Annotated in this window: 54 protein-coding genes and 2 tRNA genes (2 of these 56 running past the window's edge); 21 read left to right on the top strand and 35 right to left on the bottom strand. The window is 68.7% G+C overall.

Annotation, left to right across the window (positions count from 1 at the left end; translation table 11 throughout):
- Positions 1-321: the final stretch of an HAD family hydrolase gene (locus tag B141_RS39670; RefSeq protein WP_020574810.1), read on the top strand. Its footprint begins 420 nt before the window's first position; 321 of the gene's 741 nt are visible here — the last part of the coding sequence; its start codon lies beyond the left edge, outside the window; the stop codon is at positions 319-321.
- Here the strand turns inward: B141_RS39670 and recG are convergent.
- From recG to B141_RS39665, 3 genes are read right to left on the bottom strand one after another with little or no spacing between them, the layout of a single operon-like run.
- Positions 303-2576, bottom strand: a complete 2274-nt coding sequence (recG, locus tag B141_RS0108900) for an ATP-dependent DNA helicase RecG (RefSeq protein ID WP_020574809.1) — start codon at positions 2574-2576, stop codon at positions 303-305. The genes B141_RS39670 and recG overlap by 19 nt on opposite strands.
- The gene (locus tag B141_RS49065) at positions 2576-2749 is read right to left on the bottom strand and encodes a hypothetical protein (protein ID WP_157180888.1); all 174 of its coding nucleotides are present in this window, start codon (positions 2747-2749) and stop codon (positions 2576-2578) included. The genes recG and B141_RS49065 overlap by 1 nt, the downstream gene beginning before the upstream one ends.
- Positions 2749-3813 carry a DAK2 domain-containing protein gene (locus B141_RS39665; protein ID WP_020574807.1) on the bottom strand — a complete coding sequence of 355 codons (1065 nt, stop codon included), beginning with the start codon at positions 3811-3813 and terminating at the stop codon, positions 2749-2751. Before B141_RS39665 ends, B141_RS49065 begins: the two co-directional genes overlap by 1 nt.
- Before the next feature lie 237 nt (positions 3814-4050).
- Between B141_RS39665 and rpmB the strand changes: the two genes are divergently transcribed.
- Positions 4051-4236 (top strand): 50S ribosomal protein L28, encoded by a 186-nt coding sequence (rpmB, locus tag B141_RS0108885; RefSeq protein ID WP_020574806.1) that lies wholly within the window; start codon positions 4051-4053, stop codon positions 4234-4236.
- Positions 4237-5062: 826 nt separating this feature from the next.
- On the opposite strand, the gene B141_RS0108880 is transcribed toward rpmB, so the two are convergent.
- Both B141_RS0108880 and B141_RS0108875 read right to left on the bottom strand, forming a co-directional pair.
- Positions 5063-6457 carry a hypothetical protein gene (locus B141_RS0108880; protein ID WP_157180887.1) on the bottom strand — a complete coding sequence of 465 codons (1395 nt, stop codon included), beginning with the start codon at positions 6455-6457 and terminating at the stop codon, positions 5063-5065.
- 415 nt (positions 6458-6872) lie between these two features.
- Positions 6873-7901 (bottom strand): thiamine-phosphate kinase, encoded by a 1029-nt coding sequence (locus tag B141_RS0108875; RefSeq protein ID WP_020574804.1) that lies wholly within the window; start codon positions 7899-7901, stop codon positions 6873-6875.
- Between the two features lie 241 nt (positions 7902-8142).
- On the opposite strand from B141_RS0108875, the gene B141_RS0108870 reads away from it, so the two are divergent.
- Both B141_RS0108870 and B141_RS0108865 read left to right on the top strand, forming a co-directional pair.
- Positions 8143-8379 (top strand): Lrp/AsnC family transcriptional regulator, encoded by a 237-nt coding sequence (locus B141_RS0108870; protein ID WP_020574803.1) that lies wholly within the window; start codon positions 8143-8145, stop codon positions 8377-8379.
- Between the two features lie 23 nt (positions 8380-8402).
- On the top strand, positions 8403-8891 hold the full coding sequence (locus tag B141_RS0108865) for a DUF3515 domain-containing protein (protein ID WP_237742656.1): 489 nt from the start codon (positions 8403-8405) through the stop codon (positions 8889-8891).
- A 66-nt stretch (positions 8892-8957) separates the two neighbouring features.
- On the opposite strand, the gene B141_RS0108860 is transcribed toward B141_RS0108865, so the two are convergent.
- Positions 8958-10088, bottom strand: coding sequence for a D-alanine--D-alanine ligase family protein (locus tag B141_RS0108860; protein WP_026257032.1), 1131 nt, complete (start codon positions 10086-10088; stop codon positions 8958-8960).
- Between the two features lie 92 nt (positions 10089-10180).
- Here B141_RS0108860 and B141_RS0108855 point away from each other — a divergent pair, with 92 nt between their 5' ends.
- Positions 10181-11332 (top strand): trans-sulfuration enzyme family protein, encoded by a 1152-nt coding sequence (locus tag B141_RS0108855; protein ID WP_020574800.1) that lies wholly within the window; start codon positions 10181-10183, stop codon positions 11330-11332.
- 64 nt (positions 11333-11396) lie between these two features.
- Here the strand turns inward: B141_RS0108855 and B141_RS0108850 are convergent, their stop codons facing one another.
- Both B141_RS0108850 and B141_RS0108845 read right to left on the bottom strand, forming a co-directional pair.
- Positions 11397-12404 carry an NAD(P)H-dependent glycerol-3-phosphate dehydrogenase gene (locus tag B141_RS0108850; protein WP_020574799.1) on the bottom strand — a complete coding sequence of 336 codons (1008 nt, stop codon included), beginning with the start codon at positions 12402-12404 and terminating at the stop codon, positions 11397-11399.
- Positions 12401-13153, bottom strand: coding sequence for a lysophospholipid acyltransferase family protein (locus B141_RS0108845; RefSeq protein ID WP_020574798.1), 753 nt, complete (start codon positions 13151-13153; stop codon positions 12401-12403). Before B141_RS0108845 ends, B141_RS0108850 begins: the two co-directional genes overlap by 4 nt.
- Positions 13154-13326: 173 nt before the next feature.
- Between B141_RS0108845 and cofC the strand changes: the two genes are divergently transcribed.
- Complete coding sequence (cofC, locus tag B141_RS0108840; RefSeq protein WP_020574797.1) at positions 13327-13989, top strand: 2-phospho-L-lactate guanylyltransferase; 663 nt, start codon at positions 13327-13329, stop codon at positions 13987-13989.
- 412 nt (positions 13990-14401) lie between these two features.
- Positions 14402-14611 carry a cold-shock protein gene (locus B141_RS0108835; RefSeq protein WP_020574796.1) on the top strand — a complete coding sequence of 70 codons (210 nt, stop codon included), beginning with the start codon at positions 14402-14404 and terminating at the stop codon, positions 14609-14611.
- A 93-nt stretch (positions 14612-14704) separates the two neighbouring features.
- Here B141_RS0108835 and B141_RS0108830 read toward each other — a convergent pair whose 3' ends face one another.
- From B141_RS0108830 to leuC, 4 genes are all read right to left on the bottom strand, one after another.
- Complete coding sequence (locus B141_RS0108830) at positions 14705-15232, bottom strand: HU family DNA-binding protein (RefSeq protein ID WP_020574795.1); 528 nt, start codon at positions 15230-15232, stop codon at positions 14705-14707.
- A 135-nt stretch (positions 15233-15367) separates the two neighbouring features.
- Complete coding sequence (locus B141_RS0108825; RefSeq protein ID WP_020574794.1) at positions 15368-15583, bottom strand: SCO5555 family protein; 216 nt, start codon at positions 15581-15583, stop codon at positions 15368-15370.
- A gap of 326 nt (positions 15584-15909) precedes the next feature.
- Positions 15910-16518, bottom strand: coding sequence for a 3-isopropylmalate dehydratase small subunit (leuD, locus tag B141_RS0108820; protein ID WP_020574793.1), 609 nt, complete (start codon positions 16516-16518; stop codon positions 15910-15912).
- Positions 16519-16533: 15 nt separating this feature from the next.
- Positions 16534-17943 carry a 3-isopropylmalate dehydratase large subunit gene (leuC, locus tag B141_RS0108815; protein ID WP_020574792.1) on the bottom strand — a complete coding sequence of 470 codons (1410 nt, stop codon included), beginning with the start codon at positions 17941-17943 and terminating at the stop codon, positions 16534-16536.
- A 103-nt stretch (positions 17944-18046) separates the two neighbouring features.
- On the opposite strand from leuC, the gene B141_RS0108810 reads away from it, so the two are divergent.
- Positions 18047-18766: an IclR family transcriptional regulator gene (locus B141_RS0108810; protein ID WP_020574791.1), complete on the top strand. Its 720-nt coding sequence runs from the start codon at positions 18047-18049 to the stop codon at positions 18764-18766.
- 358 nt (positions 18767-19124) lie between these two features.
- On the opposite strand, the gene B141_RS0108805 is transcribed toward B141_RS0108810, so the two are convergent.
- The gene (locus B141_RS0108805) at positions 19125-19835 is read right to left on the bottom strand and encodes a hypothetical protein (protein WP_020574790.1); all 711 of its coding nucleotides are present in this window, start codon (positions 19833-19835) and stop codon (positions 19125-19127) included.
- Positions 19836-20101: 266 nt separating this feature from the next.
- Here B141_RS0108805 and B141_RS39660 point away from each other — a divergent pair, with 266 nt between their 5' ends.
- On the top strand, positions 20102-20350 hold the full coding sequence (locus B141_RS39660) for a hypothetical protein (RefSeq protein ID WP_157180886.1): 249 nt from the start codon (positions 20102-20104) through the stop codon (positions 20348-20350).
- 240 nt (positions 20351-20590) lie between these two features.
- Here B141_RS39660 and B141_RS0108790 read toward each other — a convergent pair.
- A tRNA-Glu gene (locus B141_RS0108790) sits at positions 20591-20663 on the bottom strand.
- Positions 20664-20708: 45 nt separating this feature from the next.
- Positions 20709-20780: transfer RNA gene (locus B141_RS0108785), tRNA-Gln, on the bottom strand.
- A 246-nt stretch (positions 20781-21026) separates the two neighbouring features.
- Here B141_RS0108785 and B141_RS39655 point away from each other — a divergent pair.
- The gene (locus tag B141_RS39655; RefSeq protein WP_020574787.1) at positions 21027-21809 is read left to right on the top strand and encodes a VC0807 family protein; all 783 of its coding nucleotides are present in this window, start codon (positions 21027-21029) and stop codon (positions 21807-21809) included.
- Positions 21810-21816: 7 nt separating this feature from the next.
- Here the strand turns inward: B141_RS39655 and gltX are convergent, their stop codons facing one another.
- Positions 21817-23313: a glutamate--tRNA ligase gene (gene gltX, locus B141_RS0108775; protein WP_020574786.1), complete on the bottom strand. Its 1497-nt coding sequence runs from the start codon at positions 23311-23313 to the stop codon at positions 21817-21819.
- Positions 23306-24085 (bottom strand): fumarylacetoacetate hydrolase family protein, encoded by a 780-nt coding sequence (locus B141_RS0108770; RefSeq protein WP_026257030.1) that lies wholly within the window; start codon positions 24083-24085, stop codon positions 23306-23308. Before B141_RS0108770 ends, gltX begins: the two co-directional genes overlap by 8 nt.
- A gap of 289 nt (positions 24086-24374) precedes the next feature.
- Here B141_RS0108770 and B141_RS0108765 point away from each other — a divergent pair, with 289 nt between their 5' ends.
- The 3 genes from B141_RS0108765 (at position 24375) to B141_RS52530 (ending at position 26878) form a co-directional block, all read left to right on the top strand.
- Positions 24375-25316 (top strand): 3-methyladenine DNA glycosylase, encoded by a 942-nt coding sequence (locus B141_RS0108765; protein ID WP_202805704.1) that lies wholly within the window; start codon positions 24375-24377, stop codon positions 25314-25316.
- Positions 25317-25593: 277 nt separating this feature from the next.
- On the top strand, positions 25594-26772 hold the full coding sequence (locus B141_RS0108760) for a DUF222 domain-containing protein (RefSeq protein ID WP_237742655.1): 1179 nt from the start codon (positions 25594-25596) through the stop codon (positions 26770-26772).
- A complete protein-coding gene (locus B141_RS52530) occupies positions 26735-26878 on the top strand; it encodes a hypothetical protein (protein WP_337587601.1) in 144 nt (47 codons plus the stop codon). Before B141_RS0108760 ends, B141_RS52530 begins: the two co-directional genes overlap by 38 nt.
- Before the next feature lie 93 nt (positions 26879-26971).
- Here B141_RS52530 and cimA read toward each other — a convergent pair whose 3' ends face one another.
- Complete coding sequence (gene cimA, locus B141_RS0108755) at positions 26972-28558, bottom strand: citramalate synthase (protein WP_020574783.1); 1587 nt, start codon at positions 28556-28558, stop codon at positions 26972-26974.
- A 402-nt stretch (positions 28559-28960) separates the two neighbouring features.
- On the opposite strand from cimA, the gene B141_RS39650 reads away from it, so the two are divergent.
- On the top strand, positions 28961-30727 hold the full coding sequence (locus B141_RS39650) for an ABC-F family ATP-binding cassette domain-containing protein (protein ID WP_020574782.1): 1767 nt from the start codon (positions 28961-28963) through the stop codon (positions 30725-30727).
- A 195-nt stretch (positions 30728-30922) separates the two neighbouring features.
- Here B141_RS39650 and B141_RS0108745 read toward each other — a convergent pair whose 3' ends face one another.
- From B141_RS0108745 to B141_RS49060, 5 genes are all read right to left on the bottom strand, one after another.
- Positions 30923-31189 carry a DUF397 domain-containing protein gene (locus B141_RS0108745; RefSeq protein ID WP_020574781.1) on the bottom strand — a complete coding sequence of 89 codons (267 nt, stop codon included), beginning with the start codon at positions 31187-31189 and terminating at the stop codon, positions 30923-30925.
- Positions 31190-31508: 319 nt separating this feature from the next.
- Positions 31509-32600 (bottom strand): branched-chain amino acid aminotransferase, encoded by a 1092-nt coding sequence (locus tag B141_RS0108740; RefSeq protein WP_020574780.1) that lies wholly within the window; start codon positions 32598-32600, stop codon positions 31509-31511.
- 88 nt (positions 32601-32688) lie between these two features.
- A complete protein-coding gene (locus B141_RS0108735; RefSeq protein ID WP_020574779.1) occupies positions 32689-33783 on the bottom strand; it encodes a branched-chain amino acid aminotransferase in 1095 nt (364 codons plus the stop codon).
- A 272-nt stretch (positions 33784-34055) separates the two neighbouring features.
- Complete coding sequence (locus B141_RS0108730) at positions 34056-35111, bottom strand: 3-isopropylmalate dehydrogenase (RefSeq protein WP_020574778.1); 1056 nt, start codon at positions 35109-35111, stop codon at positions 34056-34058.
- Positions 35112-35244: 133 nt separating this feature from the next.
- Positions 35245-35391: a hypothetical protein gene (locus B141_RS49060; protein ID WP_020574777.1), complete on the bottom strand. Its 147-nt coding sequence runs from the start codon at positions 35389-35391 to the stop codon at positions 35245-35247.
- On the opposite strand from B141_RS49060, the gene B141_RS52200 reads away from it, so the two are divergent.
- The 3 genes from B141_RS52200 (at position 35390) to B141_RS39645 (ending at position 37102) form a co-directional block, all read left to right on the top strand.
- Complete coding sequence (locus B141_RS52200) at positions 35390-35515, top strand: hypothetical protein (RefSeq protein WP_272944069.1); 126 nt, start codon at positions 35390-35392, stop codon at positions 35513-35515. The genes B141_RS49060 and B141_RS52200 overlap by 2 nt on opposite strands.
- Positions 35516-35811: 296 nt before the next feature.
- Positions 35812-36378, top strand: coding sequence for an O-methyltransferase (locus B141_RS0108715; protein ID WP_020574775.1), 567 nt, complete (start codon positions 35812-35814; stop codon positions 36376-36378).
- Positions 36379-36535: 157 nt separating this feature from the next.
- Positions 36536-37102, top strand: a complete 567-nt coding sequence (locus tag B141_RS39645; RefSeq protein ID WP_020574774.1) for a class I SAM-dependent methyltransferase — start codon at positions 36536-36538, stop codon at positions 37100-37102.
- Positions 37103-37139: 37 nt separating this feature from the next.
- Here the strand turns inward: B141_RS39645 and serA are convergent, their stop codons facing one another.
- From serA to B141_RS0108675, 7 genes are all read right to left on the bottom strand, one after another.
- Positions 37140-38753, bottom strand: a complete 1614-nt coding sequence (gene serA, locus B141_RS0108705) for a phosphoglycerate dehydrogenase (protein WP_020574773.1) — start codon at positions 38751-38753, stop codon at positions 37140-37142.
- A gap of 426 nt (positions 38754-39179) precedes the next feature.
- Positions 39180-40208, bottom strand: a complete 1029-nt coding sequence (ilvC, locus tag B141_RS0108700) for a ketol-acid reductoisomerase (RefSeq protein WP_020574772.1) — start codon at positions 40206-40208, stop codon at positions 39180-39182.
- Positions 40209-40437: 229 nt separating this feature from the next.
- Positions 40438-40983, bottom strand: coding sequence for an acetolactate synthase small subunit (gene ilvN, locus B141_RS0108695; RefSeq protein WP_474775042.1), 546 nt, complete (start codon positions 40981-40983; stop codon positions 40438-40440).
- A gap of 115 nt (positions 40984-41098) precedes the next feature.
- Positions 41099-42844, bottom strand: a complete 1746-nt coding sequence (locus B141_RS0108690) for an acetolactate synthase large subunit (protein WP_020574770.1) — start codon at positions 42842-42844, stop codon at positions 41099-41101.
- 437 nt (positions 42845-43281) lie between these two features.
- Entirely contained in the window at positions 43282-44958 is a 1677-nt protein-coding gene (gene ilvD / locus B141_RS0108685; RefSeq protein WP_026257028.1) for a dihydroxy-acid dehydratase, read from the bottom strand.
- 121 nt (positions 44959-45079) lie between these two features.
- The gene (locus B141_RS39640) at positions 45080-46294 is read right to left on the bottom strand and encodes a glycosyltransferase 87 family protein (RefSeq protein ID WP_020574768.1); all 1215 of its coding nucleotides are present in this window, start codon (positions 46292-46294) and stop codon (positions 45080-45082) included.
- Between the two features lie 121 nt (positions 46295-46415).
- A complete protein-coding gene (locus tag B141_RS0108675) occupies positions 46416-47360 on the bottom strand; it encodes a 2-hydroxyacid dehydrogenase (RefSeq protein ID WP_020574767.1) in 945 nt (314 codons plus the stop codon).
- Positions 47361-47395: 35 nt separating this feature from the next.
- Here B141_RS0108675 and B141_RS39635 point away from each other — a divergent pair, with 35 nt between their 5' ends.
- The 3 genes from B141_RS39635 (at position 47396) to B141_RS0108660 (ending at position 50530) form a co-directional block, all read left to right on the top strand.
- Positions 47396-47971, top strand: coding sequence for an NUDIX domain-containing protein (locus B141_RS39635; RefSeq protein ID WP_237742654.1), 576 nt, complete (start codon positions 47396-47398; stop codon positions 47969-47971).
- 174 nt (positions 47972-48145) lie between these two features.
- Positions 48146-49306, top strand: a complete 1161-nt coding sequence (locus B141_RS0108665; protein ID WP_020574765.1) for a PQQ-dependent sugar dehydrogenase — start codon at positions 48146-48148, stop codon at positions 49304-49306.
- Positions 49307-49360: 54 nt separating this feature from the next.
- The gene (locus tag B141_RS0108660) at positions 49361-50530 is read left to right on the top strand and encodes a PQQ-dependent sugar dehydrogenase (RefSeq protein WP_237742653.1); all 1170 of its coding nucleotides are present in this window, start codon (positions 49361-49363) and stop codon (positions 50528-50530) included.
- Between the two features lie 383 nt (positions 50531-50913).
- Here B141_RS0108660 and B141_RS0108655 read toward each other — a convergent pair whose 3' ends face one another.
- From B141_RS0108655 to gatC, 4 genes are all read right to left on the bottom strand, one after another.
- Positions 50914-51411, bottom strand: coding sequence for a GNAT family N-acetyltransferase (locus tag B141_RS0108655; protein ID WP_020574763.1), 498 nt, complete (start codon positions 51409-51411; stop codon positions 50914-50916).
- A 402-nt stretch (positions 51412-51813) separates the two neighbouring features.
- Entirely contained in the window at positions 51814-53328 is a 1515-nt protein-coding gene (gene gatB / locus B141_RS0108650) for an Asp-tRNA(Asn)/Glu-tRNA(Gln) amidotransferase subunit GatB (protein ID WP_020574762.1), read from the bottom strand.
- On the bottom strand, positions 53325-54818 hold the full coding sequence (gene gatA, locus B141_RS0108645; protein WP_020574761.1) for an Asp-tRNA(Asn)/Glu-tRNA(Gln) amidotransferase subunit GatA: 1494 nt from the start codon (positions 54816-54818) through the stop codon (positions 53325-53327). Before gatA ends, gatB begins: the two co-directional genes overlap by 4 nt.
- Positions 54818-55135, bottom strand: a complete 318-nt coding sequence (gene gatC / locus B141_RS0108640; RefSeq protein WP_020574760.1) for an Asp-tRNA(Asn)/Glu-tRNA(Gln) amidotransferase subunit GatC — start codon at positions 55133-55135, stop codon at positions 54818-54820. Before gatC ends, gatA begins: the two co-directional genes overlap by 1 nt.
- 262 nt (positions 55136-55397) lie before the next feature.
- Between gatC and B141_RS39630 the strand changes: the two genes are divergently transcribed.
- Positions 55398-56114 carry an ACT domain-containing protein gene (locus B141_RS39630; RefSeq protein WP_237742652.1) on the top strand — a complete coding sequence of 239 codons (717 nt, stop codon included), beginning with the start codon at positions 55398-55400 and terminating at the stop codon, positions 56112-56114.
- Between the two features lie 291 nt (positions 56115-56405).
- Here B141_RS39630 and B141_RS0108630 read toward each other — a convergent pair whose 3' ends face one another.
- Positions 56406-56460, bottom strand: the 3' end of a protein-coding gene (locus B141_RS0108630) for a hypothetical protein (RefSeq protein ID WP_020574758.1). 563 nt of this gene lie beyond the right edge of the window; 55 of the gene's 618 nt are visible here — the last part of the coding sequence; its start codon lies beyond the right edge, outside the window; it ends in the stop codon at positions 56406-56408.

The raw sequence follows: 56460 nt of genomic DNA, 5'->3' as shown, positions 1-56460 counted from the left end.
ACTCTCCCGGTCGCGGGGTACGTCGACGCACCGGTGTTCTCTGTCGAAGTCGGGGTCAAGAAACCCGATCCGGCGATCTACCTGCTGGTTTGCGAGCGGTTGGGGGTCGCGCCGGAGGACTGCGTGTACGTCGGGGACGGCGACAGCAACGAGCTCCCCGGCGCCGAAGCGGTCGGGATGCGAGCGCTGCGGCTGATCGCACCCGACCACGTGGACGCGCACGTGATCGACCCCATCAGCTGGTCGGGGCGCTCGATCACGGCTCTGGGAGACGTGCTCGCTTTGAACGAACCTGACGGGCCTCAGGTCTTTTCGAGGTAGTCGGCCCGGTCGTCTTCGTACAACGCACGAACGGCTTCCTGAAGCGCGGGGTGGCTCCGCAGCTCGGGGTCCTGCTCGACGACGGCGCTCGCCTCGGTGCGGGCGTCCTGGATCACCGCCTCGTCGCGGATCACCGAGAGCATCCGCAGGCTCGACCGGCGTCCCGACTGGTCGGCGCCAAGGACGTCACCCTCGCGGCGTTGCTCCAGGTCGAGCCGGCTGAGTTCGAAACCGTCGGACGTCGAGGCGACCGCATCCAGCCTGGTCCGGGCGGGGGAGCCAGTCTCGGCGCCAGTGACCAGCAGGCACAGACCCGGATGGGCGCCACGCCCGATCCGTCCGCGCAGCTGGTGGAGCTGGGACACGCCGAACCAGTCGGCGTCCATGACCACCATCGTCGAGGCGTTCGGGACGTCGACACCTACCTCGATCACGGTCGTCGCCACGAGGACGTCGATCTCCCCCGCCGCGAACTTCCGCATCACCGAGTCCTTCGCGTCTGACGGCAGCCGGCCGTGCAGCACCTCGACCCGCAGGCCCGCCAACGGCCCCTCGGCCAGCGCCGCGGCAAGGTCGATCAGGGCGACGGCTTCGGCCCGGCTCGAAGGGGCGCGGGTGCGGCTCAGTCCGCCCTGGATCAGCTTGAGCACCGGTGGGCGGGTGCCGTCGGGCTCGACGATCTCCTCCTCCGGACCGTCGTCGCCGATACGCGGGCAGACGACGTACGCCTGACGCCCGGTGGCGACCTCCTCCCGCACCCTGAGCCAGACCCGGTCGAGCCACGCCGGCCTGTCGGTCACCGGAACGACGCTCGTCTGGATCGACGCGCGACCCCTCGGCAGCTCGGTGAGGGTGGACACCTCGAGGTCCCCGAACACCGTCATCGCCACGGTGCGCGGAATCGGGGTCGCCGTCATCACCAGGACGTGGGGTGGGGCGCCGTCGGTTTTCGCAGTGAGCGCCGCCCGCTGCTCCACACCGAACCGGTGCTGCTCGTCGATCACCACGAGGCCCAGGTCGGCGAACTGCACCTTGTCTTCGAGCAGGGCGTGGGTGCCGACCACGAGTCCGGCCGCGCCTGAGGCGACCTCGAGCAGCGCCTTCCGGCGTACGGCCGTGCTCTGTGACCCCGTGAGAAGGACCACCCGGGTGCCGTCCTCGGCGCCACCGATGAATCCCCGCTCGGCGAGCGGGCCGAGCATCTGGGTGATCGACCGGTGATGCTGCTGGGCGAGGACCTCGGTGGGGGCCAGGAGTGCCGCCTGTCCGCCGACGTCCACGACGGTGAGCATCGCCCGGATGGCACAGACGGTCTTGCCGCTGCCGACCTCCCCCTGCAGCAGCCGCTGCATCGGGTGGTCACGAGCGAGGTCCGCCGTGATCGAGGTTCCGACCTCCTGCTGCCCGTCGGTCAGCTCGAACGGCAGCCGCGCGTCGAACGCCGCCAGCAGACCGTCAGCGCGCGCGACGCGAGGGACGGCGGGTAGCTCCCGCGCCGCCGACCGGCGCCGGGCGAGCTCGGTCTGCAGGACGAACGCCTCCTCGAACCGGAACCGCTTGCGGGCGAGCTTCACGTCGTCCCAGTCTGCCGGCCGGTGCAGCGCGAAGTAGGCGTCCCGGAGGGCGGGCAGGCCGTGGCGTTCGCGGACGTCGGGCGGGATCGGGTCTGGTAGCACCCTGAGGCCGTCGAGGACGTGGCGGATGATCCTGGCGATCGTCCAGGTGGGGACCGCCGTCGTGGAGGGATAGATCGGCATCAGCCGCCCCGCGAACCCCTCGGCGAGGTTCTCGTCGTACTCAGGGTCATCGGTGAGGGTGACGAAGTCGGGGTGGGTGAGCTGCAGTTGGCCACGGTAGGTCTCGACCTTCCCAGCAACGAGGGCCCGCATCCCCACATTGATCTGGTGCTTCCGCCAGGGTTGGTTGAAGAACTTCAGGGAGAGCTGGCCCCGACCGTCGGTGACGACGACGTCGACGATGTGGAGCTTGCGCTTGCGGTCCTTCTTCAGAGCAGCGTCCGTGTGACGGACGGAGGCCACTTCGACCATCGCCGTGGCTTCTTCGCCGATCTGCAGGGAGCCGAGGTCTGTCAGCTCGCCGCGCTGGACGTACCTACGCGGGTAGTGCCGCAGCATGTCACCGAAGGTCACCAGGTCGAGCTTCTCGCGCAGCGGCCGAGCGAGGATCTCGGTGAGGATGCTCAGCAGATGTGTGCCCAAGGTCGCGTTGGGCCTGAGCGGACGGATCTTCGCCATCACTCCACCCCGATGAGCAGGGAACGTCTGCGCTGACCGCCCGCAAGGACCACCGTGCGGACCTGCGGTTGGTTGGCGCGGACCACGCCGGCAAGGTCGTCCACGAGCCTATCGGCGCCCGCACCCACAATGGTCGTGACGAGCGTGCCGGCGCGGGCGAGAGAGGCCGCCATCACCGGGCCACCCTCCTCGTGCGACCGGCGTACGACGCGGACCGGGGCAGCCCGGGCGCACAGTCGCCGCCAGCCTGCCCGCCGTCGAGCCGGGTGATCCTGATCTGGCGTGGGCGCCCCGCGCTCGCGCCGGCGTCGACGGCCGCAGTCGCGTCGTCGACGTGGACGTGGATGTGCCACAGCCCTTCGCCGCCGCTCACGACCAGGCATTCGCCGAGCGAGGACAGGGACGCCCTCAGACCGGCGATCGCGGCGTCAGCGGCGTCCACCAGGTAGGTCACTTCGTACGCCAGGCCGGTCGGCGCGGCGTACGACGCCGGGGACGGAGCCGCGCGCGGTCGCGCGACGGTCGGAGTCACGGCCTTGGCCACGGCCCGCGGCGCTGTCGGGCCGGCCAGCGCTGTCGGGCGGGCTGGCTGACCGGTGGAGCGGGTCGGTTGACCGACGAGGACGGCCGCAAAGGCTTCGAGCACCACGACGAAACCGCACCCGCCCGCGTCGACCACACCGGCCCGCCGCAGCGGATCGAGTTGCTGGGTGGTGTCGGCCAGTGCCGCCTCTGCCGCCCCGGTGGCCGCGCTGAGCACCGCGGCGGGCGTCGGCCCGGACTCAGCCGCCCGCCGGGTCGCCGCTTCAGCAGCGGCCCGAGCGACGGTGAGGATGGTGCCCTCGACCGGGCGTTCGACCGCGTCATAGCCGGCGGCGGAGGCAGCGGCGAGCGCCCGGGCCAGCGCCGGGCCGTCGAGGACCCGGCGGCCATCCAGCGCACGGGCGGCCCCGTGCAGGAACTGCGCGAGGATGATGCCGGAGTTGCCACAGGCTCCGATCATCGCGGCGCGGGCGACCCGATGCAGGTGAGTACCCACGTCGGCCGGACCTCCGAGCCGATCTTCGACCTGGCCGTCGAGCGCTCGGCACGCGGCGTCCATCGTGCGGACCAGGTTGGTGCCCGTGTCGGCGTCAGGCACGGGATAGACGTTGAGTGCGTCGATCTCCTCCCGAGCCACCACAAGTGCGGCGAACGCGGCACGGCAGCAGCGCGCGAGCACCGGAACACCCGCCATCGCCGCCCACCTCCTCGCCGCGTCCAGCCTGGTCCGAGCGTGACGGAAGGCTACCCACCACCACCCCCCGTGGTGGGGGTGGTGGTGGGCCAAGGCGGGCGAACCCCGCGTGAGGCCGGAACCACACAGGTCCGGTTGGCACTTCGGACCGGGCGTCAGATATCCTCAACCGGTTGCCCGTGAGCGCCAGCTGGCGCCGGGCAGTTGTCCGTGTTCCAAAACATTCAGGAGACTCCGGTGGCTGCCGTCTGCGACGTTTGTGGCAAGGGGCCCGGCTTCGGCAACAACGTGTCGCACTCACACCGCCGCACGCGGCGGCGTTTCGACCCCAACATCCAACGGGTCCGTGCGACCGTCAACGGCACACCGAAGCGCCTCAACGTGTGCACGTCCTGCCTGAAGGCGGGCAAGGTCGCTCGCTGACCGCTCCCCCTTTCCGGCTTGCGAAGCCGGCCACCCGGTGAGGTGGCCGGCTTCTTCGCATGCCGCCCGCGAGTGCGTCCGCGACTTGTCCGAAGCTTCTCCCCGTGGGAACTGGGGCCCCGCGCGGCAAGTCGTCACCATGCAAGGCGAATTGCGCGCGCTTCGTGGGGACATGCCACGTAAGGTCGAGCCCGTCTCACATGGAGGGCTATTCAAAACCCCTGCGCGCCACAGTTTGCTGCGCCAGACGGGCGGGGCCGGAGCGGAGGCCGGCGTGGGACTTGGCGAGGAGGTGGCGGGCCTGAACCGCCCACGCTTGACAACTCGGGAGCCTCATTCAAAATCCCTTTACGCCGACAGTCGCGACCAAGATCATTTCGGGGAAGTGGCCCACGTTCCGCGCGGAGCGTGGGCCACTTCCCCGAAATGATCTTGATCTGCCGCGGGTCGCCTCACAGGCCGGACCGTTGGCGGCCTGGTTCATGATCAACTTGAAGAAATCGCCCAGGCTTCGCGCGAAACGTGGGCGATTTCTGCAGGTTGATCATGGTCCGGTTCCCGCTCAATCAGATCCAGCAACCTCTCCGGCGCCATTTTGAATAAGCCACATGGCGTACCCCCAACTGTTTCGGATGCTGGGAAACCAGGCGCCAACCCCGGGTTGTCATAGGTTTCTCGGCCAAGAGACCGAGAAACCTATGACAACCCGGTAAGCCCAGGCGTCCTGCCGCCCGCCAGCAGGTACGCGCGGCAGGAAAGAAGAGGACCCAGGCCCCCCGAGAGCCTGGGTCCTCCGTCTTGGTGCGGTACCGCTGAGAGAACGGCCTTACTGCGCCGTCCCCGGCAGAGGCAGCGGCAACGGCAGGTCGCCGTCACCAGGCAGCGGGAGGTTCCCGCCATCGGTCGGCACCGGCTGCGGAACGCCGCCACCCGACTTCGGGTCGCCGCCGCCCAGAACCGTCTGGATGTGCCAGAGCACCGCGTCCAGGCTGTAGCCCGGGTCGATGTCGAGCGCCTGGCCCACCGGGTCGGACAGCACCTCGGAGGCCGCACTGAGCTGGCCCTCGAGGATGCCCTGAACCGCGCCAACGAGGCCGCCTTCGCCGTTGAACAGCTCGTCGATGACCTGCTGCGGCTGGTACGTCACGAAGAAGACGGCGAAGTCAGCCGAGTGGCCGATGTTGCCGCCGTCCATCCAGTAGTACAGCTTGCGCGGGTCAGACGTGAGCAGCGTCTCGCGGCCCACCGCCCAGCCGGCCGCTTGGTTGGCGGCGAGGTCGACGACGACGAACGCGCCGGCGCCCTTGTCGAGGAGGTCACTGACCCCAGGGGCGTTGGCGATCCTGTCAGCGACCGCCAGCACCGGCTTGGCCGCGTCACCGACCGGTTCGGTGATCTGGCAGAAGCTCCCCGGCTTGCCGGTAAGCAGGCTGTCCACGACCTTCTTCGCACCGGTCAGCGGGTCCTTGGCGGACACGCAGTTGACGACCGGCTCGGCACCCTTCTGGGTGCTGGTCACCATCTCGACGTTGTCGAAGTCGTGGTGGCCGAGCGTCGCAGCGCTGGGGCCGTAGTAGTCGATCGCGACGATCGAGATGCGGTACTTCTTACCGACCTCGAGCGTGGCCGGTCCCTTCCCCTGGAACGGCATCTCGATGTGCCGCCAGCGGTTGGTGGGAACGCTGATCATGCCGGGAACCGCCGTACGGACGACCCGGCCTTCCTCGTTGCGAATCTCGACCGTGATGCCGTTCCAGCCCAGCGCGTAGCTCGCGTGGGAGGAACGCCAGTCCAGCTTCAGCTTGAAGCTCTCGGCATCCACACTCTTGAAGGTGAAGAGCGGGGAGTCGAACCGGGTGTAGGAACCCTGGCCCCACGGAAGCGCATAGACGGCCGCCGAATTGCCGCTGAGCCGCAGGAAGCCGTCACCGGCACCCTCCGGCCCGCCGTTCGCCATCCACTTACCGTCGAGCTTCGGGCAGGTACCACCCCGCAGCCAGCAGCCGGCCGAGTACTCCTGGAACGACTTCCATCCAGCTGGGCCGGAGTTGAAGTTCGACTGCTGCGGCGAACCCGGGTAGACGATCTCCGCCGCCTTTGGTCCGGGCTCGGGAGCCGGTGCCGGTGGCGCGGACGGAGGTGTCGCCGATGCCGGAGCGGCAGTCGGCAGACCGATTGCCGCGATGCATGCCAGAGCCGCGGTGGCGACACCAACACGCACGAGCGAACGGAATCCGCGGCGGGACCGCCCGGTGTTCCGCTCAGAGGGCGACGCGACGCGCGAGCGACGCGGCTCCTCTCTTTCCATCATGTTGTTCCTCCGGTTGTGGGGGCGAGCAACCAGGACCCGAAAGCCCCATCAGCCGGAGGGAAGATCCCGTATTCCGGCTAATGGGGCATTTCGGGGCATTCGATGCACTGCACATACTTCGCAGATCATCACTGTTTGTCAAGCTCCGCTACTGACAGTAAGTGTCGGCGTGTCGTACGCGGCCGATCCGCAGCCACCGGGCATGCGTACGCACCGGCCACCGAGCGGCGGCATCAGCGCGGAAGGCAGGCAAAAGGCGCCGGCATGAGAGCCGGCGCTTTCAAGAGCTTGAAGAGAACCTGACGAGAAAGGGAGACGGAGACCGTCAGCGGAAGTGGTCGTGCCCCGCTGGTCCGGCGTACGACACGCCGTCCACGGTCACCCAGGTGGGCGTACCGACGCCAGCACCTCCGACACCTTCGCCGTGAGCTCCGGGGAGGCCGGCAGACTCACACACCTTCCCGACCACCTGCCAACGGGACGGCAGCTCAGTGCCCGCCGGGAACGTCGCCGCCAGCGCGTGGTCCTCGCCTCCGGTGAGGATGAACGACAGCGGGTCGGCCCCGATCGCCGCGGCCACGGCCTGCAGCGGCTCCGCGACCGCGCTCGCAAGCCGCGACGTCTCGACGTCGATACGGACGCCGCTCGCCTGCGCGATGTGCGCCAGGTCGGCGAGGAGACCGTCGCTCACGTCGATCAACGAGGTCGCACCCAGCGTGGCCGCCTCGGGGCCGGCGTCGTACGGCGGTGCCGGCCGGCGGTGGGCTTCCACGACGGCCCGCGGCGATCGGAAGCCCCGGGCGAGGACGGCGAGTCCGGCCGCGGACCATCCCAGGCGGCCACACACGGCCACCAGGTCGCCGGGTCGCGCGCCGGAACGCGTCACGGGGTGCTGGCCCCGCAGCGAGCCGAGCGCGGTGATCCCGATGACCATGGGGTTTGCCATGACAACGTCGCCACCGGCGACCGACGCCCCCACGAGCGCGCACTCGTCGCGAAGTCCATCGGCGAAGGAGACCGCCCATCGCACCGGTAGATCCGGCGGCGCCCCGAAGCTGACCAGCAGCGCGGTAGGGACGGCGCCCATCGCGGCGACGTCGGCGAGGTTCTGGGCGGCTGCCTTGCGGCCCACGTCGTAGCCTTCGGACCAGTCACGGCGGAAGTGCCGGCCCTCGACCAGCATGTCGGCGGTCGCCACCACACGATTGTCAGGCGCCGCCACGACGGCCGCGTCGTCACCCGGGCCGAGCAGGACGTCGCGCCCGATGGGCAACCGTGCGCGCAGGACGCCGATGAGACCGAACTCGCCGAGTTCGGCCAGAGTCTGCTCGCCTGTGCCCTGGGTCTGACTCACTTACGTCGCTCCCTCACCCCACGGCCGGTCCACACCCCCATGGCCGACCTCGAGCCCAGCCTAGGCCCCGGCCGCGAGGGAGCCAGTGCGCCCACGCCGGAGGAGCCGCAACTGCGTCGACCCAGACCGAGCCACCCTTAACCCGTGCGCCCGCGATACCGTTGCCACTCACGAGATGTCCTGGAGCTCCGCGACGACGCTACCGCGTGGTGCGGGCCCACGAGCCCGGGGAGGACGACCAGTGGTGGTCCAGGCGTACATCCTCATCCAGACCGAGGTGGGCAAGGCGGCCGACGTCGCGGCCGAGATCGCGCGCATCAAGGGCGTCACGCTCGCCGAAGACGTTACTGGTCCCTACGACGTCATCGTCCGGGCCGAGGCCAGCAATGTCGACGACCTCGGCCGGTTGGTTGTTGCCCGGGTGCAGGGAGTCCCCGGGATCACCCGCACCCTCACCTGTCCGGTCGTCCACATCTAGCGTTTCGGGCGGTCCGCGCTCCCGTGTTTTCCCGTGGTCCCGGCTCCAGGCGCCGCGCCGTCGGCTTGGGCGCGTTCGCGTTGGGTCTCGCGTTCATCATCACCAGCTGTGGCGCGTCACCTGTCGCCGTCGAGCCGCCGCATCCAAGTGGTGCCGTCGCCAGCGCCTGCCGGAAGCTCCTCGGAGCGTTGCCGAGCACGGTGCTCGGCCAGGAGTCGCGACCGGTCGAGCCTTCTGATGCGCTCGCCGCCGCCTGGGGCTCCCCACCGATCCTGCTGCGCTGTGGCGTCGCCAAGCCGGCGGCCCTGACACCATCGTCGGCGTGCGTCCAGATCAACGGCGTCGGATGGTTCGCCGAGGAGGCGAGCCGCGGCTACATCTTCACCACGGTCGGCCGGGAGGCCTACGTCGAGGTGTCGGTGCCGTCGGCGTACACACCAGCGGCGGACACCCTCGTCGACGTGTCGACGAGGGTGCGCCGCGACATCCCCGAGCGCACCCCGTGCCAGTGACCGACCGGGCCGCCGAGCGCTGACCGTCGCCGGCGCGCGACCTCTAAGTCAGCGGAGACCGGTAAGTCAGCGGAGTCCGGTCGGGCGGCGCAGGGCGAGCTGGATCAGCCGGTCGACGAGCGCCGGATAGTCAAGGCCGGTGGCCGCCCACATCCGGGGGAACATGGAGTACGGCGTGAAGCCCGGCATGGTGTTGATCTCGTTGAGCAGGAGCGTGCCGTCCTCAGCCAGGAAGAAGTCGACCCGGGCCAGGCCCTCAGCCGAGATCGCCTCGAACGCCGTCACCGCCATCTCCCGCACCCGGCGGGTGACGTCCTCGCTCAGGTTGGCCGGCAGCTGGAGGTCGACGTGTTCCTCGTCGTCGAGGTACTTCGCCTCGAAGTCGTAGAAGTCGTACGACGTGTCGTACCGGATCTCCGCGACCGCGCTCGCCTCGGGCCGGCCGCCGTCCAGGCCTTCGAGCACACCGCACTCGATCTCGCGCGCCTTCCCGGCGGAAGCCTCGACGAGGACCTTCGGGTCGAACTGCTGAGCCTTCTCGACGGCGGCGACAAGCTCACCCGGCTTGCTGACCTTGGTGATGCCGATGCTCGAACCACCGCGCGCGGGTTTGACGAAGACGGGGTAGCCGAGCGACGCGACCGACTCCTCGCAGGCGGCGCGGTCGCGTTCCCACGCGCCGGGCTTGATGACGGTGTAGGGCGTCACCGGAAAACCGTGCGCCTGGAAGACGAGCTTCGCGTAGTGCTTGTCCATCGCCACCGCGCTCGCCAGGACGCCGGCACCGACATACCGCACCCCGGCCATCTCGAGGAGACCCTGCAGGGTGCCGTCCTCGCCGAACGGTCCGTGGAGGAGCGGGAAGACCACGTCGACCTCACCGAGCGTGCCCGGGACAGCCGTCGGGTCGAGTGAGACCAGGGCCGCGCCGGGGTCGCTGGCGAGCACGACCGCGGTGCCCTTCTCGTCGACCTCGGGGAGCTGGTCGGACTGGATCGCCAGGCGCTCGGGTTCGTCCTTCTCCAGCACCCACCGGCCGTCGACGGTGATCCCGATCGGGATGATGTCGTACCGCTCCCGGTCGAGCGCGCGCAGCACGCTACCCGCGGTGGAGCAGGAGACCCCATGCTCCGAACTCCGCCCTCCGAAGATGAGGGCGACACGTGGTTTCCTTCCGGGGGACTTACCGCCGGGCATCCGCTCGAGCTCGCTCACCGCCCAGACCCTACCCGCCGCAGGGACCCGGACATGACAGGTCGGGCCCGTTCCGCCTCAGGAAGAATCGCCTCATGCCCGACTCCGCCGACAAGCTCGCCCTCTCGACACTGACCGTGACGGCCGGCAGGCCCACCGTCGTACCCGACGCCCCGCTCAACCCACCGATCGTCCTGGCCTCTACGTACGCCGCCGGCGGAACGGCGGAGTACGGCCGGTACGACAACCCGACCTGGGCGGCGTTCGAGGAGGTGCTCGGGGCGCTGGAGAACGGCCGGGCACTCGCGTTCGCCTCCGGCCTCGCCGCCGTGGCCACCGTGCTCGACCTGGTGCCGGCGGGCGGGGTCGTGGTGGCGCCGCGGCACGCCTATCTGGGCACGCTCGGGCAGCTGTCCGACCTGCTCGGGGACGGCCGGCTGCGCGACGTCCGCCTGGTCGACGTCGCGGACACCGGCGAGGTGGCCCGAGCGGCCGCCGGCGCCGACCTGGTCCTGGTCGAGTCGCCGACCAACCCCGCGCTGGAGGTCGCCGACCTACCGGCGGTCTGTGCGGCCGCGCGCGAGGCGGGGGCGCTGGTGGTCGTCGACAACACCTTCGCGACGCCGATCCTGCAACGTCCCCTTGACGCGGGTGCCGATGTGGTCGTGCATTCGGTGACGAAGTACCTCGCCGGCCACAGCGACGTCGTTCTGGGCGCCCTGGTCACCGCCCCGACCACGCGCGGCGACGACCTGCACGAGCGGCTGCTGGCGCGGCGTAAGCAGGTCGGTGCGATCCCCGGACCGTTCGAGACCTGGCTCGCGCTGCGGGGCCTGCGGACCCTCCACCTGCGGGTCGAGCGCGCCTGCGCCAATGCCGATGAGCTTGCCCGCCGGCTCGCCGGCCACCCCGCCGTCGAGCGGGTGCGCTACCCGGGTCTGCCGACCGACCCCGGGCACACGCGGGCCACCGCGCAGCTGCCGGCGTACGGCGCCGTGGTGGCGATCGAGGTGCGGGGTGGTGCGGCGGCGGCCGAGTCGGTCACCCGGGCGACCCGGCTGTGGGTCCACACCACGAGCCTCGGCGGAGTGGAGTCGACACTCGAACGCCGCCGGCGCTGGTCTGGTGAGAGCCCCACAATTCCGGAGAACCTCATCCGGTTGAGCGTCGGGATCGAGGACGTCGAGGACCTCTGGGCCGATCTGTCCGCCGCTTTGGACGACGTACTCGAGCCTCCGAGCCCCTGAATGATCACGTATACGTGATCATTCAGGGCGGCCCGGGTCACCCGTGCGCCAAGCTCGCCGGGCGTTACCAGCCGTGGCGTTCGGGCTTGGCGCTCCGGCTGATCAGGCTCGCCACCATCTCCTGTGGCGTCATCTCCCCGCGGACGACGTACGCCACGTGCTCGACGATCGGCATGTCGACGTCGTGACGCCGGGCGAGCTCCAGGAGCGGCTCGCAGGAGCGTACGCCCTCGGCGACCTGCCGGCTCGACGCGCTGATCTCGGCGACGGTGCGGCCCTGACCCAGCTCCTCGCCGAACGCGCGGTTGCGCGACAACGGCGAGGAACACGTCGCCACCAGGTCGCCAAGGCCGGCAAGGCCCGCGAAGGTGTACGGATCGGCACCGAGGCGTACACCGAGCCGGGTGGTCTCGGCCAGGCCTCTCGTGATCACCGAGGCGCGGGCGTTGTCGCCAAGACCGAGGCCGATCGCCATACCGACGGCGAGAGCGATGACGTTCTTGGTGGCGCCGGCGAGCTCGCAGCCCACGACGTCGGTGTTGGTATAAGGACGGAACGCCGGTGAATGGCAGACCTTCTGCAGGCGTTCGGCAACACCGGGGTCGCGGCAGGCGACGACACTCGCGGCCGGCTGGCGGGCCGCGACCTCGCGGGCCAGGTTGGGCCCGGTCACGACGGCCACCCGGTCGTCCTCCACGCTCGTGACCTCGGCCACCACCTCACTCATCCGGAGCAGGGTGTGCAGCTCGATGCCCTTGGCAAGACTCACCAGGACGGCGGTTGGCGGGAGGGACGATCTCCATCGAGCGAGGTTGGCCCGCAACTCCTGGGAGGGCACGGCGAGGACCACGAACTCCGCGGACTCCAGCGCCTCGGCGGCATCGGCGGTCGCCGCCAGCCCGGCCGGGAGTTCGACTCCTGGCAGATAGTCGGGGTTCGTCCGGTCCCGCGCGAGGGACGCGGCAAGCTCGGGGCGCCGTGCCCAGAGGGTCACCGAGGCACCAGCGTCGGCGAGCACCATCGCGAACGCGGTGCCCCACGAGCCGGCGCCCAGCACGGCGACCTTCGTCATTGCTGCCGTGCCCGTTTCTTGTAGGGGTTGCCGATGGACGGCAGGTCGGACTTACCCGGATCAAAACGGTTGGCGGGGGGTTCTTCGTCGCGGAGTTGGGCGAGCAGACCCGTGAGTGTTTCCATCACGGCATTGGTCGCCTGCTTGAACACCGACGGGGTGGCATCGATCCCACGAAAGGCCGACAGGTCGACGGCAGGACCCGCCGAGACCCGCATAGTCTTGCGGGGAAGGAGCTTCGGGATCTTGGCGTACGGCAGCAGAACATCCTGAGCACCCCACTGCGCGACCGGCACGATGTCGCACCCGGTCCGCAACGCGATCCGCACGACTCCCGTCTTGCCGGTCATCGGCCAGAGCGCGGGGTCGCGGGTGATCGTTCCCTCCGGATAAACCACGACGGATTCGCCGCGTTCGATGGCCTTGCAGGCGTCGTCGAGCGCGTCGCCCGCGGTCCGCTTCTCACGATGGACCGGGATCTGGCCGGCGGAGCGGAGAAACCAGCCAAGGACCGGTGCGTCGAAGAGGCTCGCCTTGGCAAGGAATCGCGGCGCCCTCCCATTGGCATGTAAGAAGTGTGCGATCACAGCCGGGTCGAAATACGACAGGTGGTTGGTGACGACGAGCACGCCACCTTCGGCGGGGAGGTGTTCGCTCCCTCGCCAGTCCCGCTTCGTCAGAAGCGACATCACATGGCCAAGGGCGCCGGCGGCGACGTCGTAAACCAGGCCGGTCTCAGGCAGGGGCACACTGTCCTCCTCGTGGCCCGCAGCTGTCGGATGCGACGGGCATTACGCGATGGGCGAGCTGGTGGGCGCAGTGTCCAGGCGCCACGCGTTTGCTCGCCACAGTTTGAACGACGGCCGATACGGAGTCGAGCGGAGGGTCCGGCTGTTGCACCCGGCTGAGAGGATCGACCTCGATGTCTTCGCGTGAACGCCCCAACGGGCGCCAGGGTTCCCCGGGCTGGACGGTCGTCGTCCCCGTCAAGCCGGCTGCCATCGGTAAGTCCCGGCTTGCACCGTTCGCCGGAGATCACCGCACCGAACTCGCCCGTGCGATGGCTCTCGACACGGTCAGCGCCATCCTCGAATGCCCCACTGTGGTGGAGGTGCTAGCGGTCACCCACGACCCCGAATCCGGGTCCGCGCTCGCCGCGCTCGGCGCCGTCGTCGTGGCCGACGAGCCCGATACCGGCCTCAATCCGGCACTCCTCCACGGCGCTCAGGCGGCCCGTCAACGCCGACCTGACAGTGCCATCGGCGCGATGCTCGCGGATCTGCCCGCCCTGCGACCTGACGAGCTCATGATCGTGTTGGATGCCGCACTGGCTCATCCGACGTCGTTCGTCCCCGACGCGGCGGATGTGGGTACGACTCTCTACTGCGCGCGGGATGGATCAACCTTCGCGCCGAGGTTTGGTGGCCCGTCCAGGGCGGCGCACCATCAGGCCGGTGCGGCCGAGCTGTCGCCTCCCGGGATCGCGACCGTACGCCGGGACGTCGATACCGAGACAGATCTCCGCGAGGCAGTGGAGCTCGGGGTGGGTCCCCGAACCCGCGCGGCCCTCGCCTTCCTTCTCTGATCTTTCTCTGACCTCTCTCTGGCCCTTCTCTGGCCTTTCTCTGGCAGATCGCCGCTCTGACGACGAGGTCTATTGGGTCGGGGGTCCCCCTCGCCGTACAAGGGCGCCCCAGAGTCATGCCCTCCAAGAGCCCTGAACCCCGGGGTGACAGCGAGGACGGCCACCCGGCGCCAGCCGCATATCGGCACAGCCCCTGTCCGCGCGACCTCTAGAGGTCGCGCGGACAGGGGCGCGGGTAAGGAGCGGCGTCCGGCGCCGCGTGGGCAAGGCGGAGGAGGGAGGCGCACTGGGTTTGTGCGTCGACTGACGACAACGCAGCCTGCGTGGATGCCGGGGGTCGCGCAGCCCGCGCCACGCGGTGCCAGCCGCAGATGCAGACGGCCCTGTCCGCGCGACCTCTAAGCTGCGCTGTATGCAGGCGACCGTGCGTACCTTCGATCCCGCCAGCCGTTCGGGGACCATCCTGCTTGATGATGGGGTCGAACTCCCCTTTGATGCGAACGCCCTGTCTGGCACCGGGCTGCGCCACCTTCGCATCGGCCAACGGGTGCGGCTCGAGGTGGAAGGTGAAGGAGCGCGGATGAGAGTCCGTTCCCTCACCATCTACACCCTGTCTGGGTGAACCGAATCCCGATCTTCCCACGCAGCAAAGGGGCCGGCACCTCCCCATCGGAGGTCCGGCCCCTTACTGCTTGCCCTAACGCGCCAGCCAGGCTCAGCGCTTGGCCGTACGCTTCACCGGCGTACGCTTGGCGGTCGCCTTCTTGGCCGTGGTGGCCTTCTTGGCGGTCGTCTTCTTGGCAGCAACCTTGGTGGCGGCCCGCTTCGCCGGCGTCTTGGTCGCTGCCTTCTTTGCCGGGGCCTTGGCCGCCGGAGCCTTCGCTGCCGGGGCCTTGGCCGCCGGAGCCTTGGCCGCCGGGGCCTTCGCAGCCACCTTCTTGGCCGCCGCGATCCGCGGCAGCTTCTTAGCGCCGGAGACAACGGCCTTCAGCTCCGCACCAGCGCGGAACTTCGGGACCGAGGTCTTCTTGGCCCGCTTCCGCTCACCAGTGCGGGGGTTGCGGACCATGCGGGCGGGGCGATCGATCTTCTCGAACGCGCCGAACCCAGTGATGGCGACCTTTTCACCCGACGCAACAGCGCGCGTAATCACGTCGATAACCGACTCGAGCGCGTGCTGCGCGTCCTTCTTGTTGCCCTCGAAACGCGCGGACAGCGTTTCGACCAACTGAGACTTGTTCACTGCTTCCCTCCGTGAACCGGGGTCCTACGAGCCTGCGCTCGATTCATGCGCACGTTATGGAATGTAGCGCCGTTACTCAAACACCATCGACACCAACTCCCTTGTGTCGCGGGGCTTCCCCACCCCTTCGGGCCCCTACTCGAAGGTCTGGAGCTCGGCTCGAAGCCGAGCCAGACGCTTCGCCGCGACAGCCGGATCGTGCTTGCTGACGTTGGTGATCGCGAGGAGTTTCCGGGTGAGCCGGGCCCTCTCGTCGGCCTCCAGCGGAAGCTCGCGCAGCTGCTTCACCGCGTCCTTGAGCTCCCGGGAGAGATCGACGAAATCCCTTGCTGCGTTGGGATCCTCGCACACAGTTCTACTATGGCAGGAAGTCCGGCGTCCCCTCCAGTCGGGGGCCGCACGAGGCGATCGGCGTACTCCTCCAACCCGTCGCCGGCAACCGCGGAGCCGCCCTCGCGAGAGCTCGCCATCCCCGTGAGAGAAGGGAACCAGGCCGCCCTTCGGCAGTGCCCGGAGGACGCCCATCGGCCAGAACGTAAAGAATGGGTGAAGTCCGTCACAGCCGGGCGTGTCGCGCCTTCGGCGTGGCGTCCAGACATGCAAAAACCCGGCGTCGAGAGCTCTGTCGCGAGCTCTCGACGCCGGGGTGGAAGCGTTCCCAGAACCCCGGGCGGCTGTCAGCCGGCCGGCACGGTGGTGGGTCGCAACGGGGATCGGTGGGCTTCGTACGCCTCGACCTCATCGACGTGCGAAAGCGTGATGCCGATGTCGTCGAGCCCTTCGAGCAACCGCCAACGGGTGTAGTCGTCGATGTCGAACGAGTCCCGGATCGCGTCCTCGCCAGTGCCCGCGAGAATCAACCGCTGCTCGAGGTCGACCGTCACCGGCGTCGCGGGGTCCTGCTCCAGCAACGACCACAGGCGTTCGACGACCTTGTGGTCGACGAGAGCGGCCAGCAATCCGGCCTTGCCCGCGTTGCCCCGGAAGATGTCGCCGAAACGGGACGAGATGACCGCCTGGAAGCCGTAGTCCTGCAGGGCCCACACGGCGTGCTCGCGCGAGGAGCCGGTGCCAAAGTCGGGCCCGGCAACAAGAACGGTCGCTCCGTCGTGCTCGGGGCGGTTGAGGACGAACTCCGGATCGCTCCGCCAGGCAGCGAACAGGCCGTCTCCGAAGCCCGTCCGCGTGACCCGCTTGAGGTAGACGGCCGGGATGATCTGGTCGGTGTCGACGTTGGCACGCCGCAGCGGGGCGGCCTTGCCGGTGTGGGCGGTGAACTTCTCCATGTCAGTGGCTCCCGGTCAGACAGCGTGCGACAGGTCGGCGGGCGTGGCGAGGTGGCCGGAGACGGCGGTCGCGGCGGCAACGAGCGGCGAGACGAGGTGGGTACGCCCGCCCTTGCCCTGCCGGCCTTCGAAGTTGCGGTTGGAGGTCGAGGCGCTGCGTTCCCCCGGGGCGAGCTGGTCGGGGTTCATACCAAGGCACATCGAGCACCCGGCCCCACGCCATTCCGCGCCGGCCTCCTTGAAGATGACGTCCAGACCCTCGGACTCGGCCTGCAGGCGGACGCGACCGGAGCCCGGAACCACCAACATGCGTACGTCTTCGGCGACCGAGCGCCCGCGGATGACCTCGGCAGCCGCCCGGAGGTCCTCAATCCGCCCGTTGGTGCAGGAACCCAGGAAGACCGTGTCGACCCGGATGTCGCGCATCGGCGTGCCGGCCTGGAGCCCCATGTAGGCAAGGGCGCGCTCGGCCGAGAGTCGCTCGTCGGGGTCGTCGAAGTCCGACGGGTCGGGCACATTGGCGGCCAACGGCACGCCCTGGCCCGGGTTGGTGCCCCAGGTGACGAACGGCGTTACGGCACTGGCGTCGAGGTGGATTTCCCGGTCGAACGTCGCATCCTGGTCGGTGACAAGCCCCCGCCAGTAGTCGAGAGCGGCCTCCCAGTCCTTGCCCTTCGGGGCGTGCGGTCGGCCTTCGAGGTAAGCGAACGTGGCGTCGTCGGGCGCCACCATGCCCGCCTTGGCGCCCCACTCGATGGACATGTTGCAGACGGTCATCCGTCCTTCCATCGACATGGTGCGGAACGCCTGGCCGCGGTACTCGACAACGTGGCCTTGCCCTCCGCCGGTGCCGACCTGGGCGATGAGAGCGAGCACCAGGTCCTTGGGAGTCACGCCTTCGGGCAACTCTCCGTCGACGTTCACCGCCATCGTCTTGGGCCGGACCTGCGGAAGGGTCTGCGTGGCAAGGACATGCTCGACCTCGCTCGTGCCGATGCCGAACGCGAGCGCACCGAATGCGCCGTGGGTGGAGGTGTGCGAGTCACCGCAGACGATCGTCATGCCCGGCTGGGTCAGGCCGAGCTGAGGGCCGACGACGTGCACGATGCCCTGGTCCGCATCGCCGAGAGGGTGGAGCCGGACGCCGAACTCCGCGCAGTTGCGGCGCAGAGTCTCGACCTGAGTGCGCGACACGGGGTCGGCGATGGGCTTGTCCACGTCCACCGTGGGGACGTTGTGGTCCTCGGTGGCGATGCTGAGGTCCGGACGGCGTACGCGACGGCCGGCGAGGCGCAATCCGTCGAAGGCCTGCGGGCTCGTCACCTCGTGGATGAGATGGAGGTCGATATAGAGCAGGTCGGGCTCACCTTCGTGGCGACGTACGACGTGCTCCTCCCACACCTTTTCTGCGAGGGTGGTCCGCATTTTTCTGCCTCCAGACGGGGGACGCTGTGTGATCGCTCCGGACTGCGTACTTTTTTTGGCCTCCGGGCTTGCGTCTCGGAATTCGAGACTGCAATATCGAGTCATGGACAACTCTAGCGGAGTCGGCGTCCTTGACAAGGCCGCACTCGTTCTCGGGGCCCTCGAAGCGGGCCCGGCCACCCTTGCCGGGCTCGTTCAGGTTACGGGCCTGGCCCGGCCCACAGCCCACCGGCTGGCGGTCGCCCTGGAGCACCACCGACTGGTCGCCCGGGACATGCAGGGGCGATTCATTCTTGGACCTCGCCTTGGTGAGCTCGCCGCCGCGGCGGGTGAGGACCGTCTCCTGGCGGCGGCTGGGCCGGTCCTGGCCCGCCTGCGCGACATCACTGGAGAGTCCGCCCAGCTGTTCCGCCGGCAAGGTGACGGCCGGGTCTGCGTCGCCGCCGCCGAGCGTCCGACGGGGCTTCGCGACTCCATCCCGGTGGGAACGCAGTTGACGATGCAGGCTGGATCCGCGGCGCAGATCCTGCTGGCCTGGGAGGAGCCGGAGCGGCTTCACCGCGGCCTGCAGGGGGCGAAGTTCACCGCCGCGACCCTCGCCGCCGTACGCCGCCGCGGCTGGGCGCAGAGCGTCGGCGAGCGCGAGGCCGGCGTCGCGTCCGTCTCCGCGGGGATCCGGTCACCTTCGGGCAAGGTGGTCGCCGCTGTCTCCGTCTCCGGCCCGCTCGAGCGCCTCTCCCGCCAGCCGGGTCGCATGCACGCGCCAGCGGTGATGGCAGCCGCTGAACGCCTCTCAGAGGCGCTCCGCCGCGCCGCCGAGTAGCGGTTCAGGGCAGGCGACCAAGCCGCCGTCCCGCATGAGGATTTGGAGTCGGGGGCACCCTTGGCCAATAGAGCCGTACCTGGGTGCCCCCGACCCAACTAAGCGACCGGCCCAACGAGGATGACCGGCCCGCAGATCCCAAGCGGTCCTAGGGGGACCACCTCCGACCCCGACGCGGGCATCCGCAAACCCCAGCGACAAGGACATTTGGAGCGCGCGGGCAATCGGCGGCATCCACCGACTAAGAGGTCGCGCGACCTCTGGACAGGTGTTCCACCAGCCCGCGTTCCGCACCCTTCAGCGACCCGGCCAGCAAGATCGCCCGCGCCCGCGAGCGCACTCCTGGCTGGACCCGCACTTATGAGTTCTCCGTGCGCCACTGAGTGCTTGTCATCGTGCGGGGCGAGCGAGCCCAACCCTTGGTGGGCCGGGTGATGAGGGTGGCCTCAGGTCCGTAGAAGGCTGGATTGGCGCGTTCGATTCCGAGCCTGTCGCAGTAGCGGTTGAGGGCGGCAAGATCGAACCGATCCTTGATCCGGCGGTTGCGGTAGAGGAGCGGCTCCTCGAACGGCTGTGGCTCCCCATCTAAAAGCCATTCCCACTCATCTTGGTTGCTGGCCTGGACCACGCGTGCCACATACAGGGGCCCGAGATCTTCTCGGGAACCATCGGTGAGCCACAGGGCGGTGTCGCCGTAGCTCACAACCTGGCCGTCGCGGACCACGTGCGGGTTGTGGTTCGTACGCAGGCTCCGGTAACCACCCTCGCGGGCGATCGCCTCGAAGGTGCCAACGTCGCTTCCCTGGCTGAACAATGCGGTCCAGGGCCCACGGGTCGCGATGATCAGTTCCTTCCAGGAAGGCATCGCCCACGGCTCCAGGTAGGTGAGCAGGGCCTCCAATGGTTGGCGCAGCGGTTCGAAGATCGCCTTCGTCCGGTCGATCTCGTGTCGCCAACTGCGAATCGCCTCAACGACAGTGTCGTACGGCGCCTCGATGAACCAGATTGTGCTTGTGAAGGCAGCCAGTGCACCATCGAAGAGCTCACCAGAAGTCCTCGCACCACCCATGTCGCGCATCCTGCCAGCGATGAGTCTGGCGGTCGCTGCTGGTCTAGGAGGGAGAGGAAGGGAGAGGTAGTGAACCAGCCCACCGCGGAGCAGGCCCTGAACATGCTCGAGTCCTTGATCGGAGAGTGGAAGCTTGAGGCGATCGGCCCCGTGGCCAGCCCTGGCCGGGTGAAGTCAGAGCGACCATCGAGTGGCACGACTCCCGCGCGCACATAGTCCAGCGGTCGCAGGCGGACATGCCGGAGGCACCAGACAGCGTCTCGATCATGGGATGCGACGGCGTCAACGGCACCTATTACCAGCTCTACTCCGACGACCGCGGAGTCTGCCGGGTCTACGAGATGAGCATCACCGAGTCGGAATGGAAGCTGTGGCGCAAGGGCGAGCCCTTCGCCCAACGATTCACGGCCACCTTCGAGGACGGCGGCGACATCATTCGTGGCCGCTGGGAACTCGCCGAGGACCAGGAAAGCTTCCACACCGACTTCGACCTGATCTACCGGCGGGTCAAGTAAGCAGTCGTAGCCGGCCCTGGTGCGATGTGCCTAGGTGAGCGCCTTCGGAGCGCCAGCCACCAGGGACGTAAGCCGAGGAGCAGACCCCAGCCACCCAGAGACGTAAGCCACGGAGCAGACCCCCGCCACCAGGGGGGCGTGGGGGGCGCAGCCCCCCACATCGGGGGTCCAGGGGGTCGCCCCCCTGGGATAAAACGCGAAGACGACTCGGTGCGCAAGCACACGAGTCGCCTCGAGTCGTAGCCCCGACCGGATTCGAACCGGCGCTACCGCCTTGAGAGGGCGGCGTGCTAGGCCGCTACACAACGGGGCCGCGAAAGCGAGCTGAACTCTAGCAAGACCACTTTCAGCTCGCTCGCTGGGGTACTAGGACTCGAACCTAGACTAACGGAACCAGAATCCGTCGGGCTGCCAATTACCCCATACCCCATGGGTGGTCCGAACCGCCTGAAGCAGCCGGGCCGCGAAGCAGAATACCCGAGGCACTCCCGCGTCCCCAAAGCGGCCAGGTCATGACTCGTCGGTCCGTGTCGTTTTGTCGCAAGCGCACTGGCTGGTACGCGCTGATGGCGACGGCTGGCTACCCTCGATCGGCACCGCACGCCCGGTGCGACGGCGGGTATCCCCGTGGCTTCCACGGATCCTGAATCCTCGACACCGAGCTGGAGTAGCGAGCATGACCATGATGCGCCCAAGCGAGGACGACCCCAGCTCTGCGCCGCCAGCAGACGCCGGCACGCCAGCCAGCGGCGGCGGGTCGGTCCCGACCGGAGCCGCCAACGCGGTCCCTCCAGGTCGGCCGGCTGGCGGCGGAGCAGCGGGCATCCCGAAGGTCTTCCTGAGCCTGCTCTGGGACATCGGCCCCTCGATCGCCGCGTACTACGGATGCCGCGCGCTCGGGGCCAGCACGTACGTGTCGCTGTTGGTCGGGACCCTCGTGGCCGGCGTACGCGTGGCCTATGTCGCCCTGCGGGCCCGCAGGTTCGACGCCTTCGCGGCGTTCATGGTCGCGACCTTCGGCATCGGGCTCGTTCTCTCGTTCCTGACCGGGGACGAGCAGTTCCTGGTCGCCAAGGAGTCCTTCGGCACCGCGGCCGCCGGGCTTGGCTTCCTCGGCAGTTGCGTTGTCGGGCGACCGCTGACCTTCTACGCCGCGCAGCGGTTCTCCGCCGCCACGACCGAAGCACGGGACTGGTGGGAGCGGATGTGGGCAACCGTCCCCGGCTTCCGGCGTACGTTCCTCCTGACGTCCGTGGTGTGGGGCGTCACCCTGCTCGTTGAGGCCGCCGTGCGGATCGTCCTCGCCTACTCACTGCCCGTCGATGTCGTGGTCGGTATCTCACCGATCCTCGGCATCGGCACCTTCGCCCTCCTGATCACGTGGACCGTGTGGTACGCGAGGCGGGCCCAGGCGCAGGGCGAGGCCCGAGCCCGGGCCGCAGGTCAGGCGAACGGGTAGGGGTTGCTCAGGCGCCGACGTGCTGGTCGAGGGCGTGGCGGATCCGGGTGAGCGTACGCTCCCGGCCCAGTAGCTCCAGCGACTCGAACAACGGCGGCGACACCCGGCGCCCGGTGACGGCGACCCGCACGGGACCGAAGGCGTGCTTGGGCCGGCGGCCGAGTTCGTCGATCAGCACGTGCCGGAGCGTCTGCTCGATCGACGCGCGATCCCACGTGGACAGGTTGCGCAGCGCCGCGTCGGCTGCCTCGAGCACCGCTTTCGCGTCCTCGACGAGCACCCTCGCCGCCGACTCCGGGTCGACGGTGAAGACGTCCTCGCGTACCAGCAGAAACGCGAGCATCTCGGCCGCTTCGTCAAGGTGGGAAAGGCGTTCCTGGACGAGCGGGGCCGCCGCGCGCACGATGTGCGTCTGCTCCGGCAGGGGCGGGTCACTGACGAGGCCGGCGGTTCGCAGGAACGGCATGATGCGGCGGACGAGATCCTCCGGGTCGAGTGCCCGGATCTTGTCGCCGTTGATGGCGTCGAGCTTCTTCGGGTCGAGCCGCCCGGCGGTTGCGCCCACCCGACTGAGGTCGAAGATCTCGGCGAGTGCGGTGAGTGTGAGGTCCTCGCGGTCTCTTCCTGGGGACCAGCCGAGGAGCGCGAGGTAGTTGACGACGGCCTCGGGGAGGTAGCCGTTCTGGCGGTACCACGAGATCGCCGACGAACCGTATCGCTTCGACAGCGGCTTGCCGTCGGGGTCGAGGACGTACGGGCAATGGGTGTAGACCGGCAGATCCTCTTCGGGCACGCCCATCGCCCGAAGGATCGCGATCTGCCGGGGCGTCGACGCGAGCAGGTCGTCGCCCCGCACGATGTGGGTGATCCTCATCAGGGCGTCGTCGACCGAGGCGGCGAGGTTGTAGAGCGGATAGCCGTTCGCGCGCATGATCACGAAGTCGGGGATGTTGGCGTGGTCGAACACCACCTCCCCGCGGATCGTGTCGTGAACGACGGTGGTGCCTCGCGGCATCCTGAAACGTACGACGGGCCGCCGGCCCTCGGCTTGGTACGCCGTCACCTGGCCGGCTTCGAGATCGCGACAGCGGCCGCTGTAGCCGGGCGGCAAGCCCTTGGCGCGCTGGGCTTCCCGCTCAGCGTCAAGTTCCTCCTGCGTGCAGTAGCAGTGGTAGGCAGCGCCCTCGGCGAGGAACCGCTCGGCCCACTCCGAATAGAACGCCAGCCGTTCGCTTTGTAGATAAGGCCCGTAGTCGCCGCCCACCTCCGGGCCCTCGTCCCAGTCAAGCCCGAGCCAGCGCAGGGAGCGGATGACAGCCGCGACGGCCTCGTCGGTGACCCGGGACCGGTCGGTGTCCTCGATCCGGACGATGAAGCTGCCGCCGGTATGTCGCGCCCAGGCCCAGGCGTACAACGCGGTCCTGACGTTGCCCACATGCAGGTCGCCGCTCGGGGACGGCGCGAAGCGGGTCCGGACCGGTCGTGACGGACTTCCGTCAGTCATGAGTGATCACCCGGTTGGTCAGCGTGCCGATACCTTCGATGGTGACCGACACGTTGTCGCCGACCCGCATCGGGCCGACGCCCGCGGGGGTGCCCGTGAGCAGGACGTCACCGGGGAGCAGGGTCATGAACTCACTCACATAGGCGATGAGTGAAGCGACGTCGTGAATCATCTGGGATGTACGGCCGTGCTGGCGTACCTCGCCGTTCACCGTGGTCGTCAGCTCGACGTCGGAGACGTCGAGGTCGGTCTCGATCCACGGGCCCAGTGGACAGAACGTGTCGAACCCCTTGGCCCGAGCCCACTGACCGTCCTTCTTCTGCAGGTCCCGCGCCGTGACGTCGTTGCCGCAGGTGTATCCGAGGATCACGTCGTGTGCGCGTTCCTTCGGCACCTGCCGGCAGATCCGGCTGATCACCAAGGCGAGTTCGCCTTCGAAGTGGAGGTCGCTGGTCAGGCGGGGATAGACGATGCCGTCCAGCGGGCCGATCACGGACGTGTTGGGCTTGAGGAAGATCAACGGCTCCGGTGGAACCTCGTTACCGAGTTCGGCCGCGTGCTCGGCGTAGTTGCGGCCCACGCAGACCACCTTGCTGCGTGGGATCACCGGCGCGAGCAGACGCACGTCTTCGAGTGGGAGTCGCTCGCCCGTCGCCTGGATCGGCCGATAGAGCGGGTCCCCCTCGAGCACGGCAAGGACTTCCGCGCCCTCCTCGCCTTCGACCACGGCGTACTTCGGATCTTCACCGGCACTGAACCGTGCGATTCGCAAGGCCATCCTCTTTCGTGTGCTCGCTGGCTCCGTGATCATTCACGGGCTGGCTTCCGTTGTGTCCTGAAGCTCCCAGGTCAACGGAAATCGCAGCCTACCGCCGGATACTGGCGACTTGGGTGGGTGACCAAGAGCGGGCGGGGTCACGCTGATCGTTATTGTGCGAACACGTGTACGACCAGAATGCTGTAATACCAATGATGTCCCCGACGGCCCAGGAGATGATGCACTGCGGCCAGCGCGTGAGCTGGCGCGGAGGGGCGAGCTGGCCAGCGGCTAACGTGGCGGGGTGTCTGACTCCCCCGTGACGCTGCCCGAAGCAGCCTGGACCGCGCGCCGCGACGCCCACGAAGCTCGCGTGGACGGCTGGTTGGGGCCGCATCTGGAACGCCGGAAGCGGGGCGAATCCCACCCGGTCGAGGACTTCCTCTTCACCTATTACTCGTACCGCCCGGCTCGGCTTCGCCGCTGGCATCCGGGGGCCGGGGTGATCCTCGTTGGTGGCGCGGCCCGGGAGTACGCCCGTATGCGGGAGTACTCCGAGGTGGCCGGCGGCGTGACGGTCGATCCCGCTCAGGTCCCGGCCCGCGCTGACACGATCCGCTGGGTCCGCGACCTGCTGGCCGCCACACTGGAACGCCCCGCGTCGTTCGGATGCTTCGGACTCCACGAGTGGGCGATGGTCTACCGGCAGTCCCCCGACGAGATCCGGCACGCGAGTTGGTCGCTCAGATTGGGCCCGGACGGCACCGACACGGTGGTCGAGCAGCACCGGATCCGTTGCTCGCACTTCGACGCCTTCCGGTTCTTCACCGAGCCGGCGCGACCCCGCAACGCATTGCAGCCGGTGCGGGAGACGCAGGTGGCTCTCGAGCAGAGCGGTTGCCTCCACGCCAACATGGATCTCTACAAGTGGACGTACAAGCTGGCGCCGCTCACCCCTTCAGAACTCCTCGCCGACTCCTTCGAACTCGCTCGCGAGATCCGCACGCTCGACATGCGGGCCTCGCCGTACGACCTGGCAGCGTTGGGATACGAGCCGGTACGGATCGAGACACCGGAGGGTAAGGCGGAGTACGCCGCGGCGCAGCGCGGGTGCGCGGACAGAGCGAACGGGCTCCGTCAACGTCTCCTTGCGCATTGCGACTTCCTTCTGGAGCTCGCGCGATCCCACCGTCGCGGCTCAGCCCACACCGTCGGTGTCGAGTCGCCTCCTGAAGCCGCGCGCTGACCGCCGATCGCCCCTTGCCCCCTTGCCCCTTCCCATGCAGTGGAGACTTTTCCGTGTCCTGACCAGAGAACTTTCCACTCCCCTCCCTTTCGCGCGGATTGGGTCCAGCAAGAAATGGGCGGCGGTCCGTTCACGAGACCTGCGGTTCATCAACGGGACCTTCACCTGTTGTTTTACTCAGAGATATTCAAGGCAACGCAAAATTACATTCCTGAGGCTCTTGGAATAGGCTCTTTCGGGCGGGATTCTGTCGGTGGTCGCCGATAGCGTTTCGGTTATGGATGTCACGACTGGCGCCCCGCCCACGCGGCCACTGCGGGGGTTGCCGGACATGGTCCAGGACGGGCTTGCTCAGGCGTTGAAATCCTCTTTCTGGTCGTGTACGGACGCCGACACTGCTGACGGGCTGGAGCAGGTGCACCAGATCGTCGCTATGGCTGAGGCTTTGCGGCTGCGGCTCATCCATGATGTTGATACGCGGGAGCTTGCCTCCCAGGCTGGTGCGACCTCGACCGCGGCGTGGCTGCGACACAAGCTGCACCTTCGCCCCGGCGCTGTCGGCGCGGACGTGAAACTCGCCAAGGCGTTGGAGGCCAACCTTCAGGCCACCGGGCAGGCACTTGTCGCGGGCCGGATCTCAGCACCGCACGCCAAGATCATCCGCGAGTCGATCAACCTTCTGCCCAACGACATCAGCGACGACCAGAAACGCGAAGGTGAGACACGTCTGCTGGAGTTGGCCACCCAGCACGATCCGAAAGAGCTACGGCAGTTGGGGAATCAGCTGTACGAGGCCATCGCGCCAGAGGAGGCCGAGCGGCGCCTGGGTGAGCAACTGGAGCGGGAACGCAAACGGGCCGAGCAGAAGCGATCCATCACGTTCTCCCAAGCAGGGCCCGGACTTCACAGTGCCCGCATTCAACTGCCCGTTGATGAGATGGCACGCCTGAAAGCACTCCTCGACCCGCTAGCAGGGCCACGAAAGACCGACGCGAACGGACCCGACACCCGCACCGCGTCCCGCCGCCTGGGCGACGCCTTCGTCGAAATGCTTGATCTGGCTCTTGCCGCGGGAGAGGCGCCCACGCGTGGTGGGACGAAGCCACAGATCATCCTCACCATGACGCTGGCCCAACTCGTCACAGGGATCGGCTACGCGACGTTGGACAGCGGCGAACAGATCTCCGCAGAGACAGCGAGACTGCTGGCCTGCGACGCTGACGTCATCCCCGCCGTTCTCGACGGCAAAGGTCACGTGCTCGACCTCGGGCGTACGACCCGCTTCTTCACCGCCGCCCAACGCCACGCGCTAGGAATTCGGGACGGGATGGAATGCAATTTCCCAGACTGCGACCCGTCCCGCCAAATGGTGCGACGCTCACCATCTAGTTCACTGGGTAGACGGGGGTCGAACAGACCTGAACAACGGCGTCCTGTTATGCAGCGCCCACCATAACGTCATCCACAACAGCGGCTGGCAAGTATGCATGGGACCAAACGGCAGACCCGAATACATACCCCCACCCTGGATCGACATCAACCAACGCCCGATCCGCACCTAATGGGGTTCTGCCGGCGTTTCCTCCATCGGCATTGGGTCGTGGAGGAGAAGGCTCGGCGCGCCGACGCGGTTCAGGTGCAGGGGCGGTTGGTGTTCAGGAGCCCAGGCGCTCGACCTTCGCACGCACCAGGCCGTACGTCACGCCGTCGACCAGCGCCTCCCAGGATGCCTCCACGATGTTGTGGCCCACCCCGACCGTCTCCCACGACTCCTCGCCGTCGGACAGCTCGATCAGAACTCTGATAACGGCGTCCGTCCCATGCCCGGAGTCCAGGATGCGCACTCGGTAGTCGATGAGATCCAGCTTTTCGACGGCCGGATACGCCTGACCGATGGCGCCCCGCAGCGCGCTGTCGAGCGCGTTGACCGGACCGTTTCCCTCGCCGGTCACGATCATCCGCTCACCGTTGGCCGTCAGCTTGACCGTCGCCTCCGAGGCGGCCTCCTCGCCCGGACGGGAGTCGGTGATCACCCGCCACGATTCCACGTCGAAGTACTTCGGCCGCGCTCCGTCGGCCTCCTCGATGAGCAGTAGCTCGAACGACGCGTCCGCCGCCTCGAACGTGTAGCCCCGCGCCTCCAGCGCCTTCACCCGGTCGGCGATCCGGGTGACCAGCTCCCGGTCGCCGGCAAGGTCGTACCCGAGTTCGCGGCCCTTCAGCTCGATGCTCGCCCGGCCCGCCATGTCGGAGACCAGCAGCCGCATGTCGTTGCCGACGTACTCCGGATCCGTGTGCTGGTAGAGATTCGGGTCCACCTTGATCGCACTGGCGTGCAGACCCGCCTTGTGGGTGAAGGCCGACGCCCCGACGTACGGCTGTCGGGAGTACGGCGGGACGTTGGTCAGCTCCGACACCGCGTGCGCGATCCGGGTCGCCTCGCGCAGAGCCGCGTCGGGTACGAGGGCGTGGCCGCGCTTGAGCTGCAGGTTGGCGACAACGGTCACGAGGTCGGCGTTCCCGGTGCGTTCGCCGTAGCCGTTCAACGTCCCCTGGACGTGCGTCGCGCCCGCATCCACGGCGGCCAGGGTGTTGGCGACCGCGCAGCCGGCGTCGTTGTGGCAGTGGATGCCGATCCGGGCGCCGGTGCCGGCGAGCACGGCAGTGACCACCTCGCCCACCTGGTTGGGCAGCATGCCGCCGTTGGTGTCGCAGAGCGCGATGACCTCGGCACCCGCTTCGGCGGCGGTACGCACAACCTCCAGGGCGTACGCCGGATTGTCGCGGTAGCCGTCGAAGAAGTGCTCGGCATCGAGGAAGACCCGCTGGCCTCCGGAACGCAGGTGCTCCACCGTGTCACGCACCATCGCGAGGTTCTCCTTCAGCGTGGTACGCAGCGCCAGCTCGACATGGCGGTCATGGCTCTTGGCGACCAGGGTGACGACGCTCGCCCGGGACTCCCGGAGGGCGGCGACGAGCGGATCGTCCGCGGCCCGCACCCCCGGACGGCGGGTCGCCCCGAACGCCGCGAGCGTCGCATGCCCGAGCCGCAGCTCCGCGTTCGCCCGGCGGAAGAACTCCGTGTCCTTGGGGTTAGCACCCGGCCAGCCGCCTTCAATGAAACCTACGCCGAGTTCGTCAAGGTGCCGCGCGATCGAGAGCTTGTCCTCGACCGAGAGGTTGAGCCCTTCTTGCTGGGCGCCGTCGCGTAGCGTCGTGTCGTAGACCTGGAAGTCGCTCATCGGGTGAAGCTCCTTGCGAACCTGGCCGGAGGTCGGGTGGTAGGGGGCGATCGAAGGTCGGTGGAGACAACAAAAAAACCTCCCGCCGGGGGCGAGAGGTTTGCGCGCTGGACAACAAGTCTGCCCGGCGCGCTCACATAATGATCATGGTGAAAGACTTCATCACCTCGGCAGTTTCGCACACACCCCCGTGACCAGGTCAAACCGGCTCCCGATTGGGCCTCGTCCGGCCACCCCCCAGTCGCGGGCTGCGCGACCCTCATTGGGCGACCACTATTGGCGTTGACGTGGTTCGGTGCGGCCGGGGTAGTCTCCCTCCGTGGGCAACTGACAGGAACTCCCCCTCAGCACGCGCCGCCTGGTGGTTTCCGCCGGCGGCACCCTTCGAGTTCCTGGGGCGTCATGACCGCATCCACATCCTTTTCTGACGCGTTGTCCCGTGCCACCAATCCATCCCGTACCACCGGTCCGTCCCATGCGACCGGCGCGGCTGTCCTCAAGGCATCCGGGCTCGCCAAGAGCCACGACGGCGATCCGCTCTTCAACGACGTCAGCCTGATCGTCAACGCCGGCGAGCGGATCGGGCTGGTCGGGCCGAACGGCGCCGGCAAGTCGACGCTCCTACGCATCCTCGCCGGGCGGGTGCGACCTGACCGCGGGTCCGTCAGCTACGGCCCCAACGACCGCGTGGGCTACCTCGACGCCGAGGTCACCGATCCGGACGTCACCGTGGGTGCTTTCCTCGATGGCGGGCTCGGTGAGGTGCACGAGATCAGCAACCGCCTCCGCGAGCTCGAGCTGGCGATGAGTGACGGTGCGCCTGCCGGCAGGACCGCCGAGACCGGCGATCCCGACGTATCCGACGTACTCGCGGAGTACGCCATCCTCCAGGACAGGTTCGAGTTGCTCGGCGGCTGGGAGGCGCAGGCCCGAGCCGCCGAAGTACGCGAACGCCTGGGCGTCGCCGCCATCGACGAACGGCGGCCTCTTGCCGAGGTCAGTGGCGGCCAGCGGTCCCGGCTCATGCTGGCCCGCCTGCTGCTGGAGCGCCCGAGCATCCTGCTGCTCGACGAACCCACCAACCACCTCGATCTCGCTGGCCTGCGCTGGCTCGCCGACTACCTCGCCAACTACCGCGGTGTGGTGGTGGTCGTGACGCATGACCGGGCGTTCCTCGATCACGTCGTCCACCGGATCGTCGAACTCGACGTGCTCACGGACCGGGCGGAGTTCTACGAAGGCGGCTACACGGCGTACCGCGCGGAGAAGCACCGGCGACGGGTCCGGCTCCTCGCCGACTGGGAGGCGCAGGAGAAGCACCGCCGCCGGCTTGCCGAGGACATCGAACGTACTGTCAACCAGGCCTTGCGGACCGAGCTGACGACGAACAACGACAAGCTACGCAGGTACGCCAAGAAGGTGGCGAAGAAGGCGAAGGCCCGCGAGCGACGGCTCCTGCGGGAGATGACCTCCGCCCGCTGGATCGAGCGCCCCGAAGAACGCCCACCGCTCGTCCTGGACTTCGCGGCCGTCACCGATCCGACGGCGACGGTCCTGGCGTTCGACCAGCTCGTGGCGAGCCGTGCTGACGGGCCACTGTGGCAGGCGTTCTCCGCGGCCGCACGTGGTTGCGAACGGATCCTGGTGACCGGCGAGAACGGCGCCGGCAAGTCCACCCTGCTCGAGGTGCTCGCCGGTGGTCTCGCACCGACCATGGGCACCTTCACGCTTGGGACGGCCGTGGGCATGCTGCCGCAGGTGCATGATCGACTGCCGCTGCGGATGCCGGCGCTTGACTACCTACGCCGCCAGGTCCCGTTGTACGAGGAGGACGCCGAGCGGCTCCTCGACTCCTACCTCTTCGACCCTGAGCAGATCCGGCGCCCCGTCGGCACCCTGTCGGCCGGTGAGATCCGCCGGCTGCTCCTCGCCTGCCTCGTCAACGGCGGCCAGGGGCTGTTGCTCCTGGACGAACCCACGAACTTTCTCGACTTCGAATCCCTCGACGTCCTCGACCTGGCGCTCGCCGGCTTCGGGGGTACGACGATCGCGGTCAGTCACGACCAGCGATTCGCGGAGGCGTTCCGCCCGAGCCAGCACTGGCACGCCGGCCGAAACTCCGGTGGCCTCACCGAGTGGCAGATCACTGAGTGGCAGGTCACCGAATGACAGCCGGAAGGATCATGAAAACCCCACGTGCCGCGGCGGTCGAATCGGACACCTCCCGCCCACGGTGTCCGATCCTGCAAACCACTTGAATCTCGTACAACCGCAAAGGCCGCCGGTTACCCGTTCACGATCAGGAGAATGAATTCCCTGGTCCAGACCCCTCTGAAGGGCAGCCGGAGGATTGACACGAACTCCCTAACCAGCGGTCGCTTCGGACGGCTCGTCGAGTTCGGAAGGATCGAACTCTCCGTCCTTGGCTCCCGCCAGAAACGCTTCCCACTCACCAGGGGTGAAGACCAGCACCGGACTGCCCGGGTCCTGACCGTTGCGCATGCCGATCAGGTCGTCCACAAACGCGACCTCGATGTCACCACCGGACACGGCCGAACGCCATTCGGCGCGGCTCAGGTCGAAGGTTCCCTTGATCGGGTGGGTTGTCGCTCCTTCAGATCGTTCACTCATTGCTTCGTACTCCATATTCGAGAACTTCACCGGCGAAGTAGGACTTCGCCGGCTGAGTCACGGCCCGGCCGAAACTCATGCGGAGACGAAGCTACTCCCCTCTTGATTCGAAACGACGAACCTTTTGAACCGTCATGCCACCTGTCGCCCCATCTCACGCTCCGTCGCGGGATTTTTGGGGGATGGCGGCTCGACCAGGGTCAGGAACGACGCCGACCAGGCCCAGGAACGACGTTGACCACGGCCGGTCCGGCCGTGGTCAACGTCGAGTGCGGCTGACGCTACGCGGGGTCGATCGCCGGATCGACCCCGCGCCGGGTCAGCAGACGCGGTGGAGCCAGCCGTGCGTGTCCTCGACACGGCCGTACTGGATGTCGAGCAGCTGCTGGCGGATCTGCGAGGTGACCGGCCCAGCGACGCCGCCGCCGATGACGAGCTCGCCACTGTGCCACTTCAGGGACCCGACCGGCGTGACCACCGCGGCCGTGCCGCAGGCGAACACCTCGGTGATCCGCCCGGTGGCGACGCCTTCGCGCCACTCGTCGATGTCGACCCGGCGTTCCTCGACCTTGTGCCCGGATTCGGTGGCGAGCGTCATGATCGCGTCCCGGGTGATGCCCTCGAGGATCGTGCCGGTCAACTCCGGCGTGACGATCGACCCGTCGTCGTTGACGAAGTAGAGGTTCATGCCGCCCAGCTCCTCGACCCACCGGCGTTCGACCGCGTCGAGGAAGACCACCTGGTCGCAGCCGTTCTCCGCGGCCTCCTGCTGGGCGATGAGGCTGGCCGCGTAGTTTCCGCCGCACTTCGCCGCACCGGTGCCGCCCCGTGCCGCGCGGGTGTAGTCCTCAGACACCCAGATCGACACCGGCTTGACCCCGGCTGCGAAGTAGGAGCCGGCCGGCGAGGCGATGACGGCGAACGTGACCTCCCGGGCCGGGCGCACGCCGAGGAAGACCTCCGACGCGAACATGAACGGCCGGATGTACAGGCTCTTCTCCCCGCCGGCGGGCACCCAGGCGCAGTCGGTGCGGACCAGCTGGTCGAGCGCCGCGACGAAGTCGTCGGCCGGAAGCTCGGGCAGCGCCATCCGGTGCGCCGACTTCTGGAAGCGCGCCGCGTTGGCCTCCGGCCGGAACGTCCAGACCGAGCCGTCCTCGTGGCGGTAGGCCTTCAGACCCTCGAAGATCTCCTGCGCGTAGTGGAGGACCGCCGTCGCCGGGTCGAGGGAGAGCGGGCCATACGGACGGAGTACGCCGTCGTGCCACCCCCGCTCGGGGGTCCACGTCACGGTGACCATGTGGTCGGTGAAGAACCGTCCGAATCCGGGGTTTGCGAGGATCTCTGCCCGGCGCTCGGCCGGCACCGGCGACTCCGTGAGCTGGCGGCGAATCTCGAGGCTTGCGGTCATGGCTGCACCGTACCCAATCATCAATCTGCGGAGGAGCGTAGAGGAAGGCGGGACTGAGGGGCGGGAAAGGTGGGGGTAACAGACATCGTCAGCAGACCCGGTGGAGCCAGCCGCGGGTGTCGGGCGTCCGCCCTTCCTGTAGGTCGAGCAGGTGGCGGCGAATACGGGCGGTCACGGGCCCGGCGTCCCCGTGGCCGACGCGCAGCTGGCCGCCCCGCCACCTGAGCATCCCGATCGGAGTGACGACCGCGGCGGTGCCACACGCGAACACCTCCGGGATCTGGCCGCTGGCCAGGCCGGTCCGCCATTCGTTGACGTCGAGCCGGCGTTCCTCGACCGCGTACCCCCACTCGGACGCCAGCGTGAGGATCGAGTCGCGGGTGATCCCTTCCAGAATGGTGCCGGTGAGCTCCGGGGTGACGATCCGCCCGTCGTCGTACACGACAAAGAGGTTCATACTGCCGCTTTCCTCGACCCATCGACCTTCGACCGAATCGAGGAACGCCACCTGGTCGCAGCCGTTCTCGATCGCCTCGCGCTGCGCGATCAGACTGGCCGCGTAGTTGCCGCCGCACTTCGCCGCTCCCGTGCCGCCGGCCGCCGCGCGGGTGTACTCCTCGGACAACCAGAGGGTGACCGGTCGGGCGGCCTGGCCCCCGAAGTACGAGGCGGCCGGCGAGGCGATCACGCCGAACGTCACGTGCCGCGCCGCCCGGACCTGGAGGTAGCCCTCCGAAGCGAACATGAACGGCCGGAGGTACAGACTCCGCCCCTCGCCGGATGGCACCCAGTCGCGGTCAATCCGTACCAACCTGTCCAGCGCGGCCACGAAGTCCTCGACCGCCAACTCGGGCAGTGCCAGCCGGCGTGCGGACCGGGCGAACCGAGCCGCGTTGGCGTCCGGGCGGAACATCCAGATCGATCCATCAGCGTGACGGTACGCCTTCAGCCCTTCGAGAATCTCCTGCCCGAAGTGGAGGACCGCAGCTGCGGGGTCGAGGTTCAGGGGGCCGTACGGCACGACCGCACCGTCATACCAGCCGCGATCCGGTGTCCAGGTCGCGGTGACCATGTGGTCAGTGAAGTGGCGCCCGAATACCGCGTCCGCCAGGATCTCCTGCCGGCGGGCGACCGGTGTCGGTGACTGCGCCGGGCGATGGGTGAACTCCAACTGTGCGGTCATAGCGCGCATCGTTCACGGAACTTCCTGCGAGAGCCAGACGAGAGACACATAAAGGACGCCGCCCACGAGTGTGGGCGGCGTCGGCCTTCGAAGGGGTGAGCTTCGAAGGCAGGGTCTGTCTGGTGGTGCTGGGTCGATCAGCGAGCGGCGTAACCGCGCCCAGCTGGCAAGGCCGAGGAGGAGCCAATAGCGGTGTTCTATTGGCGACGACGAGAACGCAGCCAGGTTGGATGCGGGACGTCGCGAGCCGGCCCGGCACTTCCAGACAGACCCTAGTCAGCTACTCGGGTGGCGATGGCGTCGCCGATCTCGGTGGTGGTGCGCGCAGGAGCGGACGCGCGCGTCGCGATGTCGGCGGTGACGGCATCCTCAACCCGGCGCGCCGCGCCCGGCTCACCGAGGTGGTCGAGGAGCAGGCCAGCCGACAGGATCGCCGCGGTCGGGTCGGCCTTGCCCTGGCCGGCGATGTCGGGCGCCGACCCGTGTACCGGCTCGAACATCGACGGAGCGGTCCGGTCGGGGTTGACGTTGCCGCTGGCGGCCAGGCCGATCCCACCCGTCACGGCGGCGGCCAGGTCGGTCAGGATGTCGCCGAAGAGGTTGTCGGTGACGATCACGTCGAAGCGCTCGGGCTGGGTGACGAGGAAGATCGTCGCCGCGTCGACGTGCAGGTAGTCAACCGTGACGTCCGGGAACTCCGGCGCCACCTCGGCCACGATCCGCGACCAGACACCACCGGCGTGCACGAGGACGTTGGTCTTGTGAACGAGGGTGAGCTTCTTGCGCCGGGCCTGCGCCCGACGGAACGCGTCGCGCACCACCCGCTCGACACCGTAGGCGGTGTTGATACTCACCTCGGTGGCGAGCTCGTGTGGGGTGCCCTTGCGGACCGTGCCGCCGTTGCCGACGTACAGCCCCTCGGTGCCTTCCCGCACGACCACGAAGTCGATCGGGGCGTCGCTCGCGAGCGGGGTCGGAACGCCGGGGAAGCTCCGGGCCGGGCGGAGGTTGACGTAATGGTCGAGCTCGAAGCGCAGTCGCAGGAGCAGCCCGCGCTCGAGGATGCCCGAGGGAAGGTTGGGATCACCCGGGCGTCCGCCCACCGCGCCGAGGAGGATCGCGTCGTGACCGCGAAGCTCCGCGAGCACGGAGTCAGGAAGGACCTCGCCGGTCGCGAGATAACGCTGCGCACCGAGGTCGTAGTGGGTCGACTCGATCTTGATGTCGTAAGCGGGCACGACGGCCTCGAGGACCTTCAGTGCCTCCGCGGTGACCTCGGGACCGATGTAGTCGCCGGGAATCACCGCCAGCCGGATGCTCTGCGCCATGCGGTCACCGTACTCGTCGTTTCACATCTCGACACATCGGTCTCGATATATGGGCAGTTCGGAGAGGCCTGCGAGGCGGCCCGGAAACAGCCGGGATCGTCCGGGATTGGCGTACGGACCTAACGCCCCGTGGCTAGCGCCCCGTGGCGGGTTGCGGTGGTGTGTCGCGGTCATCCGGTCCGGTTGACCATTCCAGCAGCTGGCCCGACCGGCCGCCGTTGTCGCGCCTGTCAAGGGATTCCTGCAGGGCTCGATAAGCCAGGCGTTGCGCTTCGGTCATGAGATTCTCCTTCATGGGAACGGGTCTCGAGATCATCGAGGAAGCTCGGGCCAGCAAACGCGAACTCCGCGACGGGTGGCCGGCCCTGCATGTCAGCGAGCCCCGCCGCGGCAGCGAAGAATGAGTACGAACCTCATGACCCCGCCGAGAATAGTTGGACGTCCAAGCAGTTGTCTCGCCAATCGGGGGAACTTCTCGGATAACGAGACGTCGACCGCCGTTCGGCGCCGCTCTGACACCCTGACCAGATGACCGAACCCCGCGAACGAAGGATTCTCCGCAGCCATCCCGGCACCACCTGCCGACGCGCTTGCACGCCCGGAGCCAAGCGAGGACGTGCATGAGGGAGCGCAGCGAGCGAATCATCAAGCACAGCGCCTCGAGTGCCTCATGCGCGCCCGGAGCGAAGCGAGGACGTGCATGAGCGCGTTGCCGCACGTTCCGGGCATCGTGGCTCGGGCGCACGAACTCTCCCGCCGGCGCGGCTTCGTGTCGTCCTGCCGTAACGAGACCGGCTGGCTCCTCGCGAGCCTGGCGACTTCGCGTACCGGCACACTCGCGGAGTTGGGCACCGGCTGTGGCGTGGGTTCGGCCTGGCTGCGCAGCGGGATGCGCGCGGGCGCCCACCTGCTCACCGCCGAGCACGACGCGGGCCTGGTCGAGGCCGTGCGCGAGATCTTCGCCGGCGATGAGACCGTGAGCGTCCTCGAAGCGGACTGGAAGGATCTTGCGCCGGAAGCGCCGTTCTCACTGCTGTTCCTCGATGTTCGCGAGGCCAAGCGCGCGGGGCCCGACATGGCTGCCGACCTGGTCGAGCCCGGCGGCTTCGTCGTACTCGACGACTTCACCCCCTGCGCCACCTGGCCGCCGATGTATCAAGGCCGGGTTGACACGGTACGCCAGCAGTGGCTGACCGATTCGAGGTTCAGCACCGTCGAGGTGATGGTGGCCTCCGATGCGAGCGTCCTGATCGCCACGCGTCGCTGAGGTCCACCCAAGCCCTGCCCCTTCGCCTCCGCCGGCGGCTCCCGGGCCGCACGTAATGATCACGTATACATGGTCATTGCGGTCGTCGCCGCCGGCGGAGTTGCCCATCCGCAGACATGTACGAAAATACGTCTGTGTCCGGAAAGGATCCGCGCTCATGACCGGCCGTACGTCCCGGCCGGCCGCTGCCGGCGCCCGCAACGGCCGGCGTTCGCGCCCGGCCATCCCCGACCGGGTCCGCTGGGCGGTCGACTTCATCGACCCCGCGCCGCACGCGCGCGTCCTCGAGATCGGGTGTGGTCCGGGTGCCGCGGCCGAACTGATCTGTCCACGCCTGACCAGCGGCCACCTTCTGGCCATCGATCGCTCAGCGACCGCGATTCAGCGCACCGCCGAGCGTAACGACCAGCACGTCGACGCGGGCCGGCTCCACGTGCGGCAATGTGTGCTTGACACCTTGGACGACGCCGAGAGCGGCTTCGACATCGCGTTCTCGATCAACGTCAATCTCTTCTGGGTAAGGAATCCCACGCCTGAGTTGGCGATCCTTCGCCGCGTCATCCGGCCAGGTGGGCTTCTCCACGTCATCTACGGAACGGTCCAGCCCACGGCGAGCGACGCGGCAATGGCCGCGATCAAGCAAAGCGTTACCGCCAACGGATTCAGCGATGCGACGGTGACGTACGCCGACGCCGGTACGGCAGTCACCGCTCGCAGAACCTAGCGACACCGGCAGCGGCGTACGGCGGCGTACGTACGTCCTAGTCGACGAGGTCGATGGCGCGGGCTCCCTCGGCGTCGATCGCCCGGGCGATCTCGTCCAGCGCGGCCTGCGGGATCGCCGAGTCGACCGTCATCGCCACCAGTGCCTTGCCACCGCGACGGTCACGGCTCACCTGCATCCCCGCGATGTTGATGCCCGCCTCACCGAGGATGCGGCCCATCACACCGACGATGCCGGGACGGTCGACGTACTTCAGGACGGCCATGTGTTCGGTCAACTCGATCTCGATGTCGAAACCCTCCACCTCCACAAGGCGTTCGACATGCTTCGGGCCCACCAGCGTGCCGCCCACCGAGATCTGGCGGCCGTCGGCGAGGGTGCCGCGCAACGTGACCAGGTTGCGGAAATCCGGGCTGTCGGGATCGGTGAGGAGCCGCACCTCGAGCCCGCGCTCGGCGGCGAGCAAGGGGACGTTGACATAGGAGACCTGGTCTTCGACCACGGCACCGAAGGCGCCTTTGAGGGCAGCGAGTTCGAGCACCTTGACGTCATAGTCGGTGATCTCGCCGCGTACCTCCACGTCCATCTGGAGCGCTACCTCGCCGGCCAGCGCGGTAAAGATCCGCCCCAGCTTCTCGGCCAGCGGTATGCCGGGCCGGACGTCCTCGGCGATCACGCCACCCTGGACGTTGACCGCGTCGGGCACCAACTCCCCTGCCAGGGCAAGGCGTACGGACTTCGCGACCGAGATGCCGGCCTTCTCCTGCGCCTCCTGCGTGCTCGCGCCAAGGTGCGGAGTCACGACCACGTTGTCGAGCTCGAACAGTGCCGAGTCGATGCAGGGCTCGCTCACGAACACGTCGATGCCCGCGGCCGCGACCTGGCCTTCCTTGAGTGCGACGTACAACGCGTGTTCGTCGATGATTCCGCCACGGGCCGCGTTGATGATGATCATGCCCGGCTTGACCTTGCCGAGCTCGGCCTCACCGAGAATCCCCAATGTTTCTGGGGTTTTGGGCAAATGGACGGTGATCACGTCGCTGGCGGTGAGGAGTTCGTCGAGCGGGACGAGGCGGACCCCCATCTGTGCCGCTCGGCCGGGCTGGACGTAGGGATCGTAGGCCACGACGTTCATGCCGAACGCCGCCAGCCGCTGTGCCACCAGGACCCCGATCCGGCCGAGGCCGAGCACGCCGAGCGTCTTGCCAGACAGCTCCACGCCGGTGAACCTGCTCCGCTTCCACTCCCCCGCGCGCAAGGACGCGTCGGCGGCGGGAATGTGCCGGGCGACCGCGAGGAGCAGGCCGATCGCGTGCTCGGCAGCCGAGACGACGTTGGACTGCGGGGCGTTGACCACCATCACGCCGGCCTGCGTCGCTGCCTTGACGTCGACATTGTCCAGCCCCACGCCGGCCCGGGCGACAACCTTGAGCTGCCGTGCGGCCGCCAGCGCCTCGGCGTCGACCTTGGTCGCGCTCCGGACGAGGAGCGCGGCGACATCGGTGATGGCCGCGAGGAGATCGGCCCGGTCGGCACCGTCGCACGTACGGATCTCGAAGTCGGGTCCGAGCGCCTCGATGGTGGCGGCGGAGAGTTCTTCGGCGATGAGGACGACGGGCTTGCGCGCCGTCACCTTCGCTGGGGGCGTCACGGGGGCATTCACGTTCGCGTGGCCTTCCTGCGTCCGCTGAGGAGGCTGACAGCCCGTGCGGATGGGCGCAGCCCAACCCCGAGCACGACCCTGGGCCCGGCATGTGGGCTCAGGATAGCCAGCAGGTTACGGGCTTCGCAGGAGTGCACTCGATTGTTACCGAACTCGCCCATAACTGGCCGCCGCTCACCCGCGCCCCCACGTCCCTCTGGAACCCTCCCCTGATCATGTCGGTGATCATGAACTTCTTCGTGAAGGGATTCGGGAGCTATGACCCCTTCTGCCTTCATGATCACGGTCAGCGCACCGGGAAATGCGCCCCAGTCCCTTTCATGATCACGACCCGACTTCATGATCACGGCCCAACGAGCGAAGGCCCCCGAGCAGGAGATCCGCTCGAGGGCCTTTCGCAGCGAAGAACGCCGGTCAGCGGGCCGCCGTACCTTCCACGTAGTCGTCGTCGTGGCTCTTGACCCACGCCATCAGCTCACGCAGGTCTTTGCCGACCTTCTCGATCGGGTGCTGCTCGGACTGCTCGCGGAACTTCTTGAACTCCGGCGCCCCCGCGTCCTGGTCGTCGATGAACCGCTGTGCGAAGGTGCCGTTCTTGATGTCGGCGAGCACATCCCGCATCCGCTGCTTGGTCGACTCGTCGATGATCCGCGGGCCCGAGACGTAGTCGCCGTACTCCGCCGTGTCGGAAACCGACCAACGTTGCTTGGCGATGCCGCCCTCGTACATCAGGTCGACGATCAGCTTCAGCTCGTGCAGGCACTCGAAGTAGGCCACCTCGGGCTGGTAGCCCGCCTCTGTGAGCGTCTCGAAGCCAGCCTGGATCAGAGCCGACACGCCACCGCAGAGCACCGTCTGCTCACCGAACAGGTCGGTCTCGGTTTCCTCGGTGAACGTCGTCTTGATGCCACCGGCGCGCAGGCCACCGATCGCCTTGGCGTACGCCAGGGTGAGCGGCCAGGCGTTCCCGGACGCGTCCTGCTCGACCGCGACGAGGACGGGTACGCCGCGCCCCTCGTTGTACTCGCGGCGGACCAGGTGTCCCGGCCCCTTCGGCGCCACCATCGCGACGTCCACCCCGGCCGGCGGCTTGATGTAGCCGAAGCGGATGTTGAAGCCGTGACCGAAGAAGAGCGCGTCTCCCTCGTTGAGGTTCGGCTCGATCGCCTCGGCGTACAGCTTGCGCTGGGCCGGGTCGGGCGCGAGAACGACGATGAGGTTGGCCTCGGCCACCGCCTCCGCCGGCGTCAGGACCCGCAGGCCCTCCGACTCCGCCTTCGCCCGGCTCTTCGAACCCTCGGGAAGGCCGACGCGCACGTCGACGCCGGAATCACGCAGGGACAGCGCGTGGGCGTGGCCCTGACTGCCATATCCGAGGACGGCGACGGTACGGCCCGAGATGATGGACAGGTCGGCATCGTCGTCGTAGAACAGCTCTGCCACAAGGTCTCCTTTGAATTCGAATCTGCCAGCGTGGTGCGGTTGCCGACCCCGCGATCGTACGGCGCCACGCCAGCTGGGTTTATGGGGAGGGCCGCGGGACCAGGAATGATCACGTATACGTGGTCATTACCTGCCTCGCACGGCGTCGATGCCATGTGAAGCCCCAAATGACCACGTATACGTGATCATTTGGGGCCTCAGACCGTGTCCCGTTGATCAGGGGCACGCCCTAGGCCGAGCGCTCGCCTACCCGGTCGAGGGAGCGCAGGGTGCGGTCGGTGATCGAACGACTGCCACGGCCGATGGCGACCATGCCTGATTGGACGAGCTCGCGGACGCCGAAGGGTTCGAGCACCCGGAGCATTGCGTCGAGCTTCTCGGGATTACCGGTTGCCTCGATTGTCACGGTATCGGGCGCGACGTCGACGACCTTCGCCCGGAACAGCTGCGCCGTCTCCAGGACCGCGCCACGGCTCTGGGTGTCGGCCTTCACCTTCACAAGGAGCAGCTCGCGCTGGACCGCCGCGGTCGGGTCCAGCTCCACGATCTTGATGACGTTCACGAGCTTGTTGAGCTGCTTGGTCACCTGCTCGAGTGGGAGTTCCTCGACGTTGACGACGATGGTCATCCGCGAGATCTCGGGGTGCTCGGTCGGTCCGACGGCGAGCGAGTCGATGTTGAAACCACGCCGGGAGAAAAGTCCAGCGATCCGGGCCAGGACGCTGGGTTTGTTCTCGACCAGCACGGACAGGGTGTGTCGGGACACGGGAGTCATTTCCTTTCGGGCGCCTGTACGAGAGATCGTCAACGAGGCCTTGCGCCGCCGCGGTGGTCGGCGCGGTGGTCGGCGCTGGGCACCGCGCTCGCGGGCCAGCGCCGACAACCCGGGCTCAGAGGTCGTCCTTCTCCCATTCGGGCGCGAGGTCACGCGCGATCTTGATGTCGTCGTTGCCGGTGCCCGCCGCGACCATCGGCCACACCATGGCGTCCCGGTGCACCACGAAGTCGATCACCACCGGCACGTCGTTGATTCCCATCGCCTTCTCGAGCACCTCGTCGACCTCCTCGGGGCGCTCGCAGCGCAGGCCGACACAGCCGTACGCCTCAGCCAGCTTCGCGAAGTCGGGGATCCGGCTGGAGTGGAGGTCGGTGTTGGAGTAGCGCCCGTCGTAGAAGAGCGTCTGCCACTGCCGCACCATGCCGAGGCTGGAGTTGTTGATGACGGCCACCTTGATCGGGATGTTCTCCAGCGCGCAGGTGGCAAGCTCCTGGTTGGTCATCTGGAAGCAGCCGTCGCCGTCGATCGCCCAGACCGTCGCGTCGGGACGGCCGACCTTCGCACCCATCGCGGCCGGCACCGAGAAGCCCATGGTTCCGGCGCCGCCGGAGTTGAGGAACGTGCTCGGGTTCTCGTACGAAATGAACTGCGCCGCCCACATCTGGTGTTGACCCACACCGGGAACGTAGATCGCCTCTGGTCCGGCGATCTGGCCGATCCGCTCGATCACCTGCTGCGGCGCCAGCGAACCATCCTCGGGCTTCTCGTAGCCAAGGGGGTAACGCCCCCGCCACTCGTCGAGCAACCGCCACCAGCCGGTGTAGTCGCCACGTCGCCCAGCCGCCTGGTCGGCCTGGATGGCGACCACCAGGTCGGCGATCACCTCGCGGCAGTCACCGACGATCGGCACGTCCGCGACGCGGTTCTTGGAGATCTCCGCCGGGTCGATGTCGGCGTGGATCACCTTCGCGTGCGGCGCGAACGACGCCAGGCTGCCGGTCACCCGGTCGTCGAACCGCGCGCCCAGCGTGATCAGCAGGTCGGACTTCTGGAGGGCCCCAACCGCGGCCACCGTGCCGTGCATGCCCGGCATGCCGAGGTGGAGCTGGTGGCTGTCGGGGAAGGCGCCGCGCGCCATCAGGGTTGTGACGACCGGGATGCCGGTCATCTCCGCCAGGACCCGCAGCTCCTTCGAGGCCCGGGCCTTGAGCACGCCGCCGCCGACGTACAGCACCGGCCGGCGCGCCTCGCTGATCAGTTTGGCGGCCTCCCGCACCTGCTTGGCGTGCGGACGACTCACCGGGCGGTAGCCGGGCAGGTCGAGCGAGGCCGGCCAGGAGAACGTCGTCATGGCCTGCATGGCGTCCTTGGCGACGTCGACGAGGACCGGCCCCGGCCGCCCGGTCGACGCGATGTGGAACGCCTCGGCGATGGTCCGCGGGATCTCCAGCGGATCGGTGACGAGGAAGTTGTGCTTGGTGATCGGCAGGGTGATCCCGCGGATGTCGGCTTCCTGGAACGCGTCAGTGCCGATCGAGCCGGTCGCGACCTGCCCGGTGACCGCGACGATGGGCACGGAGTCCATGTGAGCGTCCGCGATCGGGGTCACCAGGTTGGTGGCGCCCGGCCCCGAGGTCGCCATACAGACGCCGACCTTGCCGGTGGCGAGCGCGTACCCCTCGGCCGCGTGGCCGGCACCCTGCTCGTGGCGGACAAGGACGTGCCGGATCTTCTTGGAGTCAAGGAGCGGGTCGTACGCCGGAAGGATCGCCCCGCCGGGAATGCCGAAAACCGTGTCTACCCCAGCCGCTTCCAGTGCCCTGATCAAACTCTGGGCTCCGGTCATCTGCTCGCTCATCGTTCGCCCTTCCGTGCGACGCCATGGTCCCTGGGGTCCTTCACCGGTCGTCCTTCCCGTCTTGTCGAGCCATCGTTACCTCCGCCTATCGCACCGGCCTGGCCTGGCTTCAGCGGGGCTGGCGGGTGTTCGGGAGGAAACAAAAACCCCCCGGCCCGGACGGGCAACGAGGGGTGCGCGCTGGCGTGTGCCGTGTGGGAACGGCTCAGCCCGCGCGCTGGCGAAGTACGAGAATCAGTGGACGCACTCATGCACGTTCTCTAATGGGCGCCCCTTCCGTCAAGCTCGTGGGACGCCTGTCTTGCGATCCGAGATGCGGTCGTGGGCGGCGATGGGGTCGTGGCCCGACGGAGTAGCAGCCCAGAATGATCACGTATACGTGATCATTCTGGGCCACGCCTGCGCCGCTCCGGCGCGCCCTGTCCGCGCGGACCTTGTCAGCCGCAGACGGCGCCCTGCGCGGCCGACTTCACCAGCTTGGCGTACTTGCCCAGGACGCCACGGGTGAACGCCGGCGGCAGCGGCTGCCACTCCTGGCGGCGGCGTTCGAGCTCGTCCTCGTCGACGAGCAGGTCAAGCAGCCGGCCCGTCATGTCGAGGCGTACGACGTCACCGTCGCGGATCAGGGCGATCGGCCCGCCGTCCACCGCCTCCGGCGCGACGTGACCGACGCACAGACCGGTCGTGCCGCCGGAGAACCGCCCGTCGGTCAGTAGCAGGACGTCCTTGCCGAGCCCCGCGCCCTTGATCGCACCGGTGATGGCGAGCATCTCGCGCATACCCGGCCCACCCTTCGGCCCTTCGTACCGGATGACCACCACGTCGCCGGCCTGGATTGTGCCGTCCTCCAAGGCGTCGAGCGCGCCGCGTTCCCGCTCGAAGACCCGCGCCGGCCCCTCGAAGACCGCCGCCTCCAGGCCAGCGCTCTTGACGACCGCACCTTCGGGCGCGAGTGAGCCGCGCAGGATCGTCAGGCCGCCGGTGCGGTGGATGGGGTCCTTGACCGCGCGGACGATGGTGCCGTCCAGGTCGGGTGGCGCGATGTCGGCGAGGTTCTCGGCGAGCGTGCGTCCGGTCACCGTGAGGCAGTCGCCGTTCATCAGGCCGGCGTCGAGCAGCGCCTTCATCACCACCGGGATGCCGCCGACCCGGTCGACGTCGCTCATGACGTACCGGCCGAACGGCTTGAGGTCACCAAGGTGCGGGACCTTGTCACCGATCCGGTTGAAGTCGTCCAGGGTCAGGTCTACCTCGGCCTCGCGCGCGATCGCGAGCAGGTGCAGGACGGCGTTGGTGGAGCCACCGAGCGCCATCACCACGGCGATGGCATTCTCGAACGCCGGCTTGGTCAGGATCTGCCGGGCCGTGATGCCGCGCCGCAGCATCTCGACGACCGCCTCACCGGAGCGCCGCGCGATGCCGTCCCGGCGCCGGTCGACCGCCGGCGGCGAGGCGGACCCGGGCAGCGCCATGCCGAGCGCCTCCGCGGCGCTGGCCATCGTGTTGGCGGTGTACATCCCGCCGCAGGCACCCTCACCCGGGCAGATCGCGCGCTCGATCTCGTCGACCTTCTCCCGGGTGATGAGCCCGCGCGCACAGGCGCCAACGGCCTCGAACGCGTCGATGATCGTGACGTCCTTGTCGTCCACCCGACCGGGCAGGATCGAGCCGGCGTACACGAAGACCGAGGCGAGGTCGAGCCGGGCCGCCGCCATCAGCATGCCGGGCAGGCTCTTGTCGCACCCCGCGAGCAGGACCGTGCCGTCCAGGCGTTCGGCCTCGACCACCGTCTCCACCGAGTCGGCGATGATCTCCCGGGACACCAGCGAGAAGTGCATGCCGACGTGGCCCATCGAGATGCCGTCGGACACCGAGATCGTGCCGAACTCCAGCGGGTAGCCGCCGGCCGCGTGCACGCCGTCCTTCGCGGCCTTCGCCAGCCGGTCGAGGGAGAGGTTGCAGGGCGTGATCTCGTTCCAGGAGGAGGCGACGCCGATCTGCGGCTTCTCCCAGTCCTCGTCGCCCATCCCTACCGCACGCAGCATGCCACGCGCGGCCGCGCGCTCGAGACCGTCGGTGACCTCCCGACTGCGTGGTTTGATGTCGATGCTCATGATCGCGTTCGGCTCCTCGTTCGCCGCAGAGGTGGTGAAGTGGTGACTGCTCGGAGGCCGCGGTTGGCAGGGCCTTCGAGCGCTGCGGATGGCAGCACCGGAGAGCGGGATCGCCGCAGCTTCACTGTACGGCGGCGGTGGCGATCGGCCGGTGTGCGGGCTCATCCCGTGGCCGCCGAGCCTCGACCAGTGCGACGCCCAGCACCGCGAGTCCGAGCAGCGGTCCGAACACGCTCAGCAGCTGTTGCCAGGGCGCGTACGACAACTCGACGTCGCCGCCCCATGGGATTACGTACTTGAACAACGCCCCCGACACCCAGAGCACGAACGCCGCGCCCACACCACGCAGCACGGCCGGCAGCTCGCGCCGGGTCACCAGGACGGCACCGAGCGGGACGATCCAGACGAAGTGGTGGGTCCAGGACAGCGGCGAGGCGAGCAGCGCCGCGACGCCGCACAGCGAGATCGCGAGCAGGGTCTCGCCCCGGCGGTACCAGAGCGCGGCGACGTAGACACCGAGCAGCCCGACCGCGCCGCTGAGCGCGAGCCCCGCGTAATGTGCGGGTCCGGCATCCCCGACCAGGCGGATCACCATGCCCAGCAGGGATTGGTTCGTGAGGAAGTGCGCGGGGCCGGTGCGGGTGTCCCCCTCGAGCAGCAGCTTCCAGAACCCCCACGACTCCCGCGGCATCAGCGCGGCCATGACCAGCGTGATCCCCGCCGCGGTGGCCGTGGCGTTCCGGGCCGCCCGCCACTGGCGGGTGGCGAGCAGGTAGAGGATAAAGAGCGCCGGCGTGACCTTGATCGCGGTCGCGATCCCGGTGAGCACCCCCACCGGCAGCCACCGTCGCGCGGTCGGGAGGAGACGCTGGCCGCTCGTGAGGTCGGCCACCACGAGGGCCATCAGAAAGATGTTGACCTGGCCGAAGGCGAGCGTGGCACGGACCGGCTCGGCGATCAGGACGCAGGCGGTCGCGGCCAGCGACAGGACCCACCCGCGCACCCCCGCACGGAAGAGCACGTAGACGACGGCCAGGGCGTTGAACGCCGTCCAGAGAACCTGCAGGAGGGTGTACGGGACGTAGACCAGCGGCACGCTGAGCAGCGCGGCGAACGGCGGATAGATGAACGCCAGCTGGGTGTCCGGCGTCCGCGCGGTGAGGATGTCACCCCCGTCCAGCAGGACCTGGCCGGTGTAGACGTACACCTTGAGGTCGACCAGGTTGGGCGACCACGGCCAGAACTCCGTACCCCACTGCGCGGCCGACGCCACGACCGCCAGCGCAGCCAGGATCGGCAGCGCGATCTGTGCGAGGAGGCCGGATCGAGTCCGCACGCGCTGGTCCTTTCGTCGGGAGGTGACCGTCGAGAGGTCGCTCACTGTAGAGGAGGATGCTCCGGGTCCACAGTTCGCGACCCTTCGAGCAATGATGAAGCACCAGGGGGCCGCGGGACCTCTAGTACGCGCCGTCGACGACGTTGGCGAGCGGCTCGCCCGCGACGTACCTCCGAAGCTGCGCGCTCACCAACCGGCGCCCGCGGGGGACGAAGGCCGAGGTGTTCCCGCCGACGTGCGGGCTGATCAGCAGGCCCGGAGCGCTCCACAGCGGATGGTCTACCGGCAGGGGCTCGGGATCGGTGACGTCCAGTGCCGCCTGGATCCGGCCGCTGGTGAGCTCGGCCAGCAGGGCGTCGGTGTCGACGACCGGGCCCCGGGCGATGTTGACCACGAGGGCGCCATCCTTCAGCTGGGCAAGGAACTTCGCGTCCACCAGGCCGCGGGTCTCGTCGGTCATCGGCACGAGGAGGACGACGACGTCCGCGGTGGGCAGCAGCTCGGGTAGGCGGTCCATGCCGGCGACCCCGCCGTCGCGGCCGGTCCGCGCGACCATGACCACCTCGCACTCGAACGGCGCCAACCGGCGGGCGAGTGCCTGCCCGATCGAGCCGGCGCCCACGATGAGCACCCGGCTGTCGGCGAGCGCCTGCCGGCGACCAGCCGCCCACCGGCCCTCGTCCTGCGCGCGTACGAAGTCAGGAAAGCCCCGCAGCGAGGCGAGGATGAGTGCGACGCCCAACTCGGCGGTGCTCGCGTCGTGAACGCCACGGGCGTTGCAGAGGGTGACGCCCGCGCGGAGGTACGGCCGGAGGTTCTCGACCCCGGCGGTCAGCGTCTGGACCACCTTGAGCCTGGGCATCCGGGTGATCAACTCGACGGTGTGTGGGCCGGACATGTACGGAGGTACGTAGAACTCCACGTCGGCCAGCGACGCGGGTGGCTCGCCGGCACCGTCGTACACGTCGATCTGGAGACCCTCGGGTAGACCGTCGTAGACCGCTGGCGGCTCGGGCAACCAGACCCGGACCGCGCCCGCGGGTGATACGCCTGTAGCTGCGCCCATGACTGGGGTCCTCCTCGGCAGTGTGCGTTGCGGACGTGACCCATCGCATCATCGATTCCAGCAGCATCGTCTCCAGCAGCACCACTGTGGGCGACAGCGGGTCCGCCGAACGATCCGGTGTGGGACCCGCAGGACGAGGGAGGTCAGGTTTGCGCGCGGCCGTCGTACTCCTCGAGGCAGACCGGGTCGCGGCGATCGAACGCCGTCGCGACGGAACGCTCTACTACCTCTTCCCCGGCGGCACCGTCGAGCCCGGCGAGACCCCTGAAGAGGCGGCGTGCCGCGAGGCCGAAGAGGAACTCGGTGTCAGCGTGGCGCTCGAACGCCTGGTCGCCGAGGTCTGGCGCGACGGCAATCGCCAGCTCCACTTCCTGGCCAGCATCCGGGGCGGGGAGTTCGGCAGCGGGCACGGACCGGAGATGGTCGGCGACCAGGGTCCGGCGGGCACGTACCGCGCGGTCTGGCTTCCGCTGCGTACCCTCGAGGCGTTCCCGCTTCGCCCGCGGACCCTCGCCGGACTCGTGCGGTCCGCGTACCAGCTCGGCTGGCCGTCTGAAGTGCTGCGGGTCAACGACGTCACGGCGCCGCTGCCGCGGGCCAGTCACCAGTGACGCCCGGCCCGTTCTGGATCCTGAGCACGATGTCGTTCGTTGGCCAGAGGACAGTCCAGGCGGGACGGTCCAGTCAAGCAACCCGGAGCGGGGCCCGGGGGTCTGTTCATGGGTCGCCCAGTCGGGAGATCAACCTCAGTGACCTCAGTGAGGCAGACCGTCAAGGAGCCGCCGGTGCGTCGTTCAACCGTTCTCGCCGCCGCTGTCGCCAGTCTGGGACTTCTCGGCAGTTGCACCTCGGATCCCGCACCAACCGGCACCCGGACCCCGCCTCCCGAGTCTCAGACAACTGCGGCCACTCCGCGGGCGTCGTCGTCGCCGTCGCGCGGCGGCTCGTCGCCCACGGCCGGTACGCCGCGGGTCACGGGGACCGTCACGGAGGACCTCGCCGCGCCCTGGGGGCTCACGTTCCTGCCATCCGGTGACGCCCTCGTCGCCGAGCGCGACACCGGCCAGATCAAGCGGGTCAGCCGGGATGGTACGGCCAGCCGGGTGGGCAGGGTTCCCGGCGTTCGGGCACGCGGCGAGCGCGGACTGCTGGGCCTGGCCGTGGCGCCGACGTTCACGTCGCGGCCGTTCGTGTACGCGTACTTCACCGCGGAGGCCGACAACCGGATCGTGCGGATGCGCTACGACGGGACCACTCTTGGCAGGCCGGAGGTCATCCTCTCCGGAATCCCGGCGGGGTTCGTGCACAACGGCGGCCGGATGGTGTTCGGGCCGGACGGCCAGCTGTACGTCGGGACCGGCGACGCCTCCAACGGCGACGACGCTCAGAACCCCAACTCCCTCGGCGGCAAGATCCTGCGGCTCACCCCCGACGGCGCACCCGCGCCCGGCAATCCCCGACCCGGCTCACCGGTGTGGAGCCAGGGACACCGCAACGTGCAGGGCCTCGCGTTCGACGAGGCCGGACGCCTGTGGGCCACCGAGTTCGGGCAGGACACCTGGGACGAACTCAACCTCATCCGCAAGGGCGGCAACTACGGCTGGCCCGAGGCGGAGGGCACCGCGGAGGAGCGGCGGTTCGTCGACCCGGTGGCGGTCTGGCGGCCCGAGGACGCGTCGCCGTCGGGACTCGCGTACGCCGACGGCGCCCTGTGGATGGCCTCGCTGCACGGTCAGCGACTGTGGCGGATCCAGGTCCCGGCGTCGCGAGAGCCGTCGGCCCGGGACATGGGCGAGCCGGCAGCCCACTTCGTCCGCGAGTTCGGACGCCTGCGCACGATCGCCGCGGCACCGGATGGCACCCTGTGGCTGACCACCAGCAACACCGACGGACGGGGCGACCCACATCCGGGCGACGACCGCATTCTGCGGCTCGAGCTGTCCTGAGGAGCATTGATGTCCAGATTCGCCCGGCTTAGAACCGGCGCCGGGCTCGCGGTCGTGGCTGCTCTCACGGTCGTGGCCGTGGGCGCCTGCGGCGGCCCGCGCGCGGCCGACTCGACATCCACGGCCAGCGCCACACCCGGGGGCCCGCCCACAAGCCCGACGAGCGGCCCACCGCAGCGCCCAGCGCCGGCGCCGGCTCGCCCCGGTGCCGCCGGGATCGGTGTCCCAACGACCCCCGCAGCAACCCTCGCGCCCAGGACCACCGGCACCATCGCCACGAATCTCACGTCGCCGTGGGACCTGATCTTCCTTCCGGGCGGCAGAGCTCTCCTGTCCGAACGCGACACCGCTTTGATCAAACTGATCACCCCAGGCGGTGACGTGCGCACCGTCGGCAAGGTCGCCGGTGTCGCCCACGGCGGGGAGGGCGGGCTCCTCGGGCTCGCGCTGTCACCGACGTACGCCCAGGACCACCTCCTCTACGCCGCGATCACCACCAGGACCGACAACCGCGTCGTACGGATGACGTTCGACGGCACCCGGCTCGGGACGCCGCAGGTGGTCTTCGCCGGGATCCCCCGCGGGGCCGCACACCACAACGGCGGACGGATCAGGTTCGGTCCCGACGGCTACCTGTACGTCCCGACCGGGGACGGTGAGGTGCCCGCCCGGGCACAGAACAAACGCTCACTCGGCGGCAAGATCCTCCGCCTCACACCAGACGGCGAACCCGCACCAGGCAATCCGTTCCGTTCGGCGATCTGGACGTACGGACACCGCAACATCGAAGGGCTCGTCTGGGATCCGGACGGTCGGCTGTGGGCAGCTGAGTTCGGCAACCACACGGCCGACGAACTCAACCTGATCAGCAAGGCCATCAACTACGGCTGGCCGAGGTTCGAGGGCAGGGGCGGAATCAGGCAGGGCCTGATGGATCCCGTGGCGCAGTGGCCGGTCGAGGAGAACTCCCCGTCGGGGATCACGTACGCCAACGGCGCGATCTGGATGGCGGGCCTGCGAGGCGAACGTCTCTGGCGGATTCCGGTGAACGAGGGGCGAGTCACCGGGCCACCCGAGGCCTACCTCATCGGAGAGTACGGCCGGCTGCGTACCGTCGCGCGCGCTCCCGACGGATCGCTCTGGCTGGTCACCAGCAACACCGACGGTCGGGGCACACCGAACCACGGAGACGATCGCATCCTGAGGCTCACGCTGCCCCGCTAGCGCTCGGCACGAGTGGGGCTGGAATCGACGTCGCGGAAGTGCGCCGGCATAACCTCCCGCCACGTCGGGGTGAGGTCGGTGGCCGGTCTCGCATTGCGAGCGATCCTCACTCCAGCTCATGATCAACTTGCAGAAAACGCCCAGGCTGCGTGCGAATCGTGGGCGATTTGTACAAGTTGATCATGAACCAATTGCAGGCCGTCCAATCCGTGAGACGATCTGCCGCCGTCGGGACGCCGGCGCGAAGCTTCAAGATCATTTCGGGGAAACGGCCCACGCGCTGCGCGGCGCGTGGGCCGTTTCCCCGAAATGATCATGGCTTGACCAACTTCGCCCTACGGCCGGAGCCGGCTCTCCCTATTGCCAACGGATTCTCAGGCGAGTCACGCGGGCACCTCGAAGGAGATCCAGACGTCGGGCGGCAGGTCGGGCTGGTTGGGTACCGGCCGGTGCTCCTCAGTCCAGGCGTCGCCCGCGATGGTGGTCGCGATGTGGCGCCAGAACCGCACCGCCGCCATGTTGTCGTCCTGGAATGGGACCTCCCATGGGCCAGGGTGCCGCATCACCAACTGCTGGACGGAGACCGATCCGACCCCGGTCCGGCGTACCGCGCGTACGACGAAGAAGCCGCTCAGCACCCGCGTCCGTCCAGCCAGTCCGCGGACGAGGGCAAGGCCAACCGGCCGGTCATCGGCCATCAGGAGGTACGCCGCCCAGTCAGGGTTTTCGAACGCGGCCAGCAGCCGTTCACTGCGGAAGGTGCCATCGGGGTTTGGCAGCGTGCCCCGGAACTCCGAGAGATCGTGGCGAAACATGAGCCAGAGCCGTTCCAGAACAGCACGGTCGGCGACGCTCGCGGGGCGCAGACAGACAGCGGACATGGGACTCCTTCGAGGTAACGGTGAGGTGCGGTTCGCTCCGCGGTCCACGAATGCCGGCATGCGACCCGGCTTCGGTGCTGGCAAGCCGGCGTTGACGGCGGCCAGCGGTTGACAAGCTGGCGTTGACGGCTGCCGGCGTTGGCATGCTGGCCTTGGCAAGCTGGCGTCGGCAAGCTGGCCTTGACGGGCGATCGCACAGGTCGGCGTTGAAGGCACGTCAGGACACCGCGGGCATGAAAAAGCCTCCCGGCTCGGGGACAGATCCCCAGGCCGGGAGGCCACGTCGAACCAAAGACTACCGGATCACTCCACGCCGAGCCGCTCCAGCCTTATGGTCACGCTCGGCACCTCGCTCGCTCCGCGGCCGGCGCCACTCGTACCTCGCAACCCCGACCACTCCACTCACTCAGCCCCGAGCCGCTCCAGGATCAGCTCCCGCACGCGGCCCGCGTCGGCCTGGCCACGCATTTCCTTCATCACCGCACCGATCAGGGCACCAGCGGCCGCGACCTTCCCGCCTCGGATCTTCTCCGCGACGTCCGGGTTCGCCTCGATCGCCCGGTCCACCGCCGCACCGAGCGCCGAGTCGTCGCTCACCACCGCCAGACCGCGCGCGGCCACGACCTCCTCCGGCGAACCCTCACCGGCGAGGACGCCGTCGAAGACTTCGCGGGCCAGCTTGTCGTTGATCTTCCCGGCATCCACCAGGGCCTGGATCTCGGCGACCTGGGCCGGCGTGATCGACAGCGCGTCGAGTTCGACCTCGGTCTCCTTGGCCCGCCGGGCCAGCTCACCGAGCCACCACTTCCGCGCCGCGGCGGGAGTGGCGCCCGCCGCCACTGTCGCCTCGACCAGGAGCAGCGCCCCGGCACCGATCACGTCCCGGAACTCCATCTCGGTGAAGCCCCACGCCTCGAACAACCGCTTGCGGTGCTGGGCCGGGGGCTCGGGCAGGGTGGTCCCCAGCTCCTCCACCCATTTCCGGGACGGCGCCACCGGCACGAGGTCAGGCTCGGGGAAGTACCGATAGTCCTCGGCCTGCTCCTTGGACCGGCCCGGCGTCGTGATGCCGGTGTCCTCGTGCCAGTGCCGGGTCTCCTGCATGACCTTGCCACCGGCCGCGAGTAGGGCGCCCTGCCGGCACATTTCGTACCGCACCGCACGCTCCACCGACCGCAGCGAGTTGACGTTCTTGGTCTCGGTCCGCAGGCCGTACGCCGTCTCACCGAGCGGCCGCAGGGACACGTTGGCGTCGCACCGCAACGACCCCTGCTCCATGCGGACGTCGGAGACGTCGAGGGCCCGCATCAGGTCCCGCAGATGCGCGACGTACGCCCGCGCGACCTGCGGCGCCAGCGCGCCCGTCCCCTCGATCGGCTTGGTGACGATCTCGATCAGCGGGATGCCGGCGCGGTTGTAGTCGACGATCGAGTATTCGGCGCCGTGGATCCTGCCGGTCACACCCACGTGGGTGGACTTGCCGGTGTCCTCCTCCATGTGGGCGCGTTCGATGCCGATCTTGAACGTCTGCCCTTCGACCTCCAGCTCGACCTCGCCGCTGATGGCAATGGGCTCGTCGTACTGGCTGATCTGGAAGTTCTTCGGCATGTCCGGGTAGAAGTAGTTCTTCCGGGCGAACCGGCACCACTCGGCGATGTCGCAGCCGAGCGCGAGCCCGATCCGGATCGCCGACTCCACCGCCTTGCCGTTGACCACCGGCAGGGAACCCGGCATGCCAAGACAGATCGGACACACCTGCGAGTTGGGGGGCGCGCCGAACTCCGTCGGGCAGCCGCAGAACATCTTCGTGAGAGTGTTCAGCTCGACGTGTACCTCGAGCCCGAGGACCGGGTCGAAGCGCTCAAGCACCTCGTCGTAGTCGAGCAGGTCGGGCACGGTCGCGGCGGGCGTGCTCATAGTTCCGGCGCCTCCTCCAGAAGCGGGTGACCCCACCGCTGGACGGACGCCGCTTCGAGCGCCGCACCAACGCGGTAGAGCCGGTCGTCAGCCATCACGGGAGCCATCACGTGCAGCCCGACCGGAAGGCCGTCGTCAGGGGACAGACCACACGGGAACGACGCGGACGCGTTGCCGGCGAGGTTGGACGGGATCGTGCAGAGGTCTGCTTTGTACATCGCCAGCGGGTCGTCCACCCGCTCACCGATCCGGAACGCGGTTGTCGGCGTCGTCGGCGAAACGAGTACGTCGACCTGCTCGAAGGCGCGGGCGAAGTCGCGGGTGATGAGAGTACGAACCTTCTGCGCCTGCCCGTAGTAGGCCTCGTAGTAGCCGCTGGACAGGGCGTACGCACCGATCATGATCCGGCGTTTGACCTCGGCCCCGAAGCCGGCCTCGCGGGTCAGCGACATGACCTCCTCGGCGCTGCGAATGCCGTCGTCACCGACCCGCAGGCCGTAGCGCATCGCGTCGAACCGCGCCAGGTTGCTCGAGCACTCGCTGGGGGCGATGAGGTAGTAGGCGGGCAGGCCGTAGACGAAGTGCGGGCAGGACACCTCGACGACCTCGGCACCAAGCTCGGTCAGAAGCGCGACCGCTTCGTTGAACCGCTGCTCAACGCCCGGCTGGAAGCCCTCGCCGCCGAGTTCCTTCACCACGCCGACCCGCAGGCCGCGCACGTCAGCCGCCCGGGCCGCCTCGACCACCGGCGGGACCGGCTGGTCGATCGAGGTCGAGTCGAATGGATCGTGCCCCGCGATGACGCTGTGCAGGAGCGCCGCGTCGAGGACCGTGCGGGCGCACGGACCCACCTGGTCCAGGCTCGACGAGAACGCCACCAGGCCGTACCTCGACACCCCGCCGTACGTCGGCTTCACGCCCACCGTGCCGGTGACCGCGGCCGGCTGCCGGATCGACCCGCCGGTGTCGGTGCCGATCGCGAGTGGGGCTTGGTACGCCGCCACCGACGCCGCCGATCCACCACCCGATCCGCCCGGAATCCGGTCGGTGTCCCACGGGTTGCGGGTCGGGCCGTACGCGGAGTTCTCCGTCGACGAGCCCATCGCGAACTCGTCCATGTTGGTCTTGCCGAGGATCACCAGGTCGGCGTCCCGCAGCCGCTGGACCACCGTCGCGTCGTACGGCGGCCGCCAGCCCTCGAGGATCTTCGACCCGCACGTGGTGGGGACGTCCTTCATCGCGAGAACGTCCTTGAGCGCGAGGGGTACGCCGGCCAGCGGGCCGAGCTCCTCGCCCGCGGCTCGCTTCTCGTCGACCCTCCGGGCCGCCCCGAGCGCACCCTCGGTGTCGAGGTGCAGGAACGCGTGGATCCGGTCGTCGACCTTGGCGATCCGGTCGAAGTGCGCCTGGGCCACGTCGACCGCGGACACCTCGCCGTCGCGGATCAGCCGCGCCGTCTCGGCGGCGGTGAGTTTGGTGAGATCGGTCATCACGCCTCCTCCCCCAGGATTCGCGGGACCCGGAAGCGCTCGTCCTCGACCGCCTGCGCTCCGTCGACGATCGGCGCACCGGCGAGCGCCTCCTCGGCCGACAAGCAGGGGCGGATCTCGTCCTGCCGGAAGACGTTGGTGAGCGGAAGGGGGTGCGAGGTGGGCGGAATGTCCTGGGCCGCGACCTCACTCACCTGGGCGACCGACTGGAGGATGACATCCAGCTGCGGTGCCAGATGGTTGAGTTCGTCATCGCTCAGGTCGATCCGGGCAAGGCGCGCCAGATGCGCCACCTCGTCGCGGCTGATCGCAGGCACTGGGTAGACCTTCCTCGCGTGGTAATGGCTCGGGTGCTCGTCCGAGGCGTACGACTCATCCGTCGGAACGTGGGCGTACGGCGGGCAATCCGGGCGTACAAGCAGTCCTTCCGGACGTTCAGCAATCCTAGGCGCGCCATGCGACATCGCCCGCATGGGTTCCCGCGGCGGTCGCCCCGCGGCCATTCCGCGCGGCCGTTCCCCGCGGCTGCTCCCCGGGGCCGGGCACAACCGCGTAACGCCGCCGCCATCCACCTGGTCGGTGGGCGGGTGGACAATCCTCGGTGTGTATCTCCTCCGCATCGCGCTCCCAGACCAGCCCGGCGCGCTCGGCACTGTCGCTTCGGCTCTCGGCCGGGCCGGCGGCGACATCGTCGCGGTCGACGTCGTAGCCCGCGAAGCCGACGGCACCGCGGTCGACGACTTCGTGGTGGAGCTACCCCTCGGCGGCCGGGCCGACAGCCTGGTGTCCGCCTGCCAGTCGGTGCCTGGGGTCCGCGTGATCTGGCTGTCGAGGTACGCCGCCGGTGGCAACCTCCGGCGCGACCTCGAGGTGGTGGAGGCGATGACGGCGCGGCCGGCCGAGGCCGAACGCCTGCTGGTGGAGCACGCACCCTCGACCTTCCGGGCCGACTGGGCATTCCTCGTGTCCCGCGCGGACCTTGCGACCACCGCGGAGGTGCACTACGCGACGATCGCGGCGCCGGACCTGCCCGGAGGGAACGCGTTCTGGTTTCCGCTCGACCATGCCATCAGGCTGACCCTCCCGGCCGCGTGGGCCGACCAGGGCTGGCGCCACGTCGCCGCGGCGGCCGTCCCCCTGGGCGCACCCGACCGGGCCCTCGTGATCGGGCGGTCCGGCGGGCCGGAGATCCTCGACTCCGAACTGGCACGGATGGCCCACCTCGCGGCGTTGGCGCAGACGGTACGCCGCGCCCTCGCCCCCGACGAAGACGCCGGCGCGATCAACGGCGGCTAGGTCGTACGGCGCTCGCACGCCTCTCGCACCTCGGGCCCCGTTTCCTCGGGCCCCGTTTCCTCGGGCTCGGGTCTTCTTGTGCACCTAGGCCCCTCCCTGAACTGGCGGGACCCGAGCTTTCAAGATCCTTTCGGGGAAACGGCCCACGCACCGCGCGCACGGTGGGCCGTTTCCCCGAAAGGATCTTGAAAGTCTTGAGCCGAATGCCACGAGCGCGACGGCAGGAGCCACCCACTCGATAGGTAGCTCCCCCTGCTCAGGGTGGTCCGGCGTCCAGGCCCTGGCCGCAGGTCAACTACTCCGGCTCCGGCTCCGGCTCCGGCCACGCGCCATGACCACGAGCGCG

The sequence above is a fragment of the Actinopolymorpha alba DSM 45243 genome, from assembly GCF_000373925.1.
GTDB classification, from domain to species: domain Bacteria; phylum Actinomycetota; class Actinomycetes; order Propionibacteriales; family Actinopolymorphaceae; genus Actinopolymorpha; species Actinopolymorpha alba.
Note: the sequence above shows the minus strand (reverse complement) of the source record. Positions and strands in the feature narration are given on the sequence as shown.

Bases quoted from the DNA above. Each gene is read 5' to 3' on its own strand.
- B141_RS0108690 (WP_020574770.1), bottom strand. From the start codon at position 42,844: ATGAGCGAGCAGATGACCGGAGCCCAGAGTTTGATCAGGGCACTGGAA.
- gatB (WP_020574762.1), bottom strand. From the start codon at position 53,328: ATGAGCACGCCCGCCGCGACCGTGCCCGACCTGCTCGACTACGACGAG.
- B141_RS0108860 (WP_026257032.1), bottom strand. From the start codon at position 10,088: ATGCCCGGCGGTAAGTCCCCCGGAAGGAAACCACGTGTCGCCCTCATC.
- B141_RS0108655 (WP_020574763.1), bottom strand. From the start codon at position 51,411: ATGTCCGCTGTCTGTCTGCGCCCCGCGAGCGTCGCCGACCGTGCTGTT.
- ilvD (WP_026257028.1), bottom strand. From the start codon at position 44,958: ATGAGCATCGACATCAAACCACGCAGTCGGGAGGTCACCGACGGTCTC.
- B141_RS0108855 (WP_020574800.1), top strand. From the start codon at position 10,181: ATGCCCGACTCCGCCGACAAGCTCGCCCTCTCGACACTGACCGTGACG.
- leuD (WP_020574793.1), bottom strand. From the start codon at position 16,518: ATGGAGAAGTTCACCGCCCACACCGGCAAGGCCGCCCCGCTGCGGCGT.
- B141_RS49065 (WP_157180888.1), bottom strand. From the start codon at position 2,749: ATGGCGGCCTCTCTCGCCCGCGCCGGCACGCTCGTCACGACCATTGTG.
- B141_RS49060 (WP_020574777.1), bottom strand. From the start codon at position 35,391: ATGACCGAAGCGCAACGCCTGGCTTATCGAGCCCTGCAGGAATCCCTT.
- B141_RS52200 (WP_272944069.1), top strand. From the start codon at position 35,390: ATGAGATTCTCCTTCATGGGAACGGGTCTCGAGATCATCGAGGAAGCT.
- B141_RS0108715 (WP_020574775.1), top strand. From the start codon at position 35,812: ATGAGCGCGTTGCCGCACGTTCCGGGCATCGTGGCTCGGGCGCACGAA.
- B141_RS39655 (WP_020574787.1), top strand. From the start codon at position 21,027: ATGACCATGATGCGCCCAAGCGAGGACGACCCCAGCTCTGCGCCGCCA.
- B141_RS0108760 (WP_237742655.1), top strand. From the start codon at position 25,594: ATGGATGTCACGACTGGCGCCCCGCCCACGCGGCCACTGCGGGGGTTG.
- recG (WP_020574809.1), bottom strand. From the start codon at position 2,576: ATGGCGAAGATCCGTCCGCTCAGGCCCAACGCGACCTTGGGCACACAT.
- B141_RS0108850 (WP_020574799.1), bottom strand. From the start codon at position 12,404: ATGACGAAGGTCGCCGTGCTGGGCGCCGGCTCGTGGGGCACCGCGTTC.
- B141_RS0108835 (WP_020574796.1), top strand. From the start codon at position 14,402: ATGCAGGCGACCGTGCGTACCTTCGATCCCGCCAGCCGTTCGGGGACC.
- B141_RS39645 (WP_020574774.1), top strand. From the start codon at position 36,536: ATGACCGGCCGTACGTCCCGGCCGGCCGCTGCCGGCGCCCGCAACGGC.
- gltX (WP_020574786.1), bottom strand. From the start codon at position 23,313: ATGACTGACGGAAGTCCGTCACGACCGGTCCGGACCCGCTTCGCGCCG.
- leuC (WP_020574792.1), bottom strand. From the start codon at position 17,943: ATGCGGACCACCCTCGCAGAAAAGGTGTGGGAGGAGCACGTCGTACGT.
- B141_RS0108675 (WP_020574767.1), bottom strand. From the start codon at position 47,360: ATGGGCGCAGCTACAGGCGTATCACCCGCGGGCGCGGTCCGGGTCTGG.
- cofC (WP_020574797.1), top strand. From the start codon at position 13,327: ATGTCTTCGCGTGAACGCCCCAACGGGCGCCAGGGTTCCCCGGGCTGG.
- B141_RS0108810 (WP_020574791.1), top strand. From the start codon at position 18,047: ATGGACAACTCTAGCGGAGTCGGCGTCCTTGACAAGGCCGCACTCGTT.
- B141_RS39650 (WP_020574782.1), top strand. From the start codon at position 28,961: ATGACCGCATCCACATCCTTTTCTGACGCGTTGTCCCGTGCCACCAAT.
- B141_RS0108735 (WP_020574779.1), bottom strand. From the start codon at position 33,783: ATGACCGCACAGTTGGAGTTCACCCATCGCCCGGCGCAGTCACCGACA.
- B141_RS0108740 (WP_020574780.1), bottom strand. From the start codon at position 32,600: ATGACCGCAAGCCTCGAGATTCGCCGCCAGCTCACGGAGTCGCCGGTG.
- B141_RS39660 (WP_157180886.1), top strand. From the start codon at position 20,102: ATGGGATGCGACGGCGTCAACGGCACCTATTACCAGCTCTACTCCGAC.
- B141_RS0108745 (WP_020574781.1), bottom strand. From the start codon at position 31,189: ATGAGTGAACGATCTGAAGGAGCGACAACCCACCCGATCAAGGGAACC.
- B141_RS0108805 (WP_020574790.1), bottom strand. From the start codon at position 19,835: ATGGGTGGTGCGAGGACTTCTGGTGAGCTCTTCGATGGTGCACTGGCT.
- B141_RS0108730 (WP_020574778.1), bottom strand. From the start codon at position 35,111: ATGGCGCAGAGCATCCGGCTGGCGGTGATTCCCGGCGACTACATCGGT.
- ilvN (WP_474775042.1), bottom strand. From the start codon at position 40,983: ATGACTCCCGTGTCCCGACACACCCTGTCCGTGCTGGTCGAGAACAAA.
- B141_RS39665 (WP_020574807.1), bottom strand. From the start codon at position 3,813: ATGGCGGGTGTTCCGGTGCTCGCGCGCTGCTGCCGTGCCGCGTTCGCC.
- gatA (WP_020574761.1), bottom strand. From the start codon at position 54,818: ATGACCGATCTCACCAAACTCACCGCCGCCGAGACGGCGCGGCTGATC.
- cimA (WP_020574783.1), bottom strand. From the start codon at position 28,558: ATGAGCGACTTCCAGGTCTACGACACGACGCTACGCGACGGCGCCCAG.